The 57,671-nt window shown below is 37.2% G+C and carries 49 protein-coding genes, 1 tRNA gene and 1 pseudogene (1 of these 51 running past the window's edge); 34 read left to right on the plus strand and 17 right to left on the minus strand.

The annotated features are described in order from the left end of the window. Positions 1-108 precede the first annotated feature (108 nt). The gene (locus tag WC747_03515) at positions 109-567 is read left to right on the plus strand and encodes a hypothetical protein (protein MFA5999058.1); all 459 of its coding nucleotides are present in this window, start codon (positions 109-111) and stop codon (positions 565-567) included. A 40-nt stretch (positions 568-607) separates the two neighbouring features. On the opposite strand, the gene WC747_03520 is transcribed toward WC747_03515, so the two are convergent. Then, positions 608-1,843, minus strand: a complete 1,236-nt coding sequence (locus tag WC747_03520) for a hypothetical protein (protein ID MFA5999059.1) — start codon at positions 1,841-1,843, stop codon at positions 608-610. Positions 1,844-2,009: 166 nt separating this feature from the next. Between WC747_03520 and WC747_03525 the strand changes: the two genes are divergently transcribed. From WC747_03525 to WC747_03535, 3 genes are read left to right on the plus strand one after another with little or no spacing between them, the layout of a single operon-like run. After that, positions 2,010-2,546 carry a nucleotide exchange factor GrpE gene (locus tag WC747_03525; GenBank protein ID MFA5999060.1) on the plus strand — a complete coding sequence of 179 codons (537 nt, stop codon included), beginning with the start codon at positions 2,010-2,012 and terminating at the stop codon, positions 2,544-2,546. Between the two features lie 27 nt (positions 2,547-2,573). Next, on the plus strand, positions 2,574-2,927 hold the full coding sequence (locus WC747_03530) for a hypothetical protein (GenBank protein ID MFA5999061.1): 354 nt from the start codon (positions 2,574-2,576) through the stop codon (positions 2,925-2,927). Between the two features lies 1 nt (position 2,928). Continuing rightward, the gene (locus WC747_03535; GenBank protein MFA5999062.1) at positions 2,929-3,576 is read left to right on the plus strand and encodes a hypothetical protein; all 648 of its coding nucleotides are present in this window, start codon (positions 2,929-2,931) and stop codon (positions 3,574-3,576) included. Here the strand turns inward: WC747_03535 and WC747_03540 are convergent. Next, a complete protein-coding gene (locus WC747_03540; GenBank protein MFA5999063.1) occupies positions 3,542-4,648 on the minus strand; it encodes a hypothetical protein in 1,107 nt (368 codons plus the stop codon). The two genes, WC747_03535 and WC747_03540, sit on opposite strands and share 35 nt — an antisense overlap. Before the next feature lie 134 nt (positions 4,649-4,782). Between WC747_03540 and WC747_03545 the strand changes: the two genes are divergently transcribed. Further along, positions 4,783-5,445, plus strand: a complete 663-nt coding sequence (locus WC747_03545) for a hypothetical protein (protein ID MFA5999064.1) — start codon at positions 4,783-4,785, stop codon at positions 5,443-5,445. 2 nt (positions 5,446-5,447) lie between these two features. Here WC747_03545 and lepA read toward each other — a convergent pair whose 3' ends face one another. After that, complete coding sequence (lepA, locus tag WC747_03550; GenBank protein ID MFA5999065.1) at positions 5,448-7,265, minus strand: translation elongation factor 4; 1,818 nt, start codon at positions 7,263-7,265, stop codon at positions 5,448-5,450. A 250-nt stretch (positions 7,266-7,515) separates the two neighbouring features. On the opposite strand from lepA, the gene WC747_03555 reads away from it, so the two are divergent. From WC747_03555 to WC747_03590, 8 genes are all read left to right on the plus strand, one after another. Then, entirely contained in the window at positions 7,516-8,760 is a 1,245-nt protein-coding gene (locus tag WC747_03555; GenBank protein MFA5999066.1) for a glycoside hydrolase family 18 protein, read from the plus strand. Between the two features lie 153 nt (positions 8,761-8,913). Then, positions 8,914-11,406: a DNA gyrase subunit A gene (gyrA, locus tag WC747_03560; GenBank protein MFA5999067.1), complete on the plus strand. Its 2,493-nt coding sequence runs from the start codon at positions 8,914-8,916 to the stop codon at positions 11,404-11,406. 86 nt (positions 11,407-11,492) lie between these two features. Beyond that, entirely contained in the window at positions 11,493-12,665 is a 1,173-nt protein-coding gene (gene dprA / locus WC747_03565) for a DNA-processing protein DprA (protein MFA5999068.1), read from the plus strand. Positions 12,666-12,739: 74 nt separating this feature from the next. Further along, complete coding sequence (locus WC747_03570; GenBank protein MFA5999069.1) at positions 12,740-13,210, plus strand: rhodanese-like domain-containing protein; 471 nt, start codon at positions 12,740-12,742, stop codon at positions 13,208-13,210. A gap of 185 nt (positions 13,211-13,395) precedes the next feature. Continuing rightward, entirely contained in the window at positions 13,396-13,662 is a 267-nt protein-coding gene (gene rpmF / locus WC747_03575) for a 50S ribosomal protein L32 (protein MFA5999070.1), read from the plus strand. 211 nt (positions 13,663-13,873) lie between these two features. After that, on the plus strand, positions 13,874-14,596 hold the full coding sequence (locus WC747_03580; GenBank protein ID MFA5999071.1) for a hypothetical protein: 723 nt from the start codon (positions 13,874-13,876) through the stop codon (positions 14,594-14,596). 47 nt (positions 14,597-14,643) lie between these two features. After that, positions 14,644-16,068 carry a glutamate--tRNA ligase gene (gltX, locus tag WC747_03585; protein MFA5999072.1) on the plus strand — a complete coding sequence of 475 codons (1,425 nt, stop codon included), beginning with the start codon at positions 14,644-14,646 and terminating at the stop codon, positions 16,066-16,068. Between the two features lie 19 nt (positions 16,069-16,087). Then, positions 16,088-17,167: an ACP S-malonyltransferase gene (locus tag WC747_03590; protein ID MFA5999073.1), complete on the plus strand. Its 1,080-nt coding sequence runs from the start codon at positions 16,088-16,090 to the stop codon at positions 17,165-17,167. 62 nt (positions 17,168-17,229) lie between these two features. Here WC747_03590 and WC747_03595 read toward each other — a convergent pair whose 3' ends face one another. From WC747_03595 to ruvB, 3 genes are all read right to left on the minus strand, one after another. Further along, positions 17,230-18,141 carry a YicC/YloC family endoribonuclease gene (locus WC747_03595; protein ID MFA5999074.1) on the minus strand — a complete coding sequence of 304 codons (912 nt, stop codon included), beginning with the start codon at positions 18,139-18,141 and terminating at the stop codon, positions 17,230-17,232. Positions 18,142-18,169: 28 nt separating this feature from the next. Beyond that, positions 18,170-18,886, minus strand: a complete 717-nt coding sequence (locus WC747_03600; GenBank protein MFA5999075.1) for a YebC/PmpR family DNA-binding transcriptional regulator — start codon at positions 18,884-18,886, stop codon at positions 18,170-18,172. A 328-nt stretch (positions 18,887-19,214) separates the two neighbouring features. Continuing rightward, on the minus strand, positions 19,215-20,249 hold the full coding sequence (gene ruvB / locus WC747_03605) for a Holliday junction branch migration DNA helicase RuvB (GenBank protein ID MFA5999076.1): 1,035 nt from the start codon (positions 20,247-20,249) through the stop codon (positions 19,215-19,217). A gap of 81 nt (positions 20,250-20,330) precedes the next feature. Between ruvB and WC747_03610 the strand changes: the two genes are divergently transcribed. Further along, complete coding sequence (locus tag WC747_03610; protein ID MFA5999077.1) at positions 20,331-20,705, plus strand: hypothetical protein; 375 nt, start codon at positions 20,331-20,333, stop codon at positions 20,703-20,705. A 144-nt stretch (positions 20,706-20,849) separates the two neighbouring features. Then, positions 20,850-20,926: transfer RNA gene (locus WC747_03615), tRNA-Arg, on the plus strand. Between the two features lie 634 nt (positions 20,927-21,560). Here the strand turns inward: WC747_03615 and WC747_03620 are convergent. Together WC747_03620 and WC747_03625 are read right to left on the minus strand one after the other, a co-directional pair. Next, positions 21,561-22,697 carry a Fic family protein gene (locus WC747_03620; protein ID MFA5999078.1) on the minus strand — a complete coding sequence of 379 codons (1,137 nt, stop codon included), beginning with the start codon at positions 22,695-22,697 and terminating at the stop codon, positions 21,561-21,563. 368 nt (positions 22,698-23,065) lie between these two features. Then, positions 23,066-23,494 carry a hypothetical protein gene (locus WC747_03625; GenBank protein MFA5999079.1) on the minus strand — a complete coding sequence of 143 codons (429 nt, stop codon included), beginning with the start codon at positions 23,492-23,494 and terminating at the stop codon, positions 23,066-23,068. A gap of 288 nt (positions 23,495-23,782) precedes the next feature. On the opposite strand from WC747_03625, the gene WC747_03630 reads away from it, so the two are divergent. Then, entirely contained in the window at positions 23,783-24,127 is a 345-nt protein-coding gene (locus tag WC747_03630; GenBank protein ID MFA5999080.1) for a hypothetical protein, read from the plus strand. A 44-nt stretch (positions 24,128-24,171) separates the two neighbouring features. Continuing rightward, the gene (locus WC747_03635; protein MFA5999081.1) at positions 24,172-24,873 is read left to right on the plus strand and encodes a GNAT family N-acetyltransferase; all 702 of its coding nucleotides are present in this window, start codon (positions 24,172-24,174) and stop codon (positions 24,871-24,873) included. A 100-nt stretch (positions 24,874-24,973) separates the two neighbouring features. Here the strand turns inward: WC747_03635 and WC747_03640 are convergent, their stop codons facing one another. Beyond that, positions 24,974-25,462 (minus strand): hypothetical protein, encoded by a 489-nt coding sequence (locus WC747_03640; GenBank protein ID MFA5999082.1) that lies wholly within the window; start codon positions 25,460-25,462, stop codon positions 24,974-24,976. A 244-nt stretch (positions 25,463-25,706) separates the two neighbouring features. Here WC747_03640 and WC747_03645 point away from each other — a divergent pair, with 244 nt between their 5' ends. The 5 genes from WC747_03645 to WC747_03665 all read left to right on the plus strand — a co-directional run bounded on the left by WC747_03645 (position 25,707) and on the right by WC747_03665 (position 32,148). After that, a complete protein-coding gene (locus tag WC747_03645; protein ID MFA5999083.1) occupies positions 25,707-26,681 on the plus strand; it encodes a hypothetical protein in 975 nt (324 codons plus the stop codon). Between the two features lie 83 nt (positions 26,682-26,764). Then, on the plus strand, positions 26,765-27,061 hold the full coding sequence (locus WC747_03650; GenBank protein MFA5999084.1) for a nucleotidyltransferase domain-containing protein: 297 nt from the start codon (positions 26,765-26,767) through the stop codon (positions 27,059-27,061). Continuing rightward, entirely contained in the window at positions 27,049-27,477 is a 429-nt protein-coding gene (locus tag WC747_03655) for an HI0074 family nucleotidyltransferase substrate-binding subunit (GenBank protein ID MFA5999085.1), read from the plus strand. Before WC747_03650 ends, WC747_03655 begins: the two co-directional genes overlap by 13 nt. A gap of 67 nt (positions 27,478-27,544) precedes the next feature. Beyond that, entirely contained in the window at positions 27,545-28,753 is a 1,209-nt protein-coding gene (locus tag WC747_03660; protein ID MFA5999086.1) for a glucokinase, read from the plus strand. A 272-nt stretch (positions 28,754-29,025) separates the two neighbouring features. Further along, a complete protein-coding gene (locus WC747_03665; GenBank protein MFA5999087.1) occupies positions 29,026-32,148 on the plus strand; it encodes a glycosyl hydrolase in 3,123 nt (1,040 codons plus the stop codon). Between the two features lie 189 nt (positions 32,149-32,337). Here WC747_03665 and WC747_03670 read toward each other — a convergent pair whose 3' ends face one another. Together WC747_03670 and WC747_03675 are read right to left on the minus strand one after the other, a co-directional pair. Next, positions 32,338-32,673 (minus strand): hypothetical protein, encoded by a 336-nt coding sequence (locus WC747_03670; GenBank protein ID MFA5999088.1) that lies wholly within the window; start codon positions 32,671-32,673, stop codon positions 32,338-32,340. Positions 32,674-32,904: 231 nt separating this feature from the next. Then, positions 32,905-33,138 carry a hypothetical protein gene (locus tag WC747_03675; GenBank protein ID MFA5999089.1) on the minus strand — a complete coding sequence of 78 codons (234 nt, stop codon included), beginning with the start codon at positions 33,136-33,138 and terminating at the stop codon, positions 32,905-32,907. Positions 33,139-33,504: 366 nt separating this feature from the next. On the opposite strand from WC747_03675, the gene WC747_03680 reads away from it, so the two are divergent. Then, the gene (locus WC747_03680) at positions 33,505-34,041 is read left to right on the plus strand and encodes an AAA family ATPase (protein MFA5999090.1); all 537 of its coding nucleotides are present in this window, start codon (positions 33,505-33,507) and stop codon (positions 34,039-34,041) included. A gap of 224 nt (positions 34,042-34,265) precedes the next feature. Here WC747_03680 and WC747_03685 read toward each other — a convergent pair. The 5 genes and pseudogenes from WC747_03685 to WC747_03705 form a co-directional block, all read right to left on the minus strand. After that, positions 34,266-34,418: pseudogene (locus tag WC747_03685) on the minus strand (DUF1259 domain-containing protein). 18 nt (positions 34,419-34,436) lie between these two features. After that, positions 34,437-36,311 carry a hypothetical protein gene (locus WC747_03690; protein MFA5999091.1) on the minus strand — a complete coding sequence of 625 codons (1,875 nt, stop codon included), beginning with the start codon at positions 36,309-36,311 and terminating at the stop codon, positions 34,437-34,439. 197 nt (positions 36,312-36,508) lie between these two features. Next, entirely contained in the window at positions 36,509-37,009 is a 501-nt protein-coding gene (locus WC747_03695) for an NUDIX hydrolase (GenBank protein MFA5999092.1), read from the minus strand. A 10-nt stretch (positions 37,010-37,019) separates the two neighbouring features. Continuing rightward, positions 37,020-38,840 (minus strand): class I SAM-dependent methyltransferase, encoded by a 1,821-nt coding sequence (locus WC747_03700; protein MFA5999093.1) that lies wholly within the window; start codon positions 38,838-38,840, stop codon positions 37,020-37,022. Beyond that, entirely contained in the window at positions 38,824-39,534 is a 711-nt protein-coding gene (locus tag WC747_03705) for a nucleoside monophosphate kinase (protein MFA5999094.1), read from the minus strand. Before WC747_03705 ends, WC747_03700 begins: the two co-directional genes overlap by 17 nt. Positions 39,535-39,732: 198 nt before the next feature. Here WC747_03705 and WC747_03710 point away from each other — a divergent pair, with 198 nt between their 5' ends. The 3 genes from WC747_03710 (at position 39,733) to WC747_03720 (ending at position 42,193) form a co-directional block, all read left to right on the plus strand. Then, complete coding sequence (locus tag WC747_03710) at positions 39,733-40,101, plus strand: hypothetical protein (GenBank protein MFA5999095.1); 369 nt, start codon at positions 39,733-39,735, stop codon at positions 40,099-40,101. A gap of 94 nt (positions 40,102-40,195) precedes the next feature. Next, positions 40,196-41,080, plus strand: a complete 885-nt coding sequence (locus tag WC747_03715) for a hypothetical protein (GenBank protein ID MFA5999096.1) — start codon at positions 40,196-40,198, stop codon at positions 41,078-41,080. A 345-nt stretch (positions 41,081-41,425) separates the two neighbouring features. Then, positions 41,426-42,193: a hypothetical protein gene (locus WC747_03720; GenBank protein MFA5999097.1), complete on the plus strand. Its 768-nt coding sequence runs from the start codon at positions 41,426-41,428 to the stop codon at positions 42,191-42,193. Positions 42,194-42,277: 84 nt separating this feature from the next. Here the strand turns inward: WC747_03720 and WC747_03725 are convergent, their stop codons facing one another. Then, positions 42,278-43,360, minus strand: a complete 1,083-nt coding sequence (locus WC747_03725; GenBank protein MFA5999098.1) for an NlpC/P60 family protein — start codon at positions 43,358-43,360, stop codon at positions 42,278-42,280. A gap of 1,294 nt (positions 43,361-44,654) precedes the next feature. Here WC747_03725 and WC747_03730 point away from each other — a divergent pair. From WC747_03730 to WC747_03765, 8 genes are all read left to right on the plus strand, one after another. After that, positions 44,655-45,839 carry a tetratricopeptide repeat protein gene (locus WC747_03730; GenBank protein MFA5999099.1) on the plus strand — a complete coding sequence of 395 codons (1,185 nt, stop codon included), beginning with the start codon at positions 44,655-44,657 and terminating at the stop codon, positions 45,837-45,839. Positions 45,840-45,961: 122 nt separating this feature from the next. Beyond that, entirely contained in the window at positions 45,962-47,764 is a 1,803-nt protein-coding gene (locus WC747_03735) for a hypothetical protein (GenBank protein ID MFA5999100.1), read from the plus strand. Between the two features lie 30 nt (positions 47,765-47,794). After that, positions 47,795-49,552 carry a hypothetical protein gene (locus tag WC747_03740; GenBank protein MFA5999101.1) on the plus strand — a complete coding sequence of 586 codons (1,758 nt, stop codon included), beginning with the start codon at positions 47,795-47,797 and terminating at the stop codon, positions 49,550-49,552. A 164-nt stretch (positions 49,553-49,716) separates the two neighbouring features. Continuing rightward, positions 49,717-51,609, plus strand: coding sequence for an exosporium protein (locus WC747_03745; GenBank protein MFA5999102.1), 1,893 nt, complete (start codon positions 49,717-49,719; stop codon positions 51,607-51,609). Between the two features lie 185 nt (positions 51,610-51,794). Next, entirely contained in the window at positions 51,795-53,630 is a 1,836-nt protein-coding gene (locus WC747_03750) for a hypothetical protein (GenBank protein ID MFA5999103.1), read from the plus strand. Positions 53,631-53,654: 24 nt separating this feature from the next. Next, positions 53,655-54,788 carry a hypothetical protein gene (locus WC747_03755; GenBank protein MFA5999104.1) on the plus strand — a complete coding sequence of 378 codons (1,134 nt, stop codon included), beginning with the start codon at positions 53,655-53,657 and terminating at the stop codon, positions 54,786-54,788. Between the two features lie 163 nt (positions 54,789-54,951). Beyond that, positions 54,952-57,279 (plus strand): hypothetical protein, encoded by a 2,328-nt coding sequence (locus WC747_03760; GenBank protein MFA5999105.1) that lies wholly within the window; start codon positions 54,952-54,954, stop codon positions 57,277-57,279. A gap of 220 nt (positions 57,280-57,499) precedes the next feature. After that, positions 57,500-57,671: the start of a hypothetical protein gene (locus WC747_03765; GenBank protein ID MFA5999106.1), read on the plus strand. Its footprint extends 3,035 nt past the window's final position; the window shows 172 of its 3,207 coding nt (coding positions 1-172); its start codon is at positions 57,500-57,502; its stop codon lies beyond the right edge, outside the window.

The following is a 57,671-nucleotide window of genomic DNA, read 5'->3' on the forward strand; positions in this document are numbered from 1 at the left end:
GACTTTTAAATGGAGGTTTATTAGGGTGATCCGCCAGCCTGCCCGGCGTAGCTTTACGCGAAGCATGGGTCGCCTATTGGCTATGGCGGACTAGAAATGGAGGTTTTTATGAACAAGCAAAGTATGTTTTATTTGATATTGTTTTTCAATATTATGCAGACTGGCAGGGTGTTTTCGCACATGCACAGCACTCATTATCGCACAATTGATCCGATGGTTGATTTTCGAGCTCCTCAGTCACTGACAGAGCGGATGCAGGAAGGTTTGATAGCTGTTGAAGGAATGCTGCAAGGCTCATCTGGTAACGCAGAAGGCTTAGGTGCGGTACTGTCTGATGTTTTATCTGAGCTAACTGTGCTCAGTGATGTGTACGGTAGCATGATTGGCAAGTCTAATATAAACAGAGTCTACAACGAGGATCGTGAGTATTTACAAAAAATGATTGATCGAATCGATAGTATGATTCACGAGCTTGAAAGATCGGTAAACTTATCGGATGAAGATGAATCAGTGTTGCAAGAAAATATTGAATTGGTTGGACAATTACGTAGCAAAATGGGCGTGTAACACATTAATGTGTTACAAACTAGTTTGACAAACTTGTTTGTTAAAAATCATACATAATGCTTAAGTTGGCTTGTCCTGAAATTACTGAAGTTTTAAAAGTAGACTTTCCATAAACGGGAAGGATGTAAACTAATTTGAGCTGTGGCAAACATTTTTTATCTTCACTGGCGTAACAATCAATTTCTGCCGAGAAGGTTAGCCACATCATCTCCCATGGTCTGTGCACAGGGAAAGCATTGATAATGCTGTTGGGGAATTTATCGTTATCCCAAGACTGATAGGTAGTTTTAAATTGTTTGCTGTAAGAAACTCCTGTAAATAGTGAAACTCTTGGAATAAAATGTTCTGCTTCAATGTAAGCGCCTGCGTAAACAAATGGTCTATGGTATATGGCGCAAAATCCTTTTTCTGGTAAAAAAACGAGATTGTTATCTCTTGTCGTAGGAAGAGAAATTCTTTGAATCGTTGGGGCATACGGCATAAGCGTTCCCGTTGCTCCTATGTTTAGCCAATCATATAAACCGACAGTAGCACTTGCTTGAATAGGCAGTCGTATAGCTCCAATATCATTAGTTGCAATGTCAAACAAGGCAGTTGTCTGAGGTTCGATATTCGTTTCAGGTAAAGCAAAGCCCGCTTTAATAGAAAAATCAATAAAATCGATATGTGTAAAATTTTGAAAGTTTTGTGCATAACCTATGGTGAAATAGGTAGGTCCTATAGTTGCATCATAAAATTTTCCACCTAATGATTTGTCGTAAATTAGTTTATTTAATGTATTAAGATATTTTTTAAGTTCTGTGTCGGCATCAATTTCTGTTTCAGACAAAAGTAAGCAATTGTTTTTTGCTGGTGCAATAAGTAGATTTTGTAGCTTTATGTATGACAATGAAGATACGAAAGTGAAATAAAAATGCTCGCCAATGTTTTGAACGTACCAAAAAGCACCACTTGTCGCTGTTAGGCGTCCTGAAATTAAAGCTTTTCCTACAGACTGAGAATCGTTGAAAGGTAATGATCGATCGATAATTCGTTTAAGTAGTGTTTCTGTTCCTTGATACGCAAGGAGGCCAACTTTTTGTCCGCTACAATCGTAAGAATTTTCTGATTTATAATATGAAAGTGAAGCTCCAACTGTTTTGAGATCTTTGGTGGCATATTGAGGAGTTGGAAATGATATGGATGGTGCTCCAAAAGTTGTATACATACCATACATATTTTGTGACGAAACAATGACAAAGAGAGCAAGAATCAAAAAAGATGATTTTAATTTCATAATATTTAAAATTTATATTTTAATGTACGTATTTTTATTTTTACTTAAGATGCTTTTTACTTGTTAAGCATAGTTTTTATGTTAACGTAAAAGTCTTTTTCTTTGGCCTTTTTTTTGTTACATTGTTTAGTGTTACATAATCTTAGTATCAAGAAAAGGTCTTTTTATGGAATCAGAAAAAAAGAATCAAAATTGCTGCGATCACGATCTAGAAGATCAAGTCGAACAAAACAATAATCACGAAGAAGTAGATCAAAATCTTCAAGGCTCTAAAGATGAAATATCAATGTGCGTTGCTGAACTTTCAATCTGGAAAGATCAATGTAAAAGAATTTCTGCTGAATATGAAAATTTTAAAAGAAGAACTGAACGCGATCAAGCTCGCTCTGCTGAGATAGCAAAAGAATCGATTCTTTTCGAGTTACTGTCATTTGTTGATACGTTTGAAATGGCGTTGAAACAAAAGAGTGAGGCTAATACTGCTGGAATTGAAATGTCATATCAAGCATTACTTAAATTACTGCAAAAACATAATGTCGTTGTAATGAAATCTACCGAAACATTTGATCCGGAATTTCATGAAGCTGTGATGCAAGTGCAATCTGACAAACATCAATCGGGCGATATCGTTGAAGTTCTTTCAAAAGGCTTTACGATGAAAGATCGTGTTTTGCGTCCAGCAAAAGTTTCAGTCGCTGTATAAAAAATTAAGGAAACAGTTAAGGATTATATGAATAAAAAATTACTTTTGTCAGTCATATTGTGTTTGGGTCTTTGCAAAGAGGTTGAATCTTCTGAAGTAATGGAAAAAGTTATGAATGGCATGAATGTTGTATCTATTGTGAAAACTATAAGTTGCATGAAATGTCCAAAGTATGAAAATGATTATGAGCAAAATATCGAAATTCTTGCACGTAATTTTGGACCAGCTTTACTTGTTACTGCGCAGTTAAGTCTTTTGACTTGTTCTTTACTGAAAGAAGATAGTTCACACATAGATTTTTGTGGCAAGTGTTATCCTTATAAAGAAATAGATAAGGCTAACAATGCGAATTTATTTATTTCGATACTTAATTTTATGTAACATGAATAAAAAATTAATTTGGTCAGCTTTATTTATTTTTGGTGCTTACAAAAATATCATGTGTTCTCAGGACTTTAAAAAAGGATTAGAGCTTGGCGCTGTTGGCATTTCTTTACTAGCATCTGCTTTAGAGGCGCACAGTAATTGCTCATCAAACTCTTCATTTCATAGAGCTCTTGGAAAAAATTACTCAGAACGCAAAATTGCAGAAGATATCTATGCTCCTATAAGCGTTGCAACGATTCAACTAGCTACTTTAGCTTGTTCACGAGCTTCAAATAATAATAATTGCGCTGTGTTAAATTGTGTTGTTTCTGCATTAAATATTGTGCGAATTAGTTACACTAACTTTGTGAAAACTTCAAAGCAACAAGATTTATTAGCGCAATCAATTAAAAATCAAAATTCTGCCTCAAAAACTATTGAAGATTATGATAAATTTATACAGCAGCTAGAGTCTGTCATTGAAGATTCTTTGACGCGAGACCGTAAGGGTCAAGAGTTAACTCCAAAGACTTTGCAAGCAGTAGATGAATGGAGAAAGGCTGTGCAAGAAGCTTCTGATAACAGTTCATCAGTTTTGTCAGATAATAGTGGAGCTGCTGTTAGCAGAATTACTTCATCATCGCAAGAAAGACTTCAATCATAATTAATGTAACGATTAAAATAGAAATTAAATCTTCTCGATTTGCATCAACTTTATTTTGATACACGTAACGAATCTCTTTGATAATGTTTAATTTTTTATCGATAGATTTTTGCCAGCTTCGTAAATCAAGCTGTTTAATTATCAGATCGTAAATTTCTGAGAAGTAGGCTTCACCAGCAAGTTTAATACTGCTTTCAAGGCGTTCTGTGATCACAGAGATATCTACTTTTAATTTATTCAAATCACCAATCGGATCAAAATAACGTGACCCAATAAATGGCATGTATGAAAGCAACGGTAAGTTTTGAACTTTGCGTTCATACAATGTTGCGAGTTGTTTATCTAAAAGTTTATCGAAATAATGAAGCTCAAGCTGTTGAATGTTTCCGAGTTCAAAGAAATCTAAAAGTTCTTTGTACTGAGGGTCGTACACAAATGCCGCTTGAGTATCGATAATGATTAGATCTTTTTTAAAGTAACCAACTGACGAATCGATGATTGCTTCTTTTTGAAAATCTGAAAGTGATTCAGTTTCAAAGCGAAGAAGCGATGCTATGTCGTGACCGTATTGTTCTTTTATTTCGCCACCAGTTATATTTTTGTTGATGTTGATTTGTATAACGGTATAAGTCGATTTGAGATGAAAGAAATTCGGTTTAACGATAAACGGTTTTATTTTTTTATAAATTGAGTATGCATCATTAACGCTTTGTTTTTGATATTTTTCATCAAGCTTAACCAGAGTTGTTCGTAAATCTTGTAGTGTTTCTGATACTGGAACTTTGTAGGTGAGTGAAACTGCACCGAATTGATGAATTTTGCTGCTAATGCATCGTGAATTTTCATGAGGGTGAGGCAGTTCAATTTCTAAAGGAAGGTGATAGTGTTTGAAAAATTTCGATACGTGTACGTGACCAGTCTGAATTTCTTTACATTGTTTTATTGCTTTGAAGTCGATATCGAACCCAATGTCAAAAGCTGCGAAAATATAAATATTTCCTGAAAAAACTGGATTGTCGGCTGTATGGATCTGGGTACTATGAGTATCAAGCGTATCTGAGACATTTTTCATAATTAAGGCTTCCTTATTTTTTTGAATTTACTGTGCGCCTTAAAAAAATCAACCAAAATGTTTTTTTGGTAACTATTGAAAGCGCAATTCAAATTTGATTATCCTAAGTATATCAGAAATCTAGGGGACGGAATATGAATTTGATATATAAACGATTTTACAGACTCTTTGGAATAGTTTGTGGCTTCTTTTTAACGTTGCAGGCTGGCAGTGGCACTTTTGAGCGTTCATTTACTTTAAAACCAGTCAGGATTTCAGTATCGTCTCAAAACTTTCTCAAGCAAATTTCTTCAAGCTTAATGTTAATACTCTCAAAAATACGATCAGATAGTGGTAATCAAGACGTTAAAGACATCGTCCAATTATGTGTTGAAATGAATAATTTGTTGCGGCAAAAAGAGTTTTTAACACATGATCACCATGTGAAAATTCAAAAAATAATAGAACTTCAAAAAAAATGCTTGGCAGTCAAGACCAAGCCCGTCAAAATTGATGTTGATGCTGTCAGTGAGCTGCTAAAAGAGACTAAAGAAGCTTTTGATGTAACCAATTTGCGAGGCTTTGAACCTGACGGCCGGTATATTAAAAAATTTCTTTCCGATTTATCTGAACCACATGCTGAGTTACATAAACGAAGACAAGTGCTTGATACGATAGCAAATATCAGTGATATCATCACTCATTTTGATGGCGTGATGATTACCGACTATGATGTAGTTGTGCTTTTTTATACAGCATCAGCTCTATTTTTGGAGGCTTTATCTGTATTTTTGGAAGTGCAAACTAGGCTGAAATAAATCTATTTTTTCAAGATTGTTAAGAATGCTTCTGACGGAACAGAAACGGTACCAACTTGTTTCATACGTTTTTTACCTTCTTTTTGTTTTTCAAGAAGTTTTCGTTTTCGAGAAACGTCACCACCGTAACATTTTGCTGTCACGTTTTTACGAAGAGCAGAAATACGTTCACGTGATAAAATCTTTGCGCCGATTGCAGACTGGATAATGACTTCAAACATTTGGCGCGGGATAACTTTTGCAAGTTTTTCTACTAATTCTCGACCGATTTTATCTGCTTTGCTGCGATGTACTATCACAGAAAGTGCGTCTACCGGGTCACCATTGAGCAAAATATCCATTTTGATTAAATCAGATACTTCATAACCTGCAGGCTCATAATCAAAGCTTGCGTATCCAGAGCTGATTGATTTAAGCGTGTCATAAAAATCAGTTGCGACTTCGTTGAGCGGTAGCATGTAGCTTAAAACAGCACGATCTTCATCCAGGAAGGACATATCTTTTTGAATGCCACGTTTCTCTTGGCATAAAGCTAAAACGTTTCCTAGGTACTGTTTTGGTACAATGATGGTACTTAGAAGCATTGGCTCTAAGATTTGTTTAATTCTGTTTGGATCTGGAAAGTCGGCAGGATTTTCAATTGAAATTCTGCCTTGATCATGATTTAAATCAATGTGATACATAACGCTTGGCGATGTAGCAATAATGCTTAAATCATATTCTTGTTCAAGACGTTGTTTAAAAACATCCATGTGCAATAGTCCTAAAAATCCACAACGGAATCCAAGGCCAAGAGCTGTACTTGTTTTTTTCTCAACGTTTACGCTTGCGTCGTTGAGGGTTAATTTTTCAATTGCTTCTGCAAGAAGTTCAAACTCTGTGCTTTCAACGGGGAAAATTCCGGCAAATACCATAGACTTTGCAGGTTTAAATCCTGGAAACGGCGTAACGCTGGTTTTGCTGATAGAAACAGTATCTCCAACGCGCGCTTCTTTAATTGTTTTCATTCCAGTGATGATGTAGCCCACTTGTCCGGCATACAAAGCATCCATTGCAAGTTGTTCAGGGTACATTAAACCAAGCTCTAAAATTTCATGTTTGCAATTACTTTGATGAAGATAAACGTGATCCCCTTTTCTCAAAATACCGTCTTTGATTGCAACAAGGCAAATGACTCCACGATATTCGTCATACCATGAATCGAAAAGAAGGGCTTTAAGAGGTAAATCACGATCGGACTTAGGAGCTGGCATACGTGTGACAATAGCTTCCAAGATGTCATTCATGCCGACGCCTGTTTTGGCTGAGCATGAAATAATTTCTTCTGGCATAAAATCAAACAAGCTGTACAGCTCATTAGCTATTTTTGGAACGTTTGCATTAGGCAAATCTATTTTGTTGAGCAATGGAATGATTTTTAAATCTTGCTCGTATGCTAAATAAAAGTTGGCCATTGTTTGAGCTTGGACACCTTGAGCAGCATCAACAAGGAGCAAAGCCCCTTGGCATGCGTACAGTGACCGAGAGACTTCATAACTGAAATCTACGTGTCCTGGTGTATCAATTAAATTTAAAAGATAGGTTTCACCTTTGTAATCATAAAACATTGAGGCGGTTTGTGCTTTGACCGTGATGCCGCGCTCTTTTTCAACTTGCAGCTTATCTAAAAATTGCACGTTGAGCCCTGTACGTGTTGAAAGGGTACCGGTAATTTCGAGCAGTCGATCTGCTAAAGTCGATTTACCATGATCAATGTGGGCAATGATTGAGAAGTTCCTGATTTTGTCAGGGGTGAATTGCTGCAAATTTATTTTTTTCATGCAGGTAGTTTAAGGTATTACTTTAGTTTTGTAAATACGAATTCGATATTAAAAAATATCGATCAATGCGCATTAATCATTGCGTGACAAATTGTTCGTTTTTGTCACCTCGCGACAATTCTATCTGAATTAATATTGCAAAAATCGCTTAATACTCTTGAATTTTCGATTTAGCAATTGTTACTATTGATACAAGTTACCAGGGATACACGTTCGTGGATCCTTAGGCAAGTCTAAAAATGGGGGTTTTATGAGGTTTTCAATTGTTGCGACCAGCTTTTTAATGTTCGTTCTTTTTTTAACGCATGCTATTTGTTTTACGCAGGCAGCATGTCCAACGCCAGTTCCTGATCGGTACAGCAAGGTTAAGCCGGGAAAGATTGTTGCCGCATATTTTGCTAGTTGGGATAAATATGGTCAGTACAAGGTTGCAGATATTGAGCCGATTGCCAAAACGCTTACCCATATAATTTATGCATTTGCTAAACCAAATCCAAGCACTGGTCTATGTGAGCTGCTTGACCCGTGGGCAGACGTTGGTGCTAATTTTGAGCATCGAAAAAAAGCTGGCGGCCATTTTGGTGAGCTGCTGCAACTTAAACAAAAACATCCACATTTAAAAATTCTTTTATCTATCGGTGGTGGATCTCATAGCAAGCATTTGCCTGAAATTGCTCGAGGCGGTATGACCAAACAATTTGTAAAGTCTGCGGTAAAGCTGCTTGATGAGTATGAATATAATTTTAATCATTCTGGAGATGGGTCAGAAAAACAGCATTCTTTCCTGTACTCAGAATTGTTTGATGGTATTGATTTAGATTGGGAATGGCCAGGAAGCACCGTTTCAGGTGATATGGTTGTGGCGTATCATGATATGGTTGCATTGTTTAAAAAAGAATTACATAAGCGGTCTAAAAAGCTAGGCAGAAAATCGATATTTACCTGTGCCGTTCAGGTACATCCAAGCATTATCGAAGATTTAAAGTTGGGACTCATTGCTGAGTATGTCGATTGGTTTAACGTGATGGCATATGACTTTGGTGGGGCAACAGCACCAGGCGTAAGTCTTAATGCTCCGATTTGTAACCAATGGTCACGGTATAGCGTTGATGGATCGATAAATGCTTTGATCGATTCAGGTGTATCGCCAGAAAAATTAGTGCTTGGAATTCCTTTGTACGGTCATGTATTTGATAAAACTCAGGAAAAAATAGGATCACTTTTTGAGCGCACTGAAAAAACAGGTTCTTTGCGCTATGAAAAAATTAAAGATTTATATATCGACAATCCAGCATGCCATGCCAAGTGGCATAAAAAGTCTCACGTTCCTTATGTGTTTTGCCCAGATGATGGCATTTTTGTGAGTTATGATGATGAGCGTTCAGTGAAAGCTAAGGTTGATTATGCTCGGCAGAAATTGCTTCAAGGGGTAGTTTTTTGGAGGCTTTCTGGCGATGATAAGAAGCACAGTTTAGTCAAAGCAGCTTCAAGATAAATATAAAGTTTATGCAACCGTTCTGAGTTCTTCTATCCTTGTGGTTTTTGTCTGCTTGTAGTATCCTTGTACTTATAGATCTTTATGATATTGACAAGAAAATACTACGCATAGTAGATTAAACAAAATTGAATGTTTTCAAAGAGGATTGCAATGAGTTCTGATACAAATCAAGAAAATAAAAAACCTGAAATTTCCCCGATTTTAATTGAAGATGAGTTAAAGTCATCGTTTCTTGATTATGCAATGTCTGTTGTTGTATCAAGGGCAATTCCCGATGTTCGTGATGGTTTAAAACCAGTTCACCGTCGTGTAGTCTACACGATGCATAGCTTAGGATTCGTTTATAATAAATCATATCACAAATCAGTGCGCGTTGTGGGTGAAGTGCTCGGACGTTTCCATCCGCACGGTGATCAAGCTGTGTACAACACCATGGTTGGTATGGTTCAAGATTTTTCAAAAAGATATCCTCTTTTGGATGGTCAAGGAAACTGGGGTTCTGTTGATGGTGATAATGCAGCGGCGATGCGTTATACCGAAGTAAGAATGGAAAAAATATGTTCAGAGCTTCTTGCTGATATTTCAAAAGAAACCGTTGATTTCGTTCCAAACTTTGATGAATCAACTGTTGAACCGATTTTACTTCCAACAAAATTTCCAAATCTTTTAGTCAATGGTACTGCAGGTATTGCAGTTGGTATGGCTACATCGATTCCACCACATAACTTTGGTGAAGTAATTGATGGTTGCCTCGCAATTTTAAAAAATAAAAATATCTCAGATGACGAATTATTTCGTTTAATTCCTGCTCCAGATTTTCCAACAGGCGGTATCATTTGTGGTCGCGCAGGAATTGTAAAAGCATATCAAACAGGTCGTGGCAGCTTAGTGTTGCGCGGTGTGGTTGCAGAAGAAGAAGGTAAAAAAGGTACACAATTAGTGATTACCGAATTACCGTATCAAGTTAATAAATCTGAATTGATCATTAAGATCGCTGACTTAGTTAAAGATAAAATCGTCGAAGGTATTTCAAATATTCGTGATGAGTCTGACAAAAAAGGTATGCGTTTGGTCATTGAGCTCAAAAAGGGCGATATTCCAAGCGTTACGCTCAATCAGCTGTATAAACATACATCGCTTCAAACAACAGTATCTTTCTTGATGTTAGCGCTTCTTGATAACAAACCGATTGTGTTCTCTTTACGTCGTATCCTTGATGAGTTCTTAGTTCATCGTCGTACGATCATCATGAGACGTACTGAGTATGATTTGAAAAAAGCTCAAGCACGTGAACACATCTTGGTAGGGCTTTTGATTGCGCTTGATAACATTGATAAAGTTATTGAACTTTTAAAACTTTCAAAATCAGCACAAGAAGCAATTGAGAAGTTAAACGATGTTTATATGTTGTCTTTAGAACAAGCTAAAGCGATTCTTGAAATGAGACTTCAGCGTTTGACTGGTCTTGAGCAAGAAAAATTACATGAAGAAACAAAAGAATTAAAAACTCTCATTGCTCAATTGCAAATTCTTTTGCAAGACGTAGCGGTTCTTGATAAAGAAATAGTTAGAGAGCTTGTTGAGCTTAAAGAGCAATATGGTGACAAGCGTCGTAGCAGAATTGAAGGTCCGATCGATTTACTTTCAGATCTTGATTTAGTTCCAGAAGAAGATGTGGTTGTTACGTTAACTCGTAAAGGTTACATCAAGCGCGTTACTCTTAAAACATACGAAGTTCAGCATCGTGGCGGAAAAGGCAAAATGGGTATGGCATCACTCGATGATTTCGATGATATCGTACAAGATTTGTTTGTAACCACAACTCATGGCGACTTACTATTCTTTAGTAATTTTGGTCGTGTGTATTGCATGAAGGTGTATGAAATACCAGAAGGTTCACGTATCTCTAAGGGTCGTGCATTGGTAAATCTATTGCCTCTTCAAGAAGGTGAATACGTTGTCAAATTACTTGATTCTGGTGACCTTGCAGATAAATATGTCGTGATGGTAACTCGTGATGGAAGCGTTAAGCGTACACTCGGTGATCATTTTACTAAAATTCGTTGTACTGGAATTCGAGCATTAAGCTTGAACGAAGGTGACGAGCTTGTCTTCTGTTCAGTGTGCACTGAAGATAATTCAATTGTAATCGCAACTAAATTAGGTCAAGGAATTCGCTTTAAAGCATCAGAAGTTCGTAGCATGGGACGTCAGGCTGCAGGTGTACGCGGTATTCGCATACGCAAAGATGACGCTGTCGTTGGTATGGAAGTTATTAGCGATGATCGCGATATCTTGTTTGCAACAGCTCGTGGCTATGGAAAACGAACTAAGATTGAAGATTTCCGTGTAGCACATCGTGGTGGTGTTGGTGTTAGAACTATTCCAACAGGTACACGTAACGGTGATGTGATTGGTTTAGTACACGTGAGCGATGATTCAGAAATCTTGTTGATTGATAAAGCTGGAAAAATTATCAGAATTTCTCCAAAAGAAGTTCGCACTATGGGCCGTCAAGCTCAGGGTGTTCGATTAATTCGTCTGGATGATTCGCAAGAGCTTTCATCAGTCGTTGCCTTTGTAGGTATGCCAGCTGAGCAGTCAGACGGCGAGCAGCGAGATCAAGAATCTGAAAAAGAATAATCCATTTTAAATATGTAAAAAAAGGTAGCAGGTGTAAAAACTTGCTACCTTTTTCGTTTTAATACCACGGAAAAATAATAATTTTTATGAATACAGAGCATACCATTTTACATCTATCACTTATCGAAAATCTTTATCCAAAGTTTGTGCAGCAATTGATTGAAAAAATAACGGTAGAAAAGTTGCCAGAGATTTATACCTATACAGCACAAGATTTTATAGGTCTTGGTTTTCCCCAAGATAAAACACCGTTGCTTGTCGCTGGGCTTAAAGATATGGCACGCTTGCACAAAGAATTACAACTTGTAGAGCAACATAACGTTACAGTCATTACATTGTGGTGCCCTGAGTACCCAGCTCTCTTAAAACAGATTGATGCTGCTCCTTTGGTTTTATATTGCCAAGGTGACGTGCGTCTTTTTGAAAATGAAAAAACGATCGCTTGTGTGGGTGCTCGCAAAGCTCATAGATATGTGGACGATGCTTTAATGATGCTCGTCGTGCCGATGATTGAAGATGGTTGGGTCGTTGTCAGTGGTGGAGCTGCTGGTGCTGATACCTACGCGCATCAAATAGCACTTAATCATAAAGGCAAAACGATTGTGGTAGTTGGTTCTGGACTCTGTCATGTGTATCCTCCGCAAAATAGACCACTTTTTGAGAAAGTTGTGTACGATGGTGGTTTGATTGTCAGCTGTTTTCCGATGAATATGGCTTCATTTCCTTATAATTTTCCTATTCGTAATCGAATAATATCTGGACTTTCCAAAGGTTGCTTAGTGCTTCAGGCTGCATCTAAAAGTGGCGCTTTAATCACTGCGCAGTTTGCCTTGGAGCAAGGGCGTGAAGTGTTTGCTGTGCCGGGACCAATTTTTGATCCGCTCAGTGCTGGGTGTCATGATTTAATTCAACAAGGAGCCAAGCTGGTAACGTGCACTCAAGATATTTTAGATGAACTGTCTTACCCTGGAAAAGTCGCTCAAGTTCAAATGAAGATTTTGGCTGATTCTGAAAAAATAAAAAATGACGATGTATCGTCATCCCCTCGTAAGCAGGGACCCAAATCAGCTATTTCTGATCTCTCTAACTTTGATGAGGTTGAATTATCTATCTTGCATTACACAGTTACGCCGGTCACCGCGGAGTTTTTGCTTTCAAAGGTTGGGGTAAGTATTGATGCTTTACAATCAAAACTGTTTAGTCTGAGCCTTGATGGTAAAATTTGTCAGGATTCCATTGGTTTATGGAAACGGGTTTGATAAATTCTTGAAATTATGACCGCCTTTTTGGTACGGTTTTTTTGAAATATTCGAATTTTGTTTTGGGGAGTAAGATGAAAATTTCAAAAATGTTTAGTTTGGTTTTCCTAACTGTTTATCCGCATCAAGGTCTTGCGGCAGACTTTGTAGAGATGCCACTGATTTCAGCAAAAGACCTACAAGTAGAGATGCAAGCACAAACTGGACAATCGGTTAAAGGCAACAACAGGCGAAAATTTTACAAAAATCAAAATTTGCTCGTTATTAATGTTTTATCCCCATCGATTTGCTCAGATTGTCATATTCCTGGATCAATCAATGTTCCTCTTCATACTCTGACAAAAAAATCTCAAGATTGGCGTAAGGATGCTAATATTGTTCTTCATTGTGCCAGCTTGCATTGCCCTTTGAGTCGGTATGCTTTTGAGATGCTCAGCAAGCTCGGATTTACTCGGATACGGGTATTTGATGGTGGCCTGCAAGAGTGGACAGCAGAAAAATTTCCACGAGTTGGACGTTGTAGGGCTGGGTATCTACGCTTTTAGGGGTTGATTTACGAAAAAACCGCATTCTTACATGGTATTAGGTCGAGCGACTTTTGCTTAAAATAACTGCGTACGCAGAAACTTTTGCTTTTTGACTCGTATTTTTGTATATTGTTCTTATGATATTGAAGCAATTTCATTGGAATCTTTAAAATTTAAACGTCTTAAAAAATCAGGAATACAACATGCCATGTCCCAAACGAAAAACGTCGAAGGCTCGTCGCAATCAACGTTCTGCTAACAAAGGCCTAGAAGTTCAAACTTTCACACATTGCCCAAACAGTGGCGTTCCTGTAATGCCTCACATTGTATGTTTGGAAAGTGGATTTTACAAAGGTGTTAAAGTTATAGCGACAAAAGCTGACAGACTTGTTTTAAGAAATCAAAGACGTCAAACTCAAGAAGCTCGCAAAAGCAAGGCTTCAGAGCAAGCTCCAAGCGAAAAAGAATAATCGACCGTTAGCGGTTTATAAATAAAAATAGGCACTTAAAAGAGTGCCTATTTTTATTAGAAGCATTTATAAGAACAAGATTAACGTCTTGATTGCCGCATCTATATTTGAATTCGGGTTGTTTTTATTGAAATTTTTCGTGTCTGTGGTAATTTTGAGGTAGTCAAAAAAGGTTACTTTTTTATATTCAAGGTAGGATTTTATTATGAGCATGCATCCAAAATTTCAAAAAAATGTTTCATCTTTTTATGCAACACTGCAAGGACAATTCTCTGCAAAATACGCTAAAGAAGTTTTAATCGGAGTAGCGATCGTAACTATTCTTGGTGGAGGTTATTTTCTAAATAAATTATATGTACAAAGCCGTGAAGAGCGTGCGTTTGTAGCTTTAAGTGAAGTTGTCGAATCATTTACACATTCACAGCAAGTCACGCAAGGCTTAGACTTGGCAAAAGATCAAGAAAAAATTGAGCAAGCATGGCAGGATACTGAAACTTTATTGAACGCACTGCATAAAGAACATATGAGCTCATATCTTGCTCCATATTTTTTAATTTTTAAATCTCAAGTCATTCTTGAAAAAACGAATGATTTGCAGGAAGCTCTTAAAATTCTTGATGAAGCTTTGGCTCAAATGCCAAAAAATTCTGCAATGAGTAGCTTGTTTCAAATGAAACGCATCAAAATGGGCTTTGACAGTAAGCAGGAAGATGCTCAAAAACAGGCTTTGCAAGATTTAACGGTGATAGCAGAAGATAGTTCAAACCCTGCTTTCCAGGAAGCTTTGTATAATCTTGGAGTTTATTATTTATATGCTGGTGATGTTGAAAAATCACAAGAAGCATTTAAGCAATTGGTTGCGAGTGAAAGCGCATCAGCTCTCTTGAAATCTCCATGGGTTGAGCAAGCTAAAGAAAAATTAATAGTAGCCTAATAATTACTACATTAGTAACTATTGAGTGAGAAATATCGAAAAAATATATGAATCCACAAAATAACAAACCTGTGCGCGTGCGATTTGCGCCATCGCCTACAGGAAATTTACACATCGGCTCGTTGCGAACAGCACTTTTTAATTGGTTGTTTGCACGACATCACAACGGAACATTTCTCATCCGCGTTGAAGATACTGACGTGGTCAGATCGACGAAAAAGTTCGAACACTCATTGATGGAAAGTCTAGCGTGGACGGGTATCATTTCAGATGAACCACTTATGTATCAAGCGTCTCGCATGGAACTGTATCGACAGTTTGCTGAGCAACTGCTTAAAGAAAATAAAGCATACAAATGTTTTTGCACAGAAGTTGAACTTCAAGAAAAACGTGAAGCTACTCAGGAACGTCAAGATACGTATCAGTATGATAAAAGATGTCGTGCTTTAGTAGACAGTGATTCATCAAACCAGAAACCATTTGTTGTTCGGTTTAAAGTAGTTATCGACAGCGAAAATTTTATCTTTGCAGATGATATTAAAGGGCAAGTTTCAATTCCAGCAGAGCAGGTTGATGATTTTGTTCTCTTGCGATCTGATGGAACGGTGACCTATAATTTTGCCAACGTTATCGATGATAACGAAATGCAAATCACTCAAGTTATTCGTGGCGAAGAGCATCTTTTCAACACTCCAAAACAGATTTTATTATATCAAGCATTTGGATATGAGGCTCCGAGCTATGCGCACATTCCTTTAATTTTAGGACCATCAGGTCAGAAATTAAGTAAACGGGATGGTGCTACATCGGTGGTTGAATATAAAAAAGAAGGATATTTGCCTCAAGCTTTGTGCAATTATTTAGTTCGCTTGGGCTGGTCTCATGGGGATCAAGAAATTTTTACACAGCAAGAAATGATTGAGCATTTTTCATTGCATGGCATTAACCGTAGCGGTGCAAAATTTGACATTGAAAAATTGAAGTGGGTTAATAGCTTTTACATTAAAGCACTAACACCAGCTGCAATCATAGAGCTTTTTGCAAAAGATTTGGAAAAAGATATTGCTCAAGATACTCCAGATTTAACAGACGAGCAGCGTCAAGCTTGGGTTACTTTGTACCAGGATCGATCAAGTACCTTAAAAGAGTTATACGATCAGGTTGTAAAATCATATAACCTTCCAGCAAGCTATGATTGGGAAAATTTACGTAAATTGATTGAAAAAGACTCAGTCATTATTTTACAGTTGTTGCAACAAGAGTTTGTAAATCTTGAATTTGAAAAGCATCAGCTATCAGAAAAAGTGAAAGCATTCTGTAAGTTGCATAACTATAAAATGTCAGAAATTGCACAGTTGTTACGCTTTGCTTTGACTGGATCTATTTCTGGACCATCTATTTTTGACATGATGGTATTGCTTGGATCTCGAGAAGTACAAAAAAGAATATCGGGAGTGATAGCAGAATTTTAAAATAATGTAGGGGGGATATATGTCAAAACGTATTGGGGTGATTTTTCCTGGATATGGTGAGCAGTTTGTCGGGATGGGTAAAGATATCTACGACGAAGTGCGCATAGTCCAGGAATTTTTTGAACAAGCTGCAGGAACTGCAGACATCAATTTTGTAAAACTGTTATTTGCTTCCTCTGATGAAGAAATTTCTTCAATTCGTTATTCATATTTAGCGATTTATCTTTTTGAAGTTTCTTTGTATGAAGTTTTGCATGAAAAAGGGTTACGTCCTGATTTTGTAGCGGGATATGGGATTGGTGAATACGCTGCGGCATATGCATCTCGGTCTCTTAACTTTTTTGACGCTTTGTACGTTTTAAATAAATATGCCCAATTTTACGATGAATTTATGAAAGACAAAGATTATACCGTTCTGCGTATTTTCCGTGAATTTGACATGGAATCTATAGAAGAATTGTGCAAAAAAAAATCAACAGAAGCTCAGCCTGCATATGTTTCTGCACAAAACACCGACAAAGCATTTTATATTGCTGGAGCTGAAAAAACTATTTCAAAAATTCAAAATTATTGCGCGCAAGAAGTGATTCGAAAAGTTAAAGTGATTGGTGCAGGATATGGACTTCATAGTCCTTTGATGGATGAAGTGGTTGAACGATTAAAACCGTACTATCATAAAATTCAATTTAAGCCGCTTCAAGTTCCTGTCATCACCAACGTTGATGCTGTTTATGTTACCGGTCATGAGGCATTGGAATCAGCAATGATGAGAAAGATTAACAACCGTGTGCAATGGTTTGAAGTGATGAAGGGCTTTGAAGGATGTGATGTTATCGTAAGTGTCGGGCCCGGAGCGCAGTTGATTGAATGGTTTAAAGAAACATATCCAGATAAAGAGTATTACACAGTGTCTAACTTAAAAGATGTTGCAGCTATTGAGTCTCTCTTTTTTACTCATGTGCCGACAGTTGAAGACCAGATTATAATTTCATCAGGTCATAAGACTCAAGAGTCAGAAGAGAAGAAAGATTTACATGAAGCTGATTTGGTTAATGAACTTCCATCAGATTTTGATGATGAAGATGAAGACGAAGACTAAAAAATAGCATAGAAGTTTTAAGAGGCATGTCGCTTTATAGGTGACATGCCTCTTAATTTTTTTTACAAAATGTTTTGAGCTTGTTCTCGAGCTTTTTCCAAATCAGTTTTGATATCGATGGTCAAAGAACTGATAGAAATTTGAGAGCATTTAGAAGCAATCGTGTTTGTTTCACGGTTTAATTCTTGCAAGGTAAAATCTAATTTTTTACCTTTTGATTGGTTGTCTTCTTTGAGAATTTGTACGATGTTTGTAACGTGAGATGTTGCACGAACTATTTCTTCGTTGATATCAATTTTTTCAAGTTCAGCAAGAAGTGTAATTTTTTGATTATCTAAAAGACAGTTGCTTACAGAAAGTTCTTCGTTTGCTGAATTTTGTAAGCAAGTGATCAAAGTCTCAAGATCTTGTTTTTTAGTGACAATAGCTTTACCAGATGCTGTTTTGATGAGTGCTAATTTTTTTGTAATTTCTTTTACATGAAATTCGATATCATCTGATAGCACTTGGCCTTCTGTTTTACGTGTTATAATCAGACTGTCAGCAAGATCTTCAATAGCTTTTAAAATATTTTCTTCAGCTTTACTGTTCAAGCTTTCTTCTTCGATGTGCAAAATATTAGGAAGCTGGAGAAGCGTCTGAAGTGACACTTCTTCTTTGAGATCACAAGTTTTTTGAATTATTTTGATAGCTTCTAGATATCCTTTGATCGTTGTTAAAGATGGAATTACAACATGCTTGGTTGAATCGTGTTGGATTTTAATCGTGAGGTAGACATGACCACGTTCTAATTTTTTTTTCAAAATACGCTGAATTAACACTTCGCAGTTGTTAATGAGATACGGCAATTTGCACGTAGCTTCAAAGTAGCGTGAATTTAAAGATTTAAGATGCAACGAAAGTGAAAGTTTTTCTGTTGCATTGATAGGAATTTCGACAATTGCAGATGCAAATCCGGTCATACTTTGGGTCATAAAAAATTACTCATTTATCGAATGAAATTCATCCGATGTTGGTGTAGACGTTTTGTACGTCATCATATTCTTCTATTTTTTCAAGCAAATTGAATGCTTTTTCTTCAGCATCAGCATCAAGTTCAATTAAGTTTTTAGCAACCCACTCAAGCTGTGAGTTATCAACTTTAATGCCCATGCCTTTTACTGCTTCAGTTACTTCATGCAAACTTGCAATCGGCATACTGACGGTAAGCGTTCCATCTTGAATTGAAATATCATTAATTTCAAAATCTAATAATCTTTCAAAAATTTGATCTTCAGTTAGTCCTGCAGGAGCATGTGCTCGTACGATGCCAAGACGTTCAAACATCCAGCCAATAGCGCCTGTTTCTGCGAGCGTGCCACCATTGCGGGAAAAAATATGGCGTAATTCAGCGACAACGCGATTTTTATTATCAGTAAGAACTTCAATGATAATTGCTGTGCCGCCTGGACCATGTCCTTCATAGGTGATTGCTTCATAGCTTACACCTGGAAGTTCTCCAGTACCTTTTTTAATAGCCCGTTGAATGTTTTCAAGAGGCATATTGATATCTTTTGCTTCATCAACAAGGTGTCGGAGTCTTGGATTGCCAGCAGGGTCTCCGCCTGATTTAGCGGCTATGGTTATTTCTCGAACGAGTTTAGTAAATTCTTTACCCCGTTTAGCGTCTTCTTTAGCTTTTTTATGCTTTATATTGGCCCATTTGGAATGACCTGACATGTTTCTGACTCCTCATATGCAAAAATCGATCAATTCTACATTTATACACTATCTTAGACTAACTTGTTATAAGCAATTTGTCGAATCAGGATATTAAAAAACAAATACCCCTCGATACAAAATCGCAAGCGATTTCACTCGGGGCGAACGACGAAAAAAATAATTTATAAAAATGTCGTTCGTCTCGATCCAGTCTACGCATTCTTTCGCCCACCCGTCGTTCGTCCCGAGTGTTCTGCTTTAGCAGAATGTATCGAGGGATAAAAAAGCTTCGACGGACCTGGTGTTTTGCTTTAGCAAAAAGTATCGAGAGAAAGGCTTATTTTTTTCAAAAAACCGATGTTTGACCGAATATCTTTTTTTGAATGCTAAGCATCTTGCTTTGAGGAATTTGACGACCTTTAGATGTTTTTTCTAAAAATCCTTGTTGTAGTAAATATGGTTCATACACGTTTTCAATCGTTTCTTTATCTTGTCCGGTTATTGACGCAAGAGTGTCGAGTCCGACAGGGCCACCTTTATAATCGATGAGAATTTTTTTGAGTAGTAAATTATCAATGCTCGTAAGTCCATCTTCATCAATGCCAAGAGCAAGCATGGTCTGAGTTATGAGTTCAGGGGTTGCTTTACCATTATTTTTGACTTGAGCAAAATCTCGAATTCTTCTTAGTAATTTTTTGGCAATGCGAGGTGTTCCGCGCGATCTAATAGCAATCATTAAAGCTGCTTGCTCACTGATTTCTATGTTTAAATGTGTTGCGTTTTGCAAAATGACTTGTGCTAATTCAGGGTGGCTATAAAAATCAAGGGCTTCAATAATTCCAAATCTACTGCGCAGTGGTGCTGAAATGGCACCGCTTTTAGTTGTAGCGCCAATGAGTGTGAATGGTTGTATTGGCAGACTAACGGTTCTGGCACCAGGCCCTTGGCCAATGATGACATCAATTTTAAATTGTTCCATTGCGGAATATAAAATTTCTTCAACGTTTGATGGTGTGCGATGAATTTCGTCAATAAATAAAATGTCATGTTTGCCAAGTCCAGAAAGAATAGCTACTAAATCACCCGTTCGTTCAAGCATAGGGCCACTGCATATCTTAATTGAAACATCCATCATGTTGGCCATGATTTGGCACAAAGTTGTTTTTCCGAGTCCAGGAGGCCCGAATAAAAGCATATGATCAAGTGCTTCGCCTCGCGCTTTGCATGCTTGGACATAAATTTGTAATTTTTCTTTCAGAGCTACTTGTCCAATATAGTCTTCAAACGTTTGAGGAATAAAATCATATTGAAGGTCGCTGTCAGGCGTTTGAGATATAAATTCTAAAGGCGTTGTAGATTGGTTCGTGTCTGGATAGTTCATAATTTATTTGTATTTATTTTCTTCATTATTAAAGTAGTACTTGTTAGCAAAGTATTAAGCAAGATATCATAAAGGATATAGATGTTTAAATTTTTTTTCTGTGCTCTTTTATTTTCAACTTTACCTATTTTTTCATCGAGTCTTACCGAAAGAGACTTTGATAGCAATGCTCTTTTTGAATCTCAGCAAAATTCGCCGCCATTTAGTTTAGCTTCTACGCAACCACCATCGCCAGTTGCGCAAGAACGGATAAGGTTGCTAGATGGACTTAACGATAACGTAACAGAGCGGCCTATGTCACAAACAGCGGTGGTAAATATTCCGCAGGATTATACTTGTCAGTGTGCTGTAAATACTGACGGTCCATACTGCAAAGCAACACTTTATTTCTTAGGATATCTTACAGTTGTTGGTGGTGTTGGAACTATAATAACAGCAATAGTTCAGGCAACGTAAGAAATGTTTATCTCAAAAAAGCATAGAAAAACATACTCTTGTTGATTTTTCTTTATAAAAATTAGCTCTTTGTTATAATAAAAAGGTTATGTTATTTCAATTTTTTGAATTCTATCAAAAATAAAACATACGAGATCTTAAAATGCGCCTGTAGCTCAATTGGATAGAGTAACGGACTTCGAATCCGTGGGTTGTAGGTTCGATCCCTACCGGGCGCACCAGCTTTCGCCAAGGCTCTACACCTACGCTAAAGCTTCGGCGCACACGGCAGCTGTGCACGGGTTTGCCCGCCATAGCTCGCAGAGCGTCGGAGGGCCATTTCTTTAAAGGAATGGGAAAGCAAATAAATTAACATGCAAAATTACAGGCGAAAGCTGCCCGCCAAAGTAAGCAAGCGACCGTGTCTGGCGTAGCCTCGCGCGAAGCCTGGATATCTTGACACGACAGCAGAGCTATAAAAAAGGAAATAATGCTTGAGGTGTATTGGTTAACTTTGCTTTATCAATGATAGCTTTGATGGCGCTTAATTTACTATTCCAAGTGTTAATGCTTCACAGCGTGAAGTACCTGAGTATTATTGGATGACTCCTGCAGAAATTAATTCAGCTGTAAATTCTCCTGTATGGCTGAAAAAATATGTTGAGTTAATTCTTGAGCATAAAGATTTATACAGCTTGAATTAAATAGCAAAGCTTATGTTGTCGGATGCCAACGACCATAGATATAATTTTTCTTTTGCTTATTTCTATTGTATTTTTTTCCAAATCAATTTCGACTATTTCATAGTATTACGGTTGCTTGCGAAACCTCGACATTAAACATATTCTATGATTAGAAGCCATTATAATAGATTGATTAAACATTTTCTATAGAATACTGCTTTTCTAAAATTTCAAGATAGGGCTGAAATTTGTAAAGCTTGTTACGTTTCTGAGATGTCATTTCTTGCACAACGTTGGCTTGTTGTAAAAGAGTAATAATTTTTTGTGTGGTGTTATAACTTTTGTTGATGCTGAGTGCTAGTTGTGAAATATTGGTAACTGGTGATACAAACAAATACTGTAACGCTTTGAGCGCTGTTTCTTCTATTTTTACCAAATCATTTTGTTTTGAAATCTCTTCAATTAATGTTTGATGCAGATTTTCGATATCTTTAGCGCGTACATATGCATCGGTAGCACTGTTGTGTATAGCTTGTAAATAAAAGAGAGTCCATCCTTCAAAATCGCCGTGAGTTCGTACTCGATCTAAGAGTTGATAATACTCATGCTGACGTTGTTTAAAATAGTAGGAAGGGTATAAAATTGGAGTTTGTAGTACATCATCTTGTATTAACATGAGCGTAATCAGCAGTCTGCCAATTCTTCCGTTACCATCTAAAAAAGGGTGAATAGTCTCAAATTGAACATGAGCTAGTCCAGCTTTGATCAGTGGCGGTATGTCTGATGGTTCATTGATAAAACGTTCAAGGTTAGCGATAAGATCTGGAATGTGTGGCGCTGATGGTGGTACCAAGTTACCAACGCGAACAGATTGTTTTCGATACGATCCTGGATTAGCCTGGTCGCCGCCTCCAGCTTGCATTAACGTTTGATGTGCAGCTAAAAATACTTTTGAGACGAGTGGTACATTTTGTTGCTGTAACATTTCTAGCGCTACTTGCAGAGCTTTATTATAGTTGATAACAAGCTGCGTTTGCTTGGATGTTTTCGATGGCTCAAAAGATTGCGTAAAAACATCAAGCATTGTTGTATGTATATTTTCGATTGAAGAAGAAAGGAGAGCTTCTTTGATAATATATGCCTTAATAAATCGTTGAACATTCGGTACTCGTTGTCCAATTTCATTAAGTTTTCCAAGGGCTAACAACGTTTTACTGTATAAGTCTAAAATTTCAGGGGTGAGTTGCAAAGGTGGGTTGCTGGGGGGTAAAAAATCTGGGATGAAATAGGTGGTCGATCCTAAGTTTTGATAGGTTCCTGTTTTTCTCATGGGCAGACTCCTTTATTTCAAAAATACGTAATTATTGAAATAAGGATGCCAGAAATTAATTCTTATTTCAATAATTGCCAAAAAATGAAATAAGATCATTGATTTAAGTGTCTTATTTCAAATAATGAGAGCGAGTAGATTATATTTTTTGAAAATATGGGTATTTGTGGATACAAATATGGATATGTTTACCGATTTATAATTAAACATTAGGATAAAAACAGGTAATTGAATGGGTATGGATTACATCACTTTCGAATTAATTTTTTGTACAATATAATTTCTAATTCGTTTCATTTACTTAAAAAACTCCCAGCGTCCTTACATAAAGATCGCTGGGAGTTTTTTAATTTTTGTAGTGAATTAAATTATTTTTGTTCTGATTGTATCTTTTTCTGAACAAAAGATGAAACTAACTTTTGCGCCCATTCTACACCTTTAGTTACAGCTATACCTTGAACCTGCCACAGTACGGCGGTCTTTATAGCTGCTGGACTAAAAGGGTGTGCTACTGCAACTTGCGCAGTTGATTTTGCTGCAGTGTCACTTGTTTCAAGCAGTCTGCGTTGTGTATCAATCAATGCTCTTTGTGTCTGTGCAAGTTCATGAGCACGTGATGCTGAAAAGGTCATGCCTTTCATAGCTTGTGCTGAAATATCAGTAAGATCGTCAAGGCACTCATTTTTTATGGTGCATCGAGCTAGCTCTTCTTGAATGTTTGTTGCTGAGCGGGGAGTGAGCATGGGAAATATCGAAAGAGACATTAAAGCTGTCCCTAAAAATAATAATTTTTTCATAATAAATCTCCTAAAAAAACCTTATTCAATAATCTATTTTAAGATTATCATAGGCACCTTTTCGATCAAAAGGTGACGCTGGTTTTTAGCGGTAAGCGCCAAAAATCGTACTATGTGGATAGTCGATAATTAAATAGGAGTGATTGCTTAGATTTTTTGGCTTTAAAACTAGGCCACGGCGTTTGTGAGAGCTATAAAAATCTAGTATTCTTAGATCAATCCAGCCGTGATCAATCCAGCCAGCCTGCCCGGCGTAGCTTTACGCGAAGCCTGGGTCGCCTATTGGCTATGGCTATCAAGCCTGAAGAATATGCTGCTGACGCTTTTGCAAATCAACATGCAACGCAAGATGTGTTGCATGCTGAACAATATCTAACATCTAAAAAAGGATTTATTGCCCAGCACGCACAAGAGGGAAAAGATGCTTTAGATTATGTCACGCAAAGACAAAAAGAAGAACCAAGTAGTGTACTTGTCTATCAAGCAAGATGTGCTGCCATTAAAGCCTATAGCAAGATGGGACTGCCTTGGTATTACTTAGCGGCAGCGGTAGATTTGGCACATCCGTCACAATCTACGCGACACAAGATAGTTACTCAAGCGCTCCAAGATCGCTTTGGTGTTGAAGCATAAAATTACAAAATTGGCCTTAGGGGGTCGAAAATATTAGAGATCTTATGAAAATTCAAAAAATATTTTTAATAACGATTTTGGTCAGTAGCGGATTTTTTACATCAACTTTATTTAGCATGCAAAAATCTTTGGGTGGATCTTTGATTTCTAATGGATATAAAATTGGTAAATTTTGCTGTAATCACAAGAAAAAATTAGGCGCTGCCGTAGTTGCTGCAGGATTGTCATATAAGCAGTACCAATCACGCCGCTATTTATATGAATTGTTGCAAGATCTGGATGCTTGGAAGCGTGAATATTCAGATAAAAAAGAGCTTGAATATGATAAAGTGATTGAAATTCGCACAAAAAATCAATTTGAACTTATCAGAGCAGAAGCCGAAGAAGAAACTATAATGTCAGGATTTTCGCACATTGAGGGTCGTATACGTTGTAAGGCAAAAAACGATGAAGACTGTGGAGATTTATATTACACAATAGCTCCTTTTAATACCCCATCAAGTACTTATATTTCTTGGGTGGGTGTTCCTTCAAAATATCAATGTCAAGGAATTGCAACTGAAATGCTTCACATGGTAGAAGAAGCATCTTGCGTTCGAGGCGATATTAAAGAATTACGCTTGGATTCAGTATCTTCGGCAGTACCGTTGTATGAAAAATTTGGATTCAAGAAAACAAGCAAAAAGCTTCTTGGAAATAATGGTTTTGACAAACCACTATTTCCTATGTGCAAAAAAATTAAATGATAATTTTTTGAAAAAATTTAAGATAAAGAAGAAGCTTGCGACTTTAACATTGCAGGCTTCTTCTTTTTGTAAAAATTATAGGATCAGAACGCGTAATTTGTTATGCTTCTGTGTTTACGTTGAAAGCTATCTCATCAGGAATGATCATTTGAACTTCTTTTGATTCTTCATTTTTGTTAGTCCATGTAAGAGTTGCATGATACTGAGAGGTTATTGCTGAGATTGAGGCGATTTCTCCTACCTCATAAGCATGATCACAAAAGCAAATATCATCTTGCTCATCACAAGGTTCTTCTTTTTGACACTCTGAAATTATTTGGGTAACGTGTTCAGGATCAGAAATTTCTATAAATACTTCTTCCATTTTAACACGTCCAGTTTGTGTTGCATCAATTGTAGATAGATGATTAAGATCATTGAAAATTAATGGCATTGTTTCAATGATCCAATGTTTAACTCGGTCATGCGAGCGTGGAGTTAAAACAACAGGTATAGAGTCCATAACTTTTTGTGCATCATATGAGTGAGACATTGCGCTACTTTCAAGATTGAAAAGTAAGCAGACTATCAGCAAAGATTTTTTGAACATATTCGGTCCTTTAACATTTTTTTGTACCATTAAACATACTTCAATGAATAGAGGCAATTATAATAGATTGATTAAGGCTGTCCAATGAAAAGCTCACATGTTTACATATATTAAAATTTGATATAATAATGCCTATCTAAAAACAGTTCACACTCGTAGCTACTGGTGCAGCTGCAACTTTTTATTTAATAGTAAAAGTTGCTCAACATAATGGTTGTTGCCAGCAGCAATAAAAAGGATTTTTGTGTTTAAGAATAAATTAACAGTTTGTATGCTATTCATTTTTTCCGGTTTTGTTTCAATTGTTGGATCAGAAAATTTACATGACTCAAAAACTGAGCAAGAATGTTTTCCTTTTGCAAACAGTCCAGAATTGTCATGGAACCAATTTGAGAAAAATTTTAGAAATAGCTACAAAGATATAAACATTCCTACCATTGTGTTTGATGATGCGTGTGACTTTGCGCCTATGTTTATCCATGACCTTAAGGATGAATATTTAACGAAGTTTAATGAACACAGAACACATCTTCAACAACCACCGTTTATCATTATGAGTATGAAGGCAGCTGGAATTTGCACTCCTGCGCAAGTTGAGTATGTGCTGCTGCATGAAATTGGTCATCATAATTATAATCGAGAGCAAAATGAGTATAACCATGCGCGAGCAAAGATCATTGCACATCGTGTAAACAGTGCAGCTCCTTGTGGCTTAGCCGCGTTAAACGTCGGGCTTTTGTATCATAATGTCTGTCGCTTGTCGCAAAAAACAATACCTAAGAAAGCGCTTTTTGCTCAAGCGTTAGCTTTGATGGCATACGCCAAAATGACAGAGATTTCAAAAAGCATTGAAACGTTATGTGATGATGTGATCGGTACCAGACCAGAAGAATTTTGGGCAGATGATTTTGCGCATCAACATGCAAGCATGCAAGCTTTACAAGCAGGGTACCATTTGTGGTCAAAGGATCATTTTATCAGCAATTGCTCTTTTGATTTTGTTCAAAATTTTCAAACTGATGCAAAGATGCAAGCTGAGGATCCTGAAGTGCAAAAAGTTATGCTTAAAATTGCAGAGTACATGAACAGCTCAGAGCATTTTATACTTTCAGGTTTGTATAATGTTTGTGGGTTACTGTGCCCATCTCATCCATCGCCTTATCAACGTCAACAGTTGGTTGGTCAGGCGCTTAAAGATCGTTTTGGAAGTGAAGTTTGATTTTGATTTTCAAACAAACATTGATACATTGAAGCAATATAAAAACTCATTATTTCAAATCTGAGTATAAAATTGGAAAAACTATGAATGAATTAGACGAAAAAATAAAACAAAAAATTATTGCTGTAATTTCAGCTTTAATGCCAGACGTTAAAATATATCTTTTTGGATCTCGAGCTCGAGGAACTAATAGACCAATGGCAGATATTGATATTGCTCTTGATGGTGGAAAAGAGTTATCAAGGGCTGATGTAGATGAAATTAAAAGCATGTTCAAAGAGAGCAACATTATGTATGTGATTGATGTTGTCGATTTTCATTCGATAACAGAATTGATGCAAAAGCAAATTTTAGAGGACAGAGTAATATGGAAAGCTTAAAATTAAAACATGAAGCTATGCAGAAAGCATTGACAACACTGCAAGAAGTTTTAGAAAGTGTTAATGTTTTGACTCAATGCGGTGTGGTTTTAAATGTTATACGAGATTCAATAATTAAACGTTTTGAATATTGCATTGATTCATTTTGGAAGTTTTTGAAAATTTATCTTGAAGAAGTACAAAAAATTGATGTAAAACTCGCTTCGCCTCGAGAGGTTTTAAGATTGTCATTACAAGATAATGTGATAACAAAGGCTGAATACGAAATATTGATTTATGCTGTAACTGATCGGAATTTAACCTCACATACTTACAATGAAGATTTAGCAAACAAAATTAGTAGCCAAGTCCCTTTATATTTTGCCACAATGAAAACTATCGTTAACAGATTGAAAATTAATCAAAGTAAGCAATAATTTGTTTTTTGAAAAAAATTGATACATTTGATCGATATTAAAATCCCTTACTTTCAAAAAGGAACTTATGAAAAAACAAATCATGGCTCTCTTGCTGCTGCATTGTACAGTCTTGCTACCTGCACTGGCACCAACTACAAAAAAAATTATTCATCATAAAGATCAAGTAGAAACTGCAGCTTCTTACGTTATCGGTGGCGAAGTAACAAATACCGATACTTTTATAGGCATTTTTAAAGTTCAACAAAACAAACAAACATTTTTGATAGAATATCATAGCAAAAATGCAGATATTGCTGACGTGTATCAACACGTCAAAACCATCTTGCAGGATCTACAAAAACAACATAAAATTTCTGTTGCCTCTGCATGCTTTGCTGTTCCTGGAATTGCAAAAGGTGATTTGTTTTTACATCCTCATTTACCATGGAGCACAAGCGATGACAGTGCGCAGCAGTCAGATAAATCACTTTACGGACTGAGCAAACAAAAATTTGTAAACATCAGTGGACTACAAAATGTTTATTTAATCAATGATTTTCAAGCTGTTGCACTAGGAACACAACTGCTTGATTCGTCTTCTTTGAAAACATTGCAACAGGGCAGCGATCATCCAAGAAAACCAAAATTAGTCATTGGAGCTGGAAATGGCCTTGGAGCAAGTTTACTTTTATGGGACGCACAACTAAATCGCTATGTGCCATCTCAATTAAATTATAGTTTTACTGAATTTGGTGCACAGTCTGATTTAGAGTTAGCATTTTTTAATTTCATGAAAGATAAAACAGGTAATATTGCATGGGGTAAAGTTCTTGGTGCTGGAGCAGGCGGAATAAAATTAATCTACCGATTCTTTGATGCTTATGACGGACAAAAAGAGCATGAACGTAAAAAATATAAAATGGAAAAGTTTGTTGATTACCCACATTATTTAGATATTTTTACCAATCGTCAGAAGTCGCAACGCTGCCAAGACTCAGTAAATTTCTTTGTTGATCAATATGCTCGCATGATTAGAAATTCTGCATACGCACAAGCTGCGTACGGTGGAGTGTACATAACCAATACCGTTGTTCAAGAATTCCCAGAACTTTTTGCTACCGATGCATTTACACAAAAAATAGTGAATTTAGCTGGAAAAGTAACTGATGAAGGTTCAAGAAAATATTTAGAAGGATATTTAGCAGAACTTCCTTTTTACCTGGTAACAAATTCAAAAGTTCAGTTGTATGGCGCAGCAGCATTGTGCATGGAACCGAATTTAATAAGAAACTAAGTTATAACTATTTGTATGTAAAAAAATCCACCCAATCTATTCGGGTGGATTTTTTTACACAAGTTACGTGAGTTATCAATTAACTGTTTGAAAGTAACAATTGTTTGATTGCAAATATCAAATTTGTTTCATCAATAAAGTTTACGCCGACGCCAAAGGCTATGGCGCACACGGGCTAAGATAGGTCGAGTATAAATTTTACATGCAGTAAAATTTATACTACGGTGACAAAAACGATTTTTTTTAAAATCTCACAAAAAGGGACAAAGGTAATGAAGAAAAAATTAATATTGAGTATGTTTATAATTCATAATGTATTGCATTCAAGTTATCACGTAACATTTCCAACTTCGCAAAAACCATTTTTTCAATCATGGGATACTGCTCAAAATGGTGCATATGATCAAAATATTGTTGCAGATACCAAATCATGGTCATCACCGCAGTTTCCAATTTTAAGAAACCCAAGTAAAATATGGGGAAAGCATAAAGCACCATTTCCAACTAATCGTTGGTTTACCACTCTTACCATCCCAAGCGATATTTCATATTCCAATGCAACCACACCTCCAGCACCATCACATCCTTTTTCCGTAATCACATTTCCTTACACAATCGATGTCACTGCAAAATCTGTACATATAAATCTGCCTGAAAAGCAGTACATAGCTATTCAAGGTGACACTTCAACAGCATACAGTTGCAAAGATGCAACTTGTGATAGCACACCACTTAATGTGGGACATATGCCAACACCTCCTGGAGGCAGCAAACCGAACTATCCATTCACTTCAAGCCTTATCTCCATTGCTCCTTACACCGTAGAACTTGCATGGCAAGAAACGCTTTCAAGTCCAGTCATTGTCAGCCCTGTGAAAAATAATCCTCTTGCTGTCACTGTGCAAATAGGAAGTAGCGATAAAAACGTAACTATTCCTTTAGTTCGAGGTATGCCATTTGTAACGGCTGAGTATCAAAACAGTACTCCGGTTTTTAATGCAATTGGCCAAGCTATTTTAGAAATCACGACGTATCAATCAGGCAGCCAAAAACCTTTGCATAGTAAACAAGGAAACGTTGCTGGCTCTTTAACGGGTAACATTTTTATTATTCAGCTCAACAGTGGCAAAACATGGCACATGTTTACATCAGAACCAATAACACTTTCATGGACTGGAAAAAATACTGTTTTTTCAAAAGACCAAACCATGCAGCAGCTTACAGCTTCTAAATCTTTTAACGGCGTAGTACAATTGATTAATTACGATATTCCACTCATCAATCCACCCGCTTTACCACTTCCTGGAAATCCTGCAGCAAACAGTGGCTGGCAAATACCTGCACAATATTCTTCCTATTCTGCTTACATTGTAGGCCAGTATATTCCTGCATTTAAAGTTTGGTACAAAAGCGCTTATGGTGATGAAGCTTCAGACGATACCATTGCTGACATTAAAAATATTTTTAATGCTTCCTCAAAAAGTTCATCAGCCATTTTATATAACAACTTTGTAAATCAAGATGTTAAAGGAACTTACAAATATATTTCTCAGCAATGGATCCAGCAGCAAAAAGAAACAGTTTTTCCTAAAATCATTAAAACAATTAAACTGCTTGAAGGCTACAGTGGCACGTATCCAACTGGTGGTAGCGTGAAGCTTTCAGGAGACGCGCAAAACCCTACAGTTTCTATCACATGGCAAACAGTGAGTACGCACGCTGCAAAAAAAACGAATGATCTTATTATGATGTGTCTGCCACATCATCAACAACTTTTACAAAATCCTTCATATGAAAAAAACATAACGTATGATTCTGCACGTGGCATGCTGCGAGCGGTTAAAGGTTCTTCATGGACTTTACGTTATGAAAATCCAAATATTTCTTGGTACTGTCAAAGTGATGCTAAGCTTAAAAATCAAGCAACTGTTACTTTTTTAAATAAACTTATTGCCGCTGATCTTGACGATGATGTTAACGCTACTACACCAAGCCCTTATGCTGGAAGCTATGGATTTGGAAAAGAAATTGCACGCTTAGCGCGTCTTGCAATTATTGCAGATCAAATTGACAGTACCCAAGCTTTGAAACAATGTGTACAGTTGATGAAAAAAGCAGTTCTGCCATGGATTGATAGAACTAATCTTAATAATCCAAAAGCAGAAACTCCTTTACCAAATAAATATAATCGTTTATTTTACGATCCACAGTGGGGCGGAATTTGTACTGAAAATGGTATGCTTGATCATACTTTAGACTATGGAATGGGTTGGTACAATGATCATCATTTCCATTTTGGTTATTTTATTTACAGTGCAGCAATCTATATTCATTTAAGTAGTAAGCTCAAGCTTCCAGATACTGATAATTTTATTTCAAAAAAATTAATTCCATTCACTGTTGATTTGATACGAGATATTGCAAATCCGGTAGCTGATGATTATTTCCCAGATTTTAGAATGATGGATTGGTACTTAGGGCATTCGCTTGCTGCTGGAATTTTTCCATTTGGTAACGGAAAAAACCAAGAATCAACTTCAGAAGCTGTTAATGCTTGGTATGGTATGTATCTTTTTGGTCTTGCAACTAACAATGCAACTATTCAAAACTTGGGTAACACGCTGCTTGCATCAGAAATTAATGCAGCGCAAACCTACTGGCAAATGACTGCTGATTCAGAAATTTATCCATCACTATTTAATAAACTTGCTTGCGTTGGAGTGCTTTGGGAAAACAAAGCTGACTATGCAACATTTTTTGGCGCAAACGTTGAGTACATAAACTTAATTCACTTTCTTCCGTTTACACCAGCAACAGAAATATTAATCCCTCAAGCATGGAACAGTTATCAATATGAACTACTTAAAACATCTTTAAATCCTGATCGAAAAAATCCAGACGGAACTCCAAATCCTATTCAGGCTTCATGGCGTAGCTTTGTACGCATGAGCCAAGCGATTTCGCAGACAAATGAAGCATTTGAGCAAACAGTTGCTGATTATGATGCTAAAAAATTAACTCCATTTGATGAAGGAAACTCTGCAACCAATACATTTTATTGGATGTTTACTCGAGGGAAAATTGCATCTGAAAAATTACCAACACTTATTTCTCCAACGCCGTCAGCTGTAACAACAGTTGTACCAACCGAGAAACTTCCATCTGAGCCAACAGAGAAACTTACACCGGTGCCAACTAAAAAACATACAATTACGCCAGTATCAACAGTAACACCTACACCAATACTTGCGCAAACATTAACACCTGCGCAAACATCACAACAAGTATTTGAAATTGTTGAAGTTGTTCAAGATTTAGTGCGACAAGAAACAGAGCAAAAAGCAGAGCGCTTGTCTAAGGTCCTTGATGTTATTGACATGCTACGACAATTTTGAGTTTGAGTCGGAAATATTTATGTATTAGTGGATTTTATCAAATTTATGGTGCTGTAATATTATGCTTAGAGCCGAATTTCATAAGAAATTAATGTACGTATAGGCGGCCTGTGAGTTAAAAAATAAAAAGCCCAAACTCTTTATTGAGAGTTTGGGCTTTTTTAGTTTTTAAGTTTTAAAATGTAAATTTTATTGTTGTTCTACTTCTAACTCTAAAGCTTTTTTAAAGATGCTTGTTGCTGCATTGCCAAGAATAGGCCAATATATATCCATATCACAAGATCTTGCTACATGGCGATGTAAGACCCAAGAAATTTTTGATTCTGTACATGTTTTATGAGCAAGTTCATCTGCCGCTGTAGTGTAAACTGATTGTAAATTTTGAAAATTGTAATCACACTTTTCTTTTAAAACAGACAAAATTATTTCTGCATTTGGTAATTGTGCTACTTGAGGTACTAAATAATATTCTGATCCAAAGAGTGTTGAGCCAAGAAGCATTGAAAAAAGTATTTGGTATTTCATAGAAGTTCCTTTGAAAGTGTTGATGTGTAAATATAGTAAATATTATAATCTTTTTTAAAAAAATATGTAGATCTTTGCCAAATAGTAATTTTTTAATTGAATCTAAAAGTTGTTTCATTTAAAAAATTACGTCGATTTTTATGTTTTTAAAGATATATAGACTGAAGTTGTATTTAATTCAGTACGACTTCAGTCTATATATCTTTAATTTTAAAAGCGTCTTGGCGCTCGTTATCTTATAAGTTTACTGTACATCAGTAGTTGTTTCTGAGGATTCAGTTGAAGATTCAACGGTGTCTTGAGATTTTTTACAGCAATCGCAGCTTTTACCGCAAGTGTTACAACTTTTACCACAGCTGCAGCTTTTACCACATTTACCACAGTTGTTACAGTTTTTATCCTTGCAGCAATTACAGTTTCTGCCGCAGCTGTTGCAGCTCTTAGTTTCCATTGTTTGGTTTTCATTATTTGACTCTTCAGCAAAAAGATTTATTGAGACTAGGCCAGGAGCAATAAAGAAAAACATTATTAAGAATTGTATTTTTCTTTTAAAGAAATCGACTCCGGTATTATTATTTATATTTTTCATGTGCGTGTATCCTTTTTTTAGTTATTAGAAAAATTAATTATTTTTATTGGATTGAATCTAAAAAACAGAGGTTTGCTTTGTCAAGATAAAAAGGAATTGATACGTTTTTAAAAGGTCTACAAGAAGTGACAGGGAGTAAGGTTACTTACGAAATAAATAAACTTGATACAGTCAATGTAATCTACGATATACTACGACGTGGATAGTTGAACGCATATTTTTTCGCAATGTGAAAGTTTAGTATGATTATCATCTTAACTGGTCCAATAGGTTCTGGAAAAACCGATGCATCTTGGGAATTGTTAAAAATTTTTAACAACATGGTATTTCTAGATTGCGATTGGTTTGCAGCGATGCAGCCATTTTCGTGGGATAAAAAATCTGATGTGGCCATGGTGTACCAAGCTATGGCGCAGATGATTGAGTTTTACCAAAAAACGGGTAAAACGAGGTTTGTGGTAACGATGACTAGTCAAATGGCGGTACTTTTCAGTGAGTTTCAATCGGTCTTAAATCCAAATAATTTGCCGGTACGTGCCTTTCGTCTGCGTTGCAGTGACCAGCAGCTTCTGGCACGCATTGATGTACGCAACCGAGCAAACAAAAAACAAGAAGAAATTATTGCTACTCGGCAGCAAAAATTATTTGATACTATCTTTAGCGCCAACATTCCATTTATGAAAGTTGATGTCAGCAACTTAAATCAGCAAGAAGTGGTTCGTAAAATAAGAACCATGATCAATGAGTATGAAAAATTACAAAAGTCGACGATTTATTAATCGTCGTCCTCGACATGATCCAGTCTACGTTGTAATATTCGTTTGTTGTCGTTCGTCCCGACCGTGTCCGCCATAGCTGCAAGCGACGGCTGGAGTGTTCTGCCTTAGCATAATGTATCGAGGGATATAGGAGCTACGACCGACAGGCCGGGGATCCAGCAATAAAATTTCCTTTTAATTTTATGCATATTATTTTCTCAAACTGAAAAAAGAACCTTATTTTTTTAAGTAAGTGTACTTGTTGTATCAATGATTGTTTTTAATGCTTGTGCTAACTGTGCAGCTGGGCCATATCCGATATAATGGACAAACATAACGCGTGGATTTTCTAAAATCATATGGTTATGAATTGCTACCACATCAATGCCGTTATTTTTAAATGATTTTAAAGCGTTTTAGAAATTTAAAGAACCTTGAAGGCCAACGCTCCAGAGCTGAATAGCATTATTTGTTTTACCAGTAAATTCTGCGCTACCGATCACAGCAAGTGACGGCATATGACAATGCTGCGTCCATGTGTATCCAGCTTGGCCAAAAACTTTTCCAGTAAATGCACGTGATGCTTGCGCACCAGCGATATTAAGCGCTTCACATACGTTTTCAGGAATACGGTTTTCTGAAAGACGCCCATCTTTAATTCCATCAGGAAGATCTGCGTAAGAAGGAGCAATGACACCTGTTCCAGCAGTACCTGATTGTGCAAGTGGAATAGCACCAATTAATTGTACAGGATCTCGTGATTTGTTAATTTTTGCTAAAGGTTCGCAATAGAATGTATCAATTGGATTAGAATATGCCAAAGTTTTAACAACTAGCTCACCATTAATAGAGTATCTACTTACTTGACGACCTACTACAGCATAATCATTAAGATTTGGTCTTCCCTGATCAACAGCTCCTGCTATATCAATTTGCAATTTTTCTCGTGAACGACCCCAGAACTCACCACCAAGAGCAGCGTTCCAATTTTCACAATGGTAATCAATAGCCATAGCAAGTGAACCTTCAACAGCTATATTTGAAATAACAGGTAGTGTGGTGATGTTAATTGCTGGATGAAGTCTGTTTGCTAACATAATTTGTGTATCATTTTGAGGAGTCGTAGAGCTTCCAGAACTATAAGCTGGAGCATAATGCTGCACTAATAAATATTTAGAACCAGGTCCGTTTGCGGCTAAATCAAATGATCTATAGTTTGGAGTTCTGCCTGGAAATAAATGAAGCACTTCACCTTGCACAGCAACGCTCAAATTTCTTGTCTGGTCATGATTTTCCCAGACTCTGTATGATCCACAAATTTCACCACCAAGTCCCCATGCACCAGCTCTACCAAAAATTGGCTGAAGCATATACACCGCATTTGGAACGTTACCTGTTGGCATTGATGCTTTAACACCTAGGCCAAAGAAACCTTTTTCACTCATGTAGGCATTGTAACCAACAGATGCTGTGATATCGCCTAAGCGAATTGTTACTTCTTTGCATGGAGCAATACGACCTTTACGAATATGAATAACTTTATCTTCGTATCCATCTAAAGAGTTACCTAGTACACCACCAAAGAAATATTGTGAAACTGATTGTATGCGATCAAGTGGTACTGGATATGCTTTGAATTCATACGTGATGTCTGATGATGGATTGAGTATTCCGCCATCAGCTGTTGTTTGTGAAAAGCTCACTGAGTTGTTTGACTGCGCAACCATTAATTCTTTAAAATTGGGTGTTACAATCATTGCACCAAGTGGAGCATGAGCTCTGAAATAAAATCCGCGGTCCTGCTTGCTGTGCACATAGTACAGACTCATATCGGTACCAACGTGTTGTATCGTTGGATTTAACTGAATAATTCCTGCAATGCCATCTGCATTGGTTACGACATTACCAAGGCCTAATTGGTATGCATCAATATCAGCTTTTCCATCATTGTTACCAATGGTCATTTGATTTGTTCCTGACCAAAATGGCATAGAGCCTAAATTTTTACATGAGCCACATTTTTGACCAAAATTTTGCATATATTCAGTGAAAGCAGAAATGTTAAGATGATGTTCTTTATTTTCATCTCCAAAATCCTGCACGTACGTATATTGATTTTGGAAAAGATCGTGTGTTTGATACGATACAAATGAACGAGGCAACCATGTGTTTTTGGCAATTGAGCAAGGCGTGTCACACTCAACTGGTTGACAACAATCTGTTACGCAGCAGTCCCCGTAAGCGAGTGCGCTCATGAGTATTAGATATAATTTTAGAATTTTAGACTTCATTTTTGATTCCTTTTTTATTTGGTCATAAAGTATTATTTTTCGTACGTTTGTTCAAAAATCAATGAAGCTGCAAATCTCTGGTGCCTTTTTTGTTTTGAACTTTGAATTTTCTTGCATACTAAAAAAAAATAATATTTTATTCTAGCCTAAAACTCGAATTCGATATTAAAAAACATCTAATATTGAATTTTTGCTACTTACACAAATAATTGTCGAATCATTTTGAGCAAATCACCTTTGCCTGTGTCGCCAGAATTTAATCTTTCGATGCATTCTTGCGGACTGAGCCAAAAATACCCACAAAAATCTTGGGTGTTGTAAGCATCAACTTGATTGAGGCGGATGACGTACACTTGCATGAAAGCAGAGGTGCCATGATCATGAGGGTTGAGCTTGCCTATCATTTCATAGGCAATACTGTTTGCATCTAAACCAAGTTCTTCGTAAAGTTCACGTTTGAATGCTTGCTCGTATGTTTCTCCAGACTCAACATGGCCACCCATGCTTGCGTCCAGGCATAAAGGAAAAATGCGTTTTGTTTTAGTACGGCGAGGAATCCACAATTGACCTTGGTCGTTGATAACAAAAGCGTTGACGACGCGAAAGTTTGATAATTTTTGCGCGTAGACTTCTGATCGTGGCAATTGCCCAATGACCATATCGTCAGTGGAAACTAAATCTAATATTTCATCTGACATATCATTATCCTTATAATTTTCTTGTCTCGGCAGCCTGCCCGGCGTAGCCTTGCGCGAAGCCTGGGTAGCCTTTGTGCGAAGCCGGATCTTTTAAATCACTTACTACTTGTGTCAATTGCGGATAGTTCATTGGTTCAGCTTCAATGATGCTTTCACAAATATGTATCGCTTGTGATAGTTTCATTTTTTTAAAATGAATAATTCGCTTTTCGTCAAATACTTCCATAGGATAATTCATGTTGTCAGAAACTTCTAACGTATCTTTTAAGAGTTCTGAATAACACCATCTATTTAAGAATTTATTATATTCTTTGTCTAGCGGGCACAGGACCATTATTTCATTATTTTCTACGGTGTTTTCAGACTGCTGCAATCCAGATTGGTCCAATTTAGATTGTTCTAATGAATACAACAAAACTTGCGACAATAAAGCATCGACAGAATAATAACAATAATATTCTTCGCCTTCTCTTTTTAGCCAATACGCATGTTTTTCATTATCAGCGATTTCAATACTGTTGAGTGTGTCAAATAAGTTTTTAATTTGTTCGTATAGTATTCCGAAAATTCGATAATCTAACAGACTTGTTTCGCTATCAACTGCAATTATATAACGAGATGGATCAAAATCATGCTGCTTAAGAATGTTTCTTAATGCAGCCTTTTTAGATTTTGAAGTAAAACGTAACGGAATTCCAAATTCAAGCACTTCACAATTTTTTTCAATTGCAGAGTCTATTAAATCTTTTTGCTCTAACGTGATTTGAGCATCGTTTAAAACATGAGAGTGTTCACCTAGAAAATTCTTTAATACCTTTACCGTACTGTGTGCTAAATAGTTTGTAAAATAAGTACCAGTAGAAATGTTTGCAGTAGCCTTTAAATAAACTAAAGGATTACATGCGTGCAAATACGTTAAGTAGTGACGGCTCAGTTCTCGATACAGACCATACGGTAAAGAGATAGAATATTTTCTAGAGAAATCAATATCGTATGAAGGAATTTTCAAATACTCTTCATACGAATAAACTGCACAATTTGTTTCATTTTTTTTATAAATTTTAAAGCTTATGTCTTTGGTCTCATACATAAAAACTTTACGATTTTTTTGAGCCAACGAGCTACCGCGGGCATCTAAAAATTTATATAAAAATATATGAGAAAATAGCTTAGATGGTTTATTTTTCAATCTAACGGTTACCGCTTGTTGCTGATTGGAAACAAACTCTGGATCTCTATAAATTAAAATGCCATCTTGCTTTAAAACCCGATGCGCTTCTTTAAAAAATTTCTTACAGCCGTCAAGCCCACCAGCATATGAAATGATTTCATGAAGCACTGATGAAGCATTAATTCCATCTAAATGATTGCTCACAATCGCGCTCATGTCGATAGCATTCAATTGTTGTAAATGTAATCGAGGGCCGTTTTGACTTTGTACAAACTGTTGCAACTCAGGATGCCGAGTAAGCACCGAGTCTAAAACGTTTTGATCAACATCAGACGCTATAATTTGTACATTGTAGTGACTTGGTATAGCTTTCATTAATGCAGCAATAGGATCTCCGCCCGTACCGATTTCAAGATATATCCCAGATTCTTTTTGTAGGACATAAGGCAAAATGCCTATTTTTTCTTGTACGTTATACTGTATTGCATCCAAGTATAATTTAAGCTGCATGTTTTTATGATCAACAACGTCTAAAATCGACGATTTATTAATCGTCGTCCCCGGCGGGAACGGGGATCCAGCAGTAAAAATTTCCATATCACTGGCTTGTATCGCGCTAAAAAAGCTTATCAGGATTAATTGTTTAAGAAGCAATTTCATTATAGATCCTTTCAAGTGTCGATAGTTCTTGAACAGAATTTATAATTTTAACGGTATGACCATTGTTTTCTAAATCTTTTAAGAGTGGTTCAATTACGGTATGAAAATGCTGTAATCGTTTAGTCACGACAGTTTCTTTGTCTCCCAGTCGCAATGCTAAAGCTTGACCACAAGAGCTGCATGTTGGATTATCATTTGTTTCCATTTTAGCTGCGTTGTCTACTTGTCCACACGCATTGCAAACATATCTACCCAGTATGCGTTGTTTGCAGACTTCATCTGATGCGTGAAATTGTATGAAACAAACGTTTTTCAGGATTTGCTTTGACGCTAAAAAGGCCAGCAAGAATTGTAAGCTGTTTTTTGAGCGAGGAAAGCCATCGAGTATAAAAGGTTTATTTTTAATAAGGGCTTGCTCTAGATGCTTTTGCATTAATTTACAAACTATCTGTTCATCAACGTAGTCACCAGCTTGCACGATTGGTTCAATAATTTTGCCCAATTCACTTTGTTGTAAAATTTCTTTGCGAAATAGATCACCTGGACAAATTTGAACATACCCGTATTTTTTGGTCATATATTGAGAAAAAGTTCCCTTTCCGCTACCTGGTGAAGATATCAAAACAAAATGTTGTGAGTTGACAGAAAGAAAACAGAGAATGGAGATTAAAAATGAGCATTGAATTTTTTTCATAAAGTCCTTAAAAGTGGCTAGCGATAGATCTTTTTTAGTATAAATCTTAGATAGAAAAAGTCTATTTTACTTCAAGTTTGAGCTGTTTTGTTGCCTCGGTAAATTTGTTGGGCAAGGCACAAAATAGACAGGATAGTAAAGATATGTTAAACTGTTTCAAGATAGTTATTCAGTTAGTCATTTTTTAGGGGTTTTTATATGAATAAAAATATTATGTTTTTCGGTGCTCTTGTTTTAGCTCAAAATATGAGCGCTAGTTGTTCTGATAATGCTTCAGGAGCTGTGATTCAAATATCACCGGCACCAATATCACGAACAGTTGCTAGTGTAAATGCTGCAACAAATTCATTTTCTGATACTGATGAGAGTATTGAAATAATCGATGTCGTAAGCGTTAAGAATTCATTTGTACTGCCAGAAGGTCAAATGTCACCGCTTGAATTACCTATTTCTGCATTAACTCTTGCGAAATTGATTGCTTCTGGATTGCCTAGTGATAGAATATCACCGCTTGAATTACCTATTTCTGCATTAGCTAGAAATGAAGGTTGTTTAGAGCGTCGTTAATTACAATCAAAGTTTAATTTTATACAGCAGGAGGCTATAAATCTCCTGCTTGTATTTTAATGAACGTAAAATAGTAAAATTTAGGAGTTTTTATATGAATAAAAATATAATGTTGCTTGGACTACTTTTAGTAGCTCAAAATGTTGGTGCTTCTTGGTGGTGTTGTGGCGATAGTCAAGCAGTAAAACCATATGTCTCTGTGGATTATGTTGAGCAAAAAGAAACTGTACAAGATGTTACAGTAAATAATAATGCTCCTGTAAATGATTCTGCAGAACAAGTTGTACATGCCAATGCAATAACTGTTAAAAGTCCTAGTACATCGAATAGAATCTCGCCTAGGCGTATGAGTGGTGTAATAGTCACTATGCTTGTAGTGCCATCGGCAGAACCTGTGACGACAGAATCTGTAAATCACGTTAATTTAAGTGAAAAAGTTGATCATTCTGTATCAAAAGAGAACAGTGCTGTAAATTCAGGAAGTCAAACTTTTCCGATTCAACTACCGATTTCTATGTTTGCTTATGCTGGGCAAAATATGTTCAATTATATTCAGCAAAATACAATTAATATAACAAATAATAATTGTGATATATCTGGTCCAATTCTAACAGGATATGTGAGTGATGTTGTAGAATCTATCTTTGCCGATGATAATGCAAAATTTGGGTTAAATCTCGCAAATATTTCGCAAACACGTGATAACGTAAAATTTAGGCCAAATTTAGCAAATGTTTCGCAAACAACAGATTCTTTTTCAGCTCTACATTATGGTAGATCTAGTAACGGGATTACCGTTAAGGACGGAGTTCTCGATTTTGCGGATGGAAGTCCATTAGGCAATGTGAGAAAGTACCCAAATTTTAATGTGCCTGAAGCAGCAAAAGCTGAGTCAAATAATCCCTCAAATAGTCTTCCGTTGAATAGTGGATTGCTACCTGGTGAACAATTGTATGCACAGCCAAAAAATTGCAATTAATTGAATTCATACAAGTTAATGAAACAAAAAACAGGAAGTTAAAAGCTTCCTGTTTTTTCATGTAAAAATTTTTTAGAGAGCTCGAATTCGATATTAAAAGAACATCTATCAAGGCGTTTCTTGTATAATATTTCAATCTCATCTAAATCAATAAGCTCATCACATTCCGTCATCCTTGGGCATAGCCCGAGGATCCAGCAATTTGTAAAAGTCCTTTCTTTGGTGTTCGTTTGGCGCAGTCCTTTTTTCGGGTACAGGGGTGGGGGCTGTTGCGAAAAAGTGTAGGTAGGATATGCTTTTAATGTATTGAAATAAGATTTTATGTTCTTAGTTAGGGGATTTCAAATGAATAAAAATATAATACTTTCCAGTCTTTTTTTTGTAACTCAAAGCATTGGTGCTTCTTGGTGGTGTTGTGGCGATAGTCAAGCAGTAAAGCCATATGTACCTGTGGATCAAGTTGAGCAATATGATGAAGCTGCACAAAATTCTGATGAAAGCTCTGATACAAGTAATACATCATATAAAATCATAAGTAATGAAGTTGCAAGAATGCTCAATCAGATAGCACTGAATCAACGCGTTGATTCAAATGAAGAAGTTGTTCCTTCTGCAGTTGCTCACTTTGCACCAAATACTATAATTCGAGAAAGATCGAATAATAGTCAAATGTCTCTGCCTCAACGACCGCTTCAACTACCGCTTCAACTACCGATTTCTATGCACGATCAGAATACGCAACAAGACTTAAAAAAATCAGAAAGCGACGTTGCAAATTATAATATAGCTGCAAACAATGGATCTGTGAGTGGAGTCACAGTCTCTATTTCCGGAGAAAGTAATTCTGGAGAATCTACTAGGGCAGTACTAGATTTAGCAGGTATAGGAAGAGATCCTGTGGTAATACAAAATTTTGCATTAGCTTCGCAAACATTACGCTCTTTTTCAGGGTTAAATAGTGCCGCTGGTAACCAGCATGTCGTTATTGTCGACGATGCAAGCCCATTAGGGAGTGTAAGAGAATGTCCAAGTTTTAATGTGCCTATACAAAATCATTCAAGTGATTTGTTCGTTAACGAACGAATGTATGCACAGCCGAAAAATCGCAATTAATTAAATTCATACAAGTTAATGAAACAAAAAACAGGAAGTTAAAAGCTTCCTGTTTTTTCATGTAAATCTAATCAAAAGTAAGTATTAATTGTATGCATGATTTAATGCATCATTTCGTAATCCTTGAACCATCTCTTCATCTTTAAAAAATGAACTAAAAAAGATTCGAAATCGATCTTCTGTGCAGTCTATGATATCGCCAGATTGTAAGAGATCATACGTAAGGCACATTCTTTCATTAAAAGGAATTACACGAACTTTTTTCTGATCCAAAGTAGTTGTTTCAAGTATTTTATTGTCCCCAAGGTACATCATAACATGATCCATACGTGATGATTTTTTTGTTATGGATGTGAAAAATATTAAGTCACCAGGCTTTAAATCTTTACCTTCTTCAATTTTTTCAGATCTTAAAAATTGCTCATGTGACATACGTGGAATCTGCAGGCCATGCGCTAGAAAGCTTAAATTCATTAAAGATGAACAATCAACACTCGATATCGTAAGTAACTCATTTTGAGCACTTCTGCCTCCCCAGCTGTAAGAACTTCCCAAGAATTCCATAGCTTTTGAAATGATGCTTTTTCGTAGATCGTCAATTGATTCTTCAACCGTTGCATTGATGGGATACACGTCGTCATTTTTGATAAAAGCAATTTGGCCATCGGGTAAAACAACTCTCCAAAGATTGCTCTCTTTGTCTAGTTTCTCTCCATTAAGTCTGGTGCCAATTGAAACGGTTTGTAAAATATTTTTAGCTTCATCCAAAAGGTTTGCCAGTAAACTTTTAACCACAAGGTTGTGTACAGGATAGCTGTCAACAGCAAGCGCTTGATCGTGTTCGATCCAACCTGGAAATCCATGCCATCCAAATGGAACTTTGTAAAACTCTTGTTGTGGCGCATTGACCTTCAGCCATTTTTTTGAGTTTTCATCAACATACTCTTCATGAGCAAGAATATGCTCGCCAAGAAGTATTTGTGTGATTTGTAGTGGGTTTATGACATCTGAAGTTGGCAATTTTATATCGCTAGAGTTTGCTTGTGGTTGGGCGCGTAAATCTGCAACCGGAACGCTTAAAATCATTTTTTGTGGATACATTGTTTCGCAGAGCAGTGTGCTGGCAGTGAAAAATAGTAGTGATACAAATATCTTTAATTTATTCATTTTGGTCTCCTTTTTTATAATGTGATCAAGTAAATAATTACATGGTTTTTTATGGGCAAAGCAAGAGTTTGGCATTTTTTAATTAGTCGGTTTCCACTAGCTACTAACTTGTTTAAGCATTCAACTCTGTGCCTAAAGCCGGCACAGGCTCCAAAACGTGCTTGTCCACGCTTTGGGATCGGACATTCAATGGGTTAAAACCCCTTGAAAAACCCCAACGGAAATAAAAATGCATTCGCCTATTCTGCTTCGTTAACACTGCGCAGGGCTCCATTGCAAAGTATTTCCTGATGGGGAAGCTTGATTCTTTACATAATTTTTTCTTGAGTTTGAGTCGGAGTTAATACTCGTGCTTGCCTCTTCTCATTTTTATTTCACAAGGTTCATAAAAATGAGCGGCTCACACTCCCTAACTCCTGAGTATGAATAAATTTAATTATTGTTTTCATTTTGATGATAGATGTTCATACTTCTTTAGCTATAAAACATACACCACCTACTCTTCGTCCTCCAGCCGTCGCCTTTGGCTATCGCGGACGCAGTCGGGCTCGCCGTGTCCGGCGAAGCTAAAAGCGAAGCCTGAAACCCGGGGATCCATGTGTTGAAGAAAATTACTAAAATCTGTTTTCAAGTCATACCCAGGAGTTAGCTCGTATGCGCCATGGGCAAATACGAGTATTAACTCCGACTCAAGAATCCAAGTTATTATGGCATACCCAGGAATTAGGGAGTATGAGCCGATAATTCCTACGAAGCCTTGTCGAAGTAGGATAGGCGAATGCGAGCATTAATTCCGACGAGATTACCCAAAGAAACCTCTTTGGGTCGCATGATTTCAAAGTATGTGCGAAACCATACTTTGATGCCTGGCCTGGCATGAAGGCCAAACAAAAGAATAATTGAAAAATAAAGATGATATGTGGCCGTGCCCGGCGTAGCTACAAGATCTCTCGATACTTTTTGCTAGCGCAAAAAACTCGAGATGAACGACAACTAGGAAAGAAAAAGCGAAGCCTGGGTGACCGACTCGTACAAAATTCATAGGGAGGGGAATTAGTTGTTATAGGAAAGGAGAATATGATGTAAGCTTGGCAAGTCGATATGTACTTACTAGAATTTGCTTTAAAAAAATCAATATACAGAATTTATTTTTTTAGTAGTATTCATGCGTTAATGCAGTTTAGAGTTTTAAAAGTTTGAAGGTTTTATGATTAAATAAGTTTTAAAAATTAAGTGTTTTATAGCAAAAATTGTATAACAAAATAAAAACTAATAACAAAAAAGAGTGAGTAGCATGAAGTTAATTTCAAAATTTTCTTTTATATTTTTAACAATCTTTCAGTCTTTAAATCTTTTTGGTCAACCATCTTGCTCTCAAGATGATCCTCTGCTTGTCATTACTATCATGGTGAAAAATGAAGCAGACGTTATGGAAAGAACGTTGCTTCCATACCTCGATGCTGGCCTGCAACATTTTCTCGTTTTAGATACTGGTTCAACCGATGAAACCGTAGAAGTAACCAAACAACTTTTTGAGTCTTACGATGTGCATGGATTTGTGGTTGAACAACCGTTTGTTGATTTTGCAACTTCACGAAATTATGCCATTGATTGCAGTGAAGAACTGTTTCCAAAAGCAACATTCTTTTTAATGATTGACGCTGAATGGTACTTAAACGATGTGCCAGGTTTGATTAATTTTTGTAAACTTTTCAGACATTTTCCTGAGACTGCATATTTAATGTGTCTTCATAATAATCACTTTTCTAAAAATTATTTGTGTCGGTTGTGGAAACCGAATCACGGCATTCGATTTGAAGGCGTGGTTCATGAGTATTTAAATAAAATAGGATATATAACTGTTCCTGAAACTATTTATTTTAATTGGGATCCAACACAGCGTGGTATTGATAAAACAAATAAACGTTTTTATCGAGATATCGAGTTGCTTTTGAAAGAGCATGAAAAACATCCAGAAGATCCAAGAACTCTTTTTTACTTGGGTCAATCTTATGCATGTACCAATGATTATGCAAACGCAGCTATTTGGTACCAAAAACGATCTGAAAGATCTGTTTGGGATCAGGAAGATTTTATGACCTGGTACAGACTTGGTGATGCACACGATCAGTTGGGCAACTGGAATCAAGCTCTGTTTTATTATCTTAAAGCATATGATATGAGACCGAGTCGTATTGAACCTCTGATGAAAATTGCAAATTATTATTTAAAAGTTCTTGATTTTGCAAAAGCATTTTATTTTTCAAAGCTTGCGGTTGATACTCCGGTAACGACTGATACGTTGTTTGTTGAAAACATTGCATATAATTTTGATCGATACAACCTACTGGGAATTGCTGCATGGTATGTTGGGGAGTATGAAGTTGGTGAAAAAGCAGTTTTACAGGCATTGAAGCACTCGCCTGATGCTACACACTTGCTTTTTAATCTGTCTTTGTATGAAGGTAGAAAAAATTAATATTTTATGAATCAGCAAAAAAGGAGACCTTTTGTTTTAAGGATTTAAAATCCTATTTGATACTTCAGCGAAGAGATTAAGAAAAATTATTATTTTGTGACCACGTAAAAAAGGAGACCAGGATGAAGTCTAAAATTCTAAAACTGTATCTAATACTCATGAGCGCAATGGCTTACGGGGACTGTTGTGTAACAGATTGTTGTCAGCCGGTTGAGTGTGACACACCTTGTTCAATTTCCAAAAACACATGGTTACCTCGTTCATTTGTATCATATCAAACACACGATCTTTTTCAGGAGCAGTATGCTTACGGGCAGGATTTTGAAGACAGCGAGCACAAGCTTAACATTTCTTTTTTCACTGAATATATGCAAAATTTTGGTGCAAAATGTGGCTCATGTAAAAATTTAGGATCTATGCCATTTTGGTCAGGAACAAACCAAATGACCATTGGTAACAACGATGGAAAAGCTGATGTTGATGCATACCAACTTGGTATGGGTAACGTCGTAGCTAATGCAGATGGTATTGCAGGAGTTATTCAGTTAAATCCAAAAATACAACACGCTGGTACTGACATGAGTCTTTACTATGTGCATAGCAAGCAGGAACGTAGCTTTTACTTCAAAGTGCATGCTCCACTTGGTGCAATGATCATAACACCACAGCTTAAAGAGCTACTGGTTGCAGAGTCGAATGATCATCTTAGCTTTACACAAATGACAGCAGCTCCATCTCCATCAGAAATCACGTATCAATTCACTGAATATCCAACACCGTCTCGTCGCCCGGACACAGTTTCTGACTATTTCTTTGGTGGAAAAACAGGTAACGCTTTAGAGGGTAATCAAGAAAAACCAATTCATTTACGTAGAGCTCGTATTGCTGCGTGTAAACAAACGATAGTACGTTTAGGTGATATCACAACAGCTATTGGTTACAATGCATACATGAGTGAAAAAGGTTTCTTTGGCCTAGGCGCTAAAGTATCAATGCCAACAGGTAACGTTCCAACAGCTGCTTATATGCTTGAGCCAATTTTTGGTAGAGCTGGCGCATGGGGCGTTGGTGGTGAAGTTTTAGGATCGTTCAGAGTCTGGGAAAACTGTGATGCAACAAGAAATGTAACTGTTGCTTTTCAGGGTGAAGTGCTTCATCTGTTTCAGGGTAGAACTCCAAACTTTAGAACGTTTGATTTAAAACAAAACGGACCTGGTTCTAAATATTTATTAGTGCAACATTATGCATCTCAATATAGCAATCTAAATCCGAACACTGACGTTATTGAGCCACAAAGAATACACCCAGTTGCTAACTTAACAACGCTTCCAGTTATTTCAAAAATAGCTGTTGAAGGTTCGTTTGCAGTTGCTCTTGACTACCATTTTGATAATTGGAATGCTTCTCTTGGTGGTGAATTCTGGGGTCGTTCACGAGAAAAATTACAAATTGATATAGCTTCAGCGATAGACCAGCGACTACCAAATCTTAATAATTACGCAGTTTTAGGTCGTCAAGTAAGTGCATACCGTATTGATGAGCAACCAGCATCTCCAGCAACTGCTGTACCAGTTCGTACATTCTATTGCGAACCTTTAGCAAGAATTAATAAATCTCAAGATGCTGTGCAATTGGTTGGCTCAGTACCAACCGTAACAGCACCTACAGTGCTTCCTGATGGAATTAAAGATGCGCGTCTTTCAGAAAACCGTATTCCTGCAGACTTGTGTGAAGCGCTTGATATCGGTGCTGCACAAGCATCACGTGCGTTTACTGGAAAAGTCTTTGGTCAAGCTGGATACACATGGACAGAGCATTATCATATGCCGTCACTTGCTGTTATCGGTAGTGTAGAACTTACAGGTAAAACAAATAATGCAGTGCAACTATGGAGCGTTGGGCTTCAAGGTTCTTTAAATTTCTAAGTTTGATGGTCAATAATTAAAAGGAAATATATGACGATAAGAAAAATAAATAGTTACGTAGTACTTTCGACACTCGTCGGGTGCTTGGTAACTATGGATGCTTTGGGAGCAGCCCAACAAAGTAAAAGTTCATTAGATGTTAAGCGTAGTGGAGCTGAAGTTTGGTTTCCAAGCACACCGGATGCTGCTGCAGCTGTTCAAGTATCTGGTGGAACTACAGCAAGCAATATTGGAGCTACGGGTTTAACTGGTTTAACTGGTGCAACTGGTTTAACTGGTTCTACAGGCTCAACAGGTTCTACAGGTTCTACTGGCTCTACTGGTGCAACTGGTGACACAGGTTCAACAGGATCTACTGGTTCTACAGGCTCTACAGGTTCTACAGGCTCAACTGGAGCAACTGGTGACACAGGATCTACGGGATCTACAGGTTCTACAGGATCTACTGGTTCAACTGGTGCAACTGGTGACACTGGATTAACAGGAGCAACTGGCGACACAGGATCTACTGGGTCTACAGGATCTACAGGTTCTACTGGCGCAACTGGTGATACAGGACTAACTGGAGCAACTGGCGATACAGGATCTACTGGTTTAACTGGTTCTACAGGTTCTACGGGTGACACTGGATTAACAGGTGCTACTGGATCTACTGGTTCAACAGGTTCTACAGGTTCTACTGGTGCAACTGGTGACACTGGATTAACAGGAGCAACTGGCGACACAGGATCTACTGGGTCTACAGGATCTACAGGTTCTACAGGTGCAACTGGTGACACAGGATTAACAGGTGCAACTGGTGCTACTGGATCTACTGGTTCAACTGGTTCTACAGGTTCTACGGGTGACACTGGACTAACTGGAGCAACTGGCGATACAGGATTTACTGGGTCAACAGGTTCTACTGGTGCAACTGGTGATACAGGACTAACAGGTGCAACTGGTGACACAGGATCTACTGGTTCAACAGGTTCTACTGGTGCAACTGGTGATACAGGACTAACAGGTGCAACTGGTGACACAGGATCTACTGGTTCAACAGGTTCTACTGGTGCAACTGGTGACACTGGATTAACAGGAGCAACTGGCGACACAGGATCTACTGGGTCTACAGGATCTACTGGTGCTACTGGCTCTACTGGCTCTACTGGACTTACTGGCGCAACAGGTGTAACTGGTGAAAGTATTGCTGGTGCAACAGGTTCTACTGGACTAACTGGAGCAACGGGTGAAACTGGTGCAACAGGTGTAACTGGTGAAAGTATTGCTGGTGCTACTGGACTTACTGGTGCTACTGGATCAACTGGTTCTACTGGTGCAACTGGCGACACAGGGTCTACTGGTGCAACTGGTGCTACTGGCGCAACTGGTGCTACAGGTGCTGCCGCTATTGGGACTTATGCATGGTTTGCTTCCACTGCGATTCAGACAGCTTCAGCAGGTTCATTGGTTGCGTTTGATTCATTACCTACGCCCGTTTCTAATCTTATTACCGCTGATGTTACTTTTAAAACATTTACTGTGACAAACGCTGGAACGTATAAAATTAAAGTTTTCCTTGCTCCTGTTGCTACGACAACTAATTTTGAGATTTTAATAAGTGGTGCGTCTCTTGTCCCACCACTCTCTGATCCGATTACGGCACAATCTGTACCTCATATTGCTGAAGTTATTGTAGTTCTTACTGCTGGCCAAACTATAGAAGTGAAATCTATTGACGCTTTAAACCTTACACCTAGTAAATATGGATTTTATTCTGCTTCAATAACGATTGTTCGAGTCGGTTAAAGTAATGATAAAAACAAGGGCCAAAGATTGCATAGATTTTAGTAATAAAATCAAATCTTTGGTCCTTGTTGTGCAACGTAGGACACGGGTCATAAAACTTGAAAATAAGCAGTTTGGTTTTGAAAAAAATTGAACAAGCATCTCAGTAAAAAATTAGGAAAAGTATGTTTGTATTGCATTTGACTGTTAAGTCCACCATGAATGTAGTGGTGAAAAAAATAAAAAATTATATTGCATTGTCGATGCTTATTTCTTGCGTCGGTAGTATGAATGCTCAAGGAGATGATCATAATAGAAATAAAAAAGCTTCAAAATCTACTCAAGCGGCAGCGTTAGTTAAGCGATCAGCTTCTGCTGAAAATGATTATCCAAACACGGATGATGTACTTGCGTTTGTGACAGTTGAGTCTGCTTCTGGAGTTACTGGTAATACAGGTGCTACGGGAGCAACTGGAGCTACTGGTACAAGTGCCAGAGGTGCTACTGGTGACACAGGGCTTACAGGTTTAACAGGTTCAACTGGATCTACGGGATCAATAGGCGCTACAGGTTCAACAGGAGATACAGGCTCTACTGGCTCTACTGGCTCTACTGGTTTAACAGGTGTAGGCACAATAGGTTCTACTGGTTCTACTGGATCAACTGGTTCTACCGGATCAACAGGTGCTACAGGGTCAACAGGTTCTACAGGTGATATTGGTGCTACTGGTTCTACAGGATCAACAGGTGCTACCGGATCAATTGGCTCTACAGGTGCTACTGGTTCTACAGGTGACACAGGATTAACGGGTGATACCGGTGCTACTGGTTCAACAGGGTCTACTGGTTCTATAGGTTCAACAGGTTCTATAGGTGCAACAGGTGACACTGGGTTAACTGGCGATATCGGTGCTACTGGTTCAACAGGATCAACTGGTTCTATAGGTGTTACTGGTTCTACAGGATCAACAGGTGCTACCGGATCAATTGGCTCTACAGGTGCTACTGGTTCTACAGGTGACACAGGATTAACGGGTGATACCGGTGCTACTGGTTCCACAGGGTCTACTGGTTCTATAGGTTCAACTGGTTCTATAGGTGCTACTGGTGATACTGGATTAACTGGCTATACCGGTGCTACTGGTTCAACTGGTTCAACAATTCTTGGAGTTACAGGTGACACTGGGTTAACTGGTGATACTGGTGCAACTGGTTCTACAGGATCAACTGGTGCTACTGGTGCAACTGGTGCTACTGGTGCAACTGGTGATACTGGTTCAACAGGATCAACAATTCTTGGAGTTACTGGAGACACTGGGTTAACTGGTGATACTGGTGCTACTGGATCAACAGGATCAACAGGTTCTATAGGTGCTACTGGTGCTACTGGTGCTACTGGAGACACAGGACTTACGGGTGACACTGGTTCAACAGGATTAACTGGTTCTATAGGTGCTACTGGTGACACAGGATTAACAGGCGATACTGGTGCAACTGGAAGTACAGGCACAAGTGCCATAGGTGCTACTGGTGCTACTGGAGACACTGGGTTAACTGGTGACACTGGTGCTACAGGATCAACTGGTGTAACAATTATTGGAGTTACAGGAGCTACTGGAGACACAGGACTTACAGGTGCTACAGGTGCTACAGGTGCTACAGGTGCAACTGGTCTTGCATTTTCAAGTACTTATGCATGGTTAGCTGATAATGCTACAAGTCAAAATCTTAATATCGGCGATTTAGTTAATTTTACAACAAATATTGATGTTAGCACTCCTGGTCAATTTACTGTTACTCCTAATTCTGTAGAAGTATTAGTTGCTGGAACCTATGAAATCACCGTGTTTATTGCTGGTTTTGATGATTTGAGTCCTAGTCGTTTTACAATTCTAGTTAATGGAGGTAATATAGGCTTTGACGATTTGGTTACTGAGGCCGTGCCACATATTATTAATTGTATAGTACCTCTTGCTGTTAATGATGTGATTTCGATATTTGCTGGCGCTGCAGGAACAATTTCGCCAAACAACTACGGGTATTATGGTGCGGCAATGACGATTGTAAAAATAAATTAAAACATTATTGAACTTAAAATATTTTTAAGAAAGATGAGGGTTGGAAAGTAAAATTTCCAGCCCTCATTGTTTTTATTTGTGAATTATTTTCTGGTTAAAATTGATATACATTTGCATTTTAAATTTTTTTTTATGAGAGTAAGAAAAATTATTATTTTGTGACCACGTAAAAAAAGGAGACCAGGATGAAATCTAAAATTCTAAAACTGTATCTAATACTCATGAGCACACTGGTTTACGGGGACTGCTGTGTAACAGATTGTCCAGATACTAATTCATGTGACACGCCTTGTTCGATTTCCAAAAATACATGGTTGCCTCGTTCATTTACATCATATTCTTACCGTGATATTTCTCAGGCTCAGTATACGTACGGGCAGGATTTTGGCGATAAAGAGCATCATCTTAACATTTCATTGTTTACTGAATACATGCAGAATTTTGGTGGCAAATGTGGCTCATGTAAAAATTTAGGAGCTATGCCATTTTGGTCTGGAACAAACCAAATGACCATTGGCAACAATGATGGTAAAGCAGATCTTGATGCATACCAACTTGGTATGGGTAACGTTGTAACTAATGCAGATGGTATTGCAGGCGTCATTCAGTTAAACCCAACAGTTCAAAGTGTTGGTACTGACATGATGTTGTATTATGTGCATAGTAAACAGGAACGCGGAATTTATTTTAAAGTGCATGCTCCGCTTGCTGCAATGATTGTAACGCCAAATCTTAAAGAATTAATGGTTGCGCATTCTGACAACGAAGTTGCTTTTTCACAGGTAACAGCAGCTGCTGCTGGAAATCCTTCATCAACAATCACCTATGAATTTCCGGCATATTCGTCACCACTTCGTCGCGCAGCAACGGTTTCAGACGTATTCTTTGGAGGTGCGCCAGGTTCATCTTTAGAGGGAAGTGCATTAAAGCCAATTCATTTACGTCGAGGTCGTATTTCTCCATGTAAACAAACCATAATTCGCTTAGGTGATATCACAACAGCTTTTGGTTACAATGCGTACATGAGTGAAAAAGGTTTCTTTGGGTTAGGATTTAAAGCATCACTACCTACTGGTAACGTTCCAACAGGTCATTATATGCTTGAACCAATTGTTGGTAGAGCTGGTGCATGGGGCCTTGGTGGTGAAATTTCAGGATCATACAGAGTTTGGGAAAATTGTGATCAATCAAAAAATCTAGAAATTTTTGTGCAGGGTGAAGTGCTTCATTTAATGCAGGGCAGAACGCCAAACTTTAGATCATTTGATTTAAAACAAAACGGACCTGGTTCTAAATATTTATTAGTTCAAAATTATATGGCTGACTACACCAATAAAGTTATTCCAGAAGCTACCGAAGTTTTCGTGCCTCAATCACTTCATTCAGCAATTAACATTACAACACTTCCAGTTATTTCAAAAATAGCGGTTGAAGGATCATTTGCTGTCGCTACTGTTTTTAATTGTGACGATTGGAATGTTTCTTTGGGCGGTGAATTCTGGGGTCGTTCACGAGAAAAATTACAAATTGATATAACTTCAGCAATAGACCAGCGACTACCAAATTTAAATGACTATGCTGTTTTAGGTCGTCAAGTGAGTGCATACCGTGTGAACGGACAGCCAACTTCTACAGTCTCACCATTTAATCCAATTGAAGTATTTTATGTTGAACCACTTGCAAGAATTAATAAATCACAAGATCCTGTGCAACTGGTTGGAACATTAGTTTCTGCTGGTGGGCTTGGTATTGTTACGTCTGGAATAATTCCTGATGGAATTAAAGATGGGCGTCTTTCAGAAAATCGTATTCCTGCTAATCTATGTGAAGCACTTGATATTGGTGCAGCACAAGCGTCACGCGCATTTACGGGAAAACTTTTTGGACAAGCTGGATACACATGGACGCAGCATTGTCATATGCCATCACTTGCTGTAATCGGTGGTGTAGAGTTTACAAGCCAAACAAATAACGCAATTCAACTGTGGAGCGTTGGTCTTCAAGGTTCTTTAAATTTCTAAAAATAACGATTAAGGAATTGAGTTATGAATAAAGTAAAAATTTACATAGCAATTTCGATGCTCATTGGTTGTTTTGCAACGATGAGTGCTCAAGATGAACCATCGGATGCTGTAAAGGCTACGCTGTCAACTATGCGTGCAACGGCAACAATAGACGGTGTGCTACCATCAGTAGCAATACCTCAAGCTAGTGTAGGTCCTGCTAGCTCTGCTGCAGGAGGAGCTTTATCTCTTGGGGGTGTGGTTATTTCAAATAATGGTACTACCGCTACCATAACAAATAATGGAAGTCCTTACTCATCAACAGCTATTTTGATATCTGGAAGTACTGTAACGTTTAATTCGCCTGTTATAGCAACTAGTTTATCATTAACTAGTTCAGCAAATATCATTATAAATGGTGATTTGGTTGTTAATGGGTCGGTTTCAGTAGAAGTTGATACAACATTAACGGTGCGAGGAGATGCATTTTTTAATGGAGTTTCTTTATCTATGAATTATGTTTCGGTACATGGAGGTTTGTTTGTATCTGGAGATGTATTTATTCAAGAATATCAACACTTTATAGAAATTTTAGGAACTGTTCAAGCAAGTAATCTTTTAATCCAGCATTGTGGTTCCATATCGAATATAGAGAGCATTTACTTATTTGGTACCATAACGGTTTTGGACAGTTTGCTTATAATGGATAATTCATCTATTTATGAAGGTGCTGTTATATTGTACGTGAGTTTATCTGCTATTACATGCTCTCGTATGTTAGTACAAGCTTGTAAATCTTTTTTTGGTAATGCAATAGTAATCTGGGAAAATAGTAGTATAAATGCATCATTAATAACATTTGATAGCAATTATTCTGGTACCGGTGCGGCAATTGTAATTAATCCTAGCAATAGTATCACTGCGGACACTGTAGAATTTTTATATAACCAGGGCGGTAGTGTGAATTATGCCATATCAAATAGCGGAACAATTAACACAGATATTATTAAACTAGCTCAAGATTGTACGTCTTCAAAGATTGAAGCTTTTGATAATGAAGGCACACTCGTAAGAAAGGCAGGAGTAGGAGTTCCGTATATTAAATATTTATTTAATGATAGTGGAACTTGCGTCAATGCTGGTTATGCTGCAACGTCTGGTTTTAGTTTTACTTGATAATTGTTTTGCTTTAAAAAATAAAAAGGTCTTGCTAAATATCGCAAGGCCTTTTTATTTTTTATCGAATTCGAGTTCTATAACCTTCATCTTTTCAATTGACTCATATTTGAAAAAATGTCATGTTGCTTTCTTCAAAGATCCAATAAAAAAAGGAATTGATTTGAAGCGAATCCGTGCGATATTTTGCTTATTATTTTTGGGCAGTTTAAGTCAGAATTTTATTTTAGCCGATACTCAAAAACGTTGCTCAACGAAATGCTCAATAAGCAAAAACACATGGTTGACTCGATCATTTGCTTCATATCAAATGCATGAAATCATTGCACAGAAAAAAATAATTCAGCAACATCAAGATGCGCAACATCAAGAAGATAATCAAGCTTTGCTCATGTTTGATCATCACGAAAATCTTTTAACACCATCAAATAATTCGTTAAGTCAAAATGACAACCAAGCTTTTGTAGAGCTTGAACAGCAAGAAGATCATGTCGATAAAGCTTCTGACTCTGACAGTGTTGCACAGCACGAACAAACAATATTAGAAAAAAAACAAGTTAGTGATGACCAAGATTTTGAAATATTTGATTCAGAAAAAGATTATGTTTTAGCAGCGCCTATGCCATCGAAAAATACCACATCATATTTGGCAGCTTTTACGCAGCGAGTAAAACAAAAAGCTCGTAAAATATATTCTTATCTAAAATCAGACAATAAAAAATCTTTGTCTTCTCCCGTTCAAATTTCGCAATCAAAACTTACAGTTGGTCAACACAAACAAGATTATCTTGATATGCAGCAACTTGCAGAGGAAATGAGAGAAGAGCTTGAAGACAATAAAGAGTACGTTAGAAAGAAACTATTTTACGAAAATAAATGTCGAACTGCATCGAAATATAATTCGGTGAATATTTCTTTTCTCATGGAATACATGCAAAACTTTGGTGGCAAATGTGGGCACCATTGTAAAAATTTAGGCTCTATGCCGTTCTGGTCTGGCACGAACATTATGACGGTTGGTAGCAATGACGGCAGAGCTGATCTTGACGCATACCAACTTGGTTTGGGTAAAGTAAAAATAGATGAAGATGGAATCGCAGGAGTTATTCAACTCAATCCAAAGGTGCAGCATGTTGGTGCTGATATTTATTTGCATTGGGCTGCAAAACAAGATGAGCGAGGTTTATATTTTAAAGTACACATTCCTTTTGGAGCGGTCATTATTTATCCACAGTTTAAAGAATTGGTGAAAACTATACCTGATGATAATTTAAGCTTTACGCAAATAACGGCTAACCCAGGTTCTACTAAGATTAGTTATCAGTTTCCTGAATATCCTACACCATTTTTCCGTCCTTCATCAGTATCAGAAGCATTTTTTGGAGGAAGTCCTTCTCAAAATCATTTGAATGGAAACCGTCATCATCCGATACGTTTGCGAAAAGGACGCATTGCAGAAACTAAATCATCTGAAGTTCGGTTTGGAGATCTTACTGCGGCATTGGGTTATAACGTTGTTGCAAATGAAAAGGGTTTGTTTGGCGTAGCTTTTAAAGTGTCATGCCCAACGGGTAACGTTCCACTCGGTGATTATATGCTTGAATCAATTTTTGGCAGAGCTGGGCTATGGGGTGTGGGTGCAGATATTTCAGGTTTTTATAATATTTGGAATAATGCTGCTGGAACCAAATCTTTAAATTTTGCAGTGCAAGGTGAGGTTCTTCATTTAATTCAAGGTAGAACTCCAAACTTTAGAACGTTTGATTTAAAAAAGAATGGACCAGGATCTAAATATTTAATAATTCAAAAATATACTGCTGTTTATGATCATAGAACTTCTGGATTTGTAACCATAGAAAATATGGAACCACGCACGATTCAACCAGCGGCTAACATTACGACAGTTCCTGTTATCTCCAACATAGGAGTTGAAGGTTCACTAGCTGTGATGCTTGATTACCGTAGCAAGAATTGGAATTTTGACATTGGTACTGAATTTTGGGGCCGAACAGCAGAGAGGTTAGCAATTGATGTTCCGGCAGCTGTAGCATTTAGACTTACAAACTTTAATAATTATGCCGTTCTTGGTCGGCAGGTAGGTGGTTATTTAATTGACGGGCAACCAAATTTACTCCAAACATTTTATTGTGAGCCACTTGCACGAATTGGCAAATCTCAAGATGCAGTTCAATTAATTGGATCACCTGCAACTGTTACAAAGCCTGCTTACGCCGATCTTCCTGATGGAATTAAAGATGCTCGTATTGCCTCTAATCGAATACCTTCACTGCTTGAAGAAGCTCTTGATATTCCAGGCGCTCAAGCATCTGCAGTTTTTACGGGTAAAGTTTTTGGCCAAGCCGGATACACGTGGGTTGATCGTTGCTTTATGCCATCACTCAGCGTTGTTGCTGGTGTTGAATTTACTGATAACACTAATAATATGGTTCAACTTTGGAGCCTTGGTCTTCGAGGATCGTTGCAATTTTAAGTTTTTATAAAAGAGTAATAATTTGAAGGTACCTATGAACATTTTAAAACCAACAACAAAATTCTCTCTCTCGTTTTCCTATGGTTTAACCAGCCGTGTCCGCCATAGCCAAAGGCAGCCTGCCCGCCGAAGCGTTTTGCGAAGGCTGGAAGGATCCAGGTTATTAAATCTTTCCTCAAAAATTATCGTTATATTTTTTATGATGTTTTCTGTATCAATCATGAAATCTTCAGATCAAAATGCGAAAAACACAGAAAAAAACTTGAGTGCGTCTGAGTTGCAAATTGTTAAAGAAATTATTGCTCAACATGTTACCACGGCCCAGCCTTCGCCTTTGGCTATGGCGGACACGGCCAAAGCTTCGACGGACACGTCGGCGGACACGGCCCAGC

This window comes from Candidatus Babeliales bacterium (assembly GCA_041660205.1).
In the GTDB taxonomy this organism is placed as follows: domain Bacteria; phylum Babelota; class Babeliae; order Babelales; family Chromulinivoraceae; genus JACPFN01.

Coding starts and splice junctions, on each gene's coding strand:
- WC747_03540 (MFA5999063.1), bottom strand. CDS start 4,648: ATGAAAAATGTCTCAGATACGCTTGATACTCATAGTACCCAGATCCAT.
- WC747_03595 (MFA5999074.1), bottom strand. CDS start 18,141: ATGACCCAAAGTATGACCGGATTTGCATCTGCAATTGTCGAAATTCCT.
- WC747_03655 (MFA5999085.1), top strand. CDS start 27,049: ATGGAAAGCTTAAAATTAAAACATGAAGCTATGCAGAAAGCATTGACA.
- WC747_03630 (MFA5999080.1), top strand. CDS start 23,783: ATGGCTATCAAGCCTGAAGAATATGCTGCTGACGCTTTTGCAAATCAA.
- WC747_03695 (MFA5999092.1), bottom strand. CDS start 37,009: ATGTCAGATGAAATATTAGATTTAGTTTCCACTGACGATATGGTCATT.
- WC747_03690 (MFA5999091.1), bottom strand. CDS start 36,311: ATGAAGTCTAAAATTCTAAAATTATATCTAATACTCATGAGCGCACTC.
- WC747_03570 (MFA5999069.1), top strand. CDS start 12,740: ATGAAAATTTCAAAAATGTTTAGTTTGGTTTTCCTAACTGTTTATCCG.
- WC747_03635 (MFA5999081.1), top strand. CDS start 24,172: ATGAAAATTCAAAAAATATTTTTAATAACGATTTTGGTCAGTAGCGGA.
- WC747_03675 (MFA5999089.1), bottom strand. CDS start 33,138: ATGAAAACCAAACAATGGAAACTAAGAGCTGCAACAGCTGCGGCAGAA.
- WC747_03520 (MFA5999059.1), bottom strand. CDS start 1,843: ATGAAATTAAAATCATCTTTTTTGATTCTTGCTCTCTTTGTCATTGTT.
- rpmF (MFA5999070.1), top strand. CDS start 13,396: ATGCCATGTCCCAAACGAAAAACGTCGAAGGCTCGTCGCAATCAACGT.
- WC747_03650 (MFA5999084.1), top strand. CDS start 26,765: ATGAATGAATTAGACGAAAAAATAAAACAAAAAATTATTGCTGTAATT.
- WC747_03610 (MFA5999077.1), top strand. CDS start 20,331: ATGTTTAAATTTTTTTTCTGTGCTCTTTTATTTTCAACTTTACCTATT.
- WC747_03750 (MFA5999103.1), top strand. CDS start 51,795: ATGAAATCTAAAATTCTAAAACTGTATCTAATACTCATGAGCACACTG.
- WC747_03600 (MFA5999075.1), bottom strand. CDS start 18,886: ATGTCAGGTCATTCCAAATGGGCCAATATAAAGCATAAAAAAGCTAAA.
- gltX (MFA5999072.1), top strand. CDS start 14,644: ATGAATCCACAAAATAACAAACCTGTGCGCGTGCGATTTGCGCCATCG.
- WC747_03730 (MFA5999099.1), top strand. CDS start 44,655: ATGAAGTTAATTTCAAAATTTTCTTTTATATTTTTAACAATCTTTCAG.
- WC747_03720 (MFA5999097.1), top strand. CDS start 41,426: ATGAATAAAAATATAATACTTTCCAGTCTTTTTTTTGTAACTCAAAGC.
- gyrA (MFA5999067.1), top strand. CDS start 8,914: ATGAGTTCTGATACAAATCAAGAAAATAAAAAACCTGAAATTTCCCCG.
- WC747_03545 (MFA5999064.1), top strand. CDS start 4,783: ATGAATTTGATATATAAACGATTTTACAGACTCTTTGGAATAGTTTGT.
- WC747_03535 (MFA5999062.1), top strand. CDS start 2,929: ATGAATAAAAAATTAATTTGGTCAGCTTTATTTATTTTTGGTGCTTAC.
- WC747_03530 (MFA5999061.1), top strand. CDS start 2,574: ATGAATAAAAAATTACTTTTGTCAGTCATATTGTGTTTGGGTCTTTGC.
- WC747_03680 (MFA5999090.1), top strand. CDS start 33,505: ATGATTATCATCTTAACTGGTCCAATAGGTTCTGGAAAAACCGATGCA.
- lepA (MFA5999065.1), bottom strand. CDS start 7,265: ATGAAAAAAATAAATTTGCAGCAATTCACCCCTGACAAAATCAGGAAC.
- ruvB (MFA5999076.1), bottom strand. CDS start 20,249: ATGAACTATCCAGACACGAACCAATCTACAACGCCTTTAGAATTTATA.
- WC747_03745 (MFA5999102.1), top strand. CDS start 49,717: ATGTTTGTATTGCATTTGACTGTTAAGTCCACCATGAATGTAGTGGTG.
- WC747_03670 (MFA5999088.1), bottom strand. CDS start 32,673: ATGAAATACCAAATACTTTTTTCAATGCTTCTTGGCTCAACACTCTTT.
- WC747_03590 (MFA5999073.1), top strand. CDS start 16,088: ATGTCAAAACGTATTGGGGTGATTTTTCCTGGATATGGTGAGCAGTTT.
- WC747_03580 (MFA5999071.1), top strand. CDS start 13,874: ATGCATCCAAAATTTCAAAAAAATGTTTCATCTTTTTATGCAACACTG.
- WC747_03725 (MFA5999098.1), bottom strand. CDS start 43,360: ATGAATAAATTAAAGATATTTGTATCACTACTATTTTTCACTGCCAGC.
- WC747_03735 (MFA5999100.1), top strand. CDS start 45,962: ATGAAGTCTAAAATTCTAAAACTGTATCTAATACTCATGAGCGCAATG.
- WC747_03705 (MFA5999094.1), bottom strand. CDS start 39,534: ATGAAAAAAATTCAATGCTCATTTTTAATCTCCATTCTCTGTTTTCTT.
- WC747_03640 (MFA5999082.1), bottom strand. CDS start 25,462: ATGTTCAAAAAATCTTTGCTGATAGTCTGCTTACTTTTCAATCTTGAA.
- WC747_03755 (MFA5999104.1), top strand. CDS start 53,655: ATGAATAAAGTAAAAATTTACATAGCAATTTCGATGCTCATTGGTTGT.
- WC747_03715 (MFA5999096.1), top strand. CDS start 40,196: ATGAATAAAAATATAATGTTGCTTGGACTACTTTTAGTAGCTCAAAAT.
- WC747_03515 (MFA5999058.1), top strand. CDS start 109: ATGAACAAGCAAAGTATGTTTTATTTGATATTGTTTTTCAATATTATG.
- WC747_03555 (MFA5999066.1), top strand. CDS start 7,516: ATGAGGTTTTCAATTGTTGCGACCAGCTTTTTAATGTTCGTTCTTTTT.
- WC747_03710 (MFA5999095.1), top strand. CDS start 39,733: ATGAATAAAAATATTATGTTTTTCGGTGCTCTTGTTTTAGCTCAAAAT.
- WC747_03620 (MFA5999078.1), bottom strand. CDS start 22,697: ATGAGAAAAACAGGAACCTATCAAAACTTAGGATCGACCACCTATTTC.
- WC747_03665 (MFA5999087.1), top strand. CDS start 29,026: ATGAAGAAAAAATTAATATTGAGTATGTTTATAATTCATAATGTATTG.
- WC747_03660 (MFA5999086.1), top strand. CDS start 27,545: ATGAAAAAACAAATCATGGCTCTCTTGCTGCTGCATTGTACAGTCTTG.
- dprA (MFA5999068.1), top strand. CDS start 11,493: ATGAATACAGAGCATACCATTTTACATCTATCACTTATCGAAAATCTT.
- WC747_03740 (MFA5999101.1), top strand. CDS start 47,795: ATGACGATAAGAAAAATAAATAGTTACGTAGTACTTTCGACACTCGTC.
- WC747_03700 (MFA5999093.1), bottom strand. CDS start 38,840: ATGAAATTGCTTCTTAAACAATTAATCCTGATAAGCTTTTTTAGCGCG.
- WC747_03625 (MFA5999079.1), bottom strand. CDS start 23,494: ATGAAAAAATTATTATTTTTAGGGACAGCTTTAATGTCTCTTTCGATA.
- WC747_03525 (MFA5999060.1), top strand. CDS start 2,010: ATGGAATCAGAAAAAAAGAATCAAAATTGCTGCGATCACGATCTAGAA.